General features: G+C 68.5%; 51 protein-coding genes, 1 tRNA gene and 3 pseudogenes (2 of these 55 cut by a window edge). 30 read left to right on the forward strand and 25 right to left on the reverse strand.

Translation table 11 applies throughout. The features are described from left to right. The 4 genes from ACTEI_RS25745 to ACTEI_RS25760 form a co-directional block, all read left to right on the forward strand. Nucleotides 1-406, forward strand: the final stretch of a protein-coding gene (locus tag ACTEI_RS25745; RefSeq protein WP_164466112.1) for an ATP-binding protein. 2,252 nt of this gene lie to the left of the window's left edge; 406 of the gene's 2,658 nt are visible here — the last part of the coding sequence; its start codon lies beyond the left edge, outside the window; the stop codon is at nt 404-406. A gap of 117 nt (nt 407-523) precedes the next feature. Continuing rightward, nucleotides 524-874 carry a hypothetical protein gene (locus ACTEI_RS37380; RefSeq protein ID WP_164466114.1) on the forward strand — a complete coding sequence of 117 codons (351 nt, stop codon included), beginning with the start codon at nt 524-526 and terminating at the stop codon, nt 872-874. Between the two features lie 338 nt (nt 875-1,212). Further along, on the forward strand, nt 1,213-1,977 hold the full coding sequence (locus ACTEI_RS25755) for a nucleotidyltransferase domain-containing protein (RefSeq protein WP_164466116.1): 765 nt from the start codon (nt 1,213-1,215) through the stop codon (nt 1,975-1,977). Between the two features lie 460 nt (nt 1,978-2,437). Continuing rightward, nucleotides 2,438-2,656 carry a hypothetical protein gene (locus ACTEI_RS25760; protein ID WP_145830945.1) on the forward strand — a complete coding sequence of 73 codons (219 nt, stop codon included), beginning with the start codon at nt 2,438-2,440 and terminating at the stop codon, nt 2,654-2,656. An 83-nt stretch (nt 2,657-2,739) separates the two neighbouring features. Here the strand turns inward: ACTEI_RS25760 and ACTEI_RS25765 are convergent, their stop codons facing one another. After that, the gene (locus ACTEI_RS25765; protein ID WP_244940648.1) at nt 2,740-3,618 is read right to left on the reverse strand and encodes a quinone oxidoreductase family protein; all 879 of its coding nucleotides are present in this window, start codon (nt 3,616-3,618) and stop codon (nt 2,740-2,742) included. A gap of 164 nt (nt 3,619-3,782) precedes the next feature. On the opposite strand from ACTEI_RS25765, the gene ACTEI_RS25770 reads away from it, so the two are divergent. Then, nucleotides 3,783-4,676: an IS5 family transposase gene (locus ACTEI_RS25770; protein ID WP_122975831.1), complete on the forward strand. Its 894-nt coding sequence runs from the start codon at nt 3,783-3,785 to the stop codon at nt 4,674-4,676. Between the two features lie 275 nt (nt 4,677-4,951). Here ACTEI_RS25770 and ACTEI_RS39225 read toward each other — a convergent pair. After that, nucleotides 4,952-6,072 (reverse strand): annotated as a pseudogene (locus tag ACTEI_RS39225) (NF041680 family putative transposase); the annotation flags it as partial. 146 nt (nt 6,073-6,218) lie between these two features. On the opposite strand from ACTEI_RS39225, the gene ACTEI_RS25780 reads away from it, so the two are divergent. The 7 genes from ACTEI_RS25780 (at nt 6,219) to ACTEI_RS25800 (ending at nt 10,205) form a co-directional block, all read left to right on the forward strand. Continuing rightward, the gene (locus ACTEI_RS25780; RefSeq protein ID WP_122980021.1) at nt 6,219-6,662 is read left to right on the forward strand and encodes a HEAT repeat domain-containing protein; all 444 of its coding nucleotides are present in this window, start codon (nt 6,219-6,221) and stop codon (nt 6,660-6,662) included. 69 nt (nt 6,663-6,731) lie between these two features. Continuing rightward, complete coding sequence (locus ACTEI_RS37875) at nt 6,732-6,902, forward strand: hypothetical protein (protein WP_211344361.1); 171 nt, start codon at nt 6,732-6,734, stop codon at nt 6,900-6,902. Beyond that, nucleotides 6,889-7,760 (forward strand): IS5 family transposase gene (locus tag ACTEI_RS25785; RefSeq protein ID WP_372443324.1). Its coding sequence is split into 2 segments (ribosomal slippage): nt 6,889-7,231 and nt 7,231-7,760, totalling 873 coding nucleotides; the frame shifts between segments, so codons are not numbered across the junction. The genes ACTEI_RS37875 and ACTEI_RS25785 overlap by 14 nt, the downstream gene beginning before the upstream one ends. A 33-nt stretch (nt 7,761-7,793) precedes the next feature. Beyond that, on the forward strand, nt 7,794-7,919 hold the full coding sequence (locus tag ACTEI_RS39050; protein WP_262384902.1) for a hypothetical protein: 126 nt from the start codon (nt 7,794-7,796) through the stop codon (nt 7,917-7,919). Further along, the gene (locus tag ACTEI_RS25790; RefSeq protein WP_122980022.1) at nt 7,916-8,107 is read left to right on the forward strand and encodes a hypothetical protein; all 192 of its coding nucleotides are present in this window, start codon (nt 7,916-7,918) and stop codon (nt 8,105-8,107) included. The genes ACTEI_RS39050 and ACTEI_RS25790 overlap by 4 nt, the downstream gene beginning before the upstream one ends. A gap of 117 nt (nt 8,108-8,224) precedes the next feature. After that, nucleotides 8,225-8,605 (forward strand): hypothetical protein, encoded by a 381-nt coding sequence (locus ACTEI_RS25795; RefSeq protein ID WP_122980023.1) that lies wholly within the window; start codon nt 8,225-8,227, stop codon nt 8,603-8,605. Nucleotides 8,606-9,488: 883 nt separating this feature from the next. Next, nucleotides 9,489-10,205, forward strand: coding sequence for a VOC family protein (locus ACTEI_RS25800; protein ID WP_122980024.1), 717 nt, complete (start codon nt 9,489-9,491; stop codon nt 10,203-10,205). Between the two features lie 485 nt (nt 10,206-10,690). On the opposite strand, the gene ACTEI_RS25805 is transcribed toward ACTEI_RS25800, so the two are convergent. Continuing rightward, the gene (locus tag ACTEI_RS25805) at nt 10,691-11,179 is read right to left on the reverse strand and encodes a hypothetical protein (protein WP_239082764.1); all 489 of its coding nucleotides are present in this window, start codon (nt 11,177-11,179) and stop codon (nt 10,691-10,693) included. 604 nt (nt 11,180-11,783) lie between these two features. Between ACTEI_RS25805 and ACTEI_RS25810 the strand changes: the two genes are divergently transcribed. Together ACTEI_RS25810 and ACTEI_RS25815 are read left to right on the forward strand one after the other, a co-directional pair. After that, nucleotides 11,784-12,653, forward strand: coding sequence for an IS5 family transposase (locus ACTEI_RS25810; protein WP_187646021.1), 870 nt, complete (start codon nt 11,784-11,786; stop codon nt 12,651-12,653). 244 nt (nt 12,654-12,897) lie between these two features. Further along, complete coding sequence (locus ACTEI_RS25815; protein WP_122976141.1) at nt 12,898-13,755, forward strand: IS5 family transposase; 858 nt, start codon at nt 12,898-12,900, stop codon at nt 13,753-13,755. 621 nt (nt 13,756-14,376) lie between these two features. Here ACTEI_RS25815 and ACTEI_RS38605 read toward each other — a convergent pair. From ACTEI_RS38605 to ACTEI_RS25830, 3 genes are read right to left on the reverse strand one after another with little or no spacing between them, the layout of a single operon-like run. Further along, on the reverse strand, nt 14,377-14,745 hold the full coding sequence (locus ACTEI_RS38605; RefSeq protein ID WP_239082691.1) for a hypothetical protein: 369 nt from the start codon (nt 14,743-14,745) through the stop codon (nt 14,377-14,379). A gap of 13 nt (nt 14,746-14,758) precedes the next feature. Continuing rightward, entirely contained in the window at nt 14,759-18,307 is a 3,549-nt protein-coding gene (locus ACTEI_RS25825; RefSeq protein ID WP_122980026.1) for a P-loop domain-containing protein, read from the reverse strand. 34 nt (nt 18,308-18,341) lie between these two features. Further along, nucleotides 18,342-18,719, reverse strand: a complete 378-nt coding sequence (locus ACTEI_RS25830; RefSeq protein ID WP_164466117.1) for an RIP homotypic interaction motif-containing protein — start codon at nt 18,717-18,719, stop codon at nt 18,342-18,344. Between the two features lie 196 nt (nt 18,720-18,915). On the opposite strand from ACTEI_RS25830, the pseudogene ACTEI_RS25835 reads away from it, so the two are divergent. From ACTEI_RS25835 to ACTEI_RS25845, 3 genes and pseudogenes are all read left to right on the forward strand, one after another. After that, a pseudogene (locus ACTEI_RS25835) lies at nt 18,916-20,146 on the forward strand (ISL3 family transposase). Nucleotides 20,147-20,403: 257 nt separating this feature from the next. Then, on the forward strand, nt 20,404-21,939 hold the full coding sequence (locus ACTEI_RS25840) for an AAA family ATPase (protein ID WP_122980028.1): 1,536 nt from the start codon (nt 20,404-20,406) through the stop codon (nt 21,937-21,939). Then, nucleotides 21,936-22,775, forward strand: a complete 840-nt coding sequence (locus ACTEI_RS25845) for an HNH endonuclease (RefSeq protein WP_122980029.1) — start codon at nt 21,936-21,938, stop codon at nt 22,773-22,775. Before ACTEI_RS25840 ends, ACTEI_RS25845 begins: the two co-directional genes overlap by 4 nt. A gap of 1,242 nt (nt 22,776-24,017) precedes the next feature. On the opposite strand, the gene ACTEI_RS37385 is transcribed toward ACTEI_RS25845, so the two are convergent. The 4 genes from ACTEI_RS37385 to ACTEI_RS37390 form a co-directional block, all read right to left on the reverse strand. Then, the gene (locus ACTEI_RS37385) at nt 24,018-25,244 is read right to left on the reverse strand and encodes a hypothetical protein (protein ID WP_145830946.1); all 1,227 of its coding nucleotides are present in this window, start codon (nt 25,242-25,244) and stop codon (nt 24,018-24,020) included. 445 nt (nt 25,245-25,689) lie between these two features. Further along, complete coding sequence (locus tag ACTEI_RS25850; RefSeq protein WP_145830947.1) at nt 25,690-26,841, reverse strand: hypothetical protein; 1,152 nt, start codon at nt 26,839-26,841, stop codon at nt 25,690-25,692. A gap of 83 nt (nt 26,842-26,924) precedes the next feature. Further along, a complete protein-coding gene (locus ACTEI_RS25855) occupies nt 26,925-27,194 on the reverse strand; it encodes a hypothetical protein (protein ID WP_122980031.1) in 270 nt (89 codons plus the stop codon). Nucleotides 27,195-27,623: 429 nt separating this feature from the next. Beyond that, a complete protein-coding gene (locus tag ACTEI_RS37390) occupies nt 27,624-28,040 on the reverse strand; it encodes a hypothetical protein (protein WP_145830948.1) in 417 nt (138 codons plus the stop codon). Nucleotides 28,041-28,090: 50 nt separating this feature from the next. On the opposite strand from ACTEI_RS37390, the gene ACTEI_RS25860 reads away from it, so the two are divergent. The 4 genes from ACTEI_RS25860 (at nt 28,091) to ACTEI_RS25880 (ending at nt 32,763) form a co-directional block, all read left to right on the forward strand. Beyond that, nucleotides 28,091-29,005, forward strand: coding sequence for a bifunctional DNA primase/polymerase (locus ACTEI_RS25860; RefSeq protein WP_122980032.1), 915 nt, complete (start codon nt 28,091-28,093; stop codon nt 29,003-29,005). Next, nucleotides 29,002-30,219: a DUF3631 domain-containing protein gene (locus tag ACTEI_RS25865; RefSeq protein WP_122980033.1), complete on the forward strand. Its 1,218-nt coding sequence runs from the start codon at nt 29,002-29,004 to the stop codon at nt 30,217-30,219. The genes ACTEI_RS25860 and ACTEI_RS25865 overlap by 4 nt, the downstream gene beginning before the upstream one ends. 230 nt (nt 30,220-30,449) lie before the next feature. After that, a complete protein-coding gene (locus ACTEI_RS37395; RefSeq protein ID WP_145830949.1) occupies nt 30,450-31,007 on the forward strand; it encodes a hypothetical protein in 558 nt (185 codons plus the stop codon). Between the two features lie 574 nt (nt 31,008-31,581). Continuing rightward, the gene (locus ACTEI_RS25880; RefSeq protein WP_203723830.1) at nt 31,582-32,763 is read left to right on the forward strand and encodes a site-specific integrase; all 1,182 of its coding nucleotides are present in this window, start codon (nt 31,582-31,584) and stop codon (nt 32,761-32,763) included. 157 nt (nt 32,764-32,920) lie between these two features. On the opposite strand, the gene ACTEI_RS25885 is transcribed toward ACTEI_RS25880, so the two are convergent. The 4 genes from ACTEI_RS25885 to cmk form a co-directional block, all read right to left on the reverse strand. Next, complete coding sequence (locus ACTEI_RS25885; protein WP_145830950.1) at nt 32,921-34,111, reverse strand: DUF262 domain-containing protein; 1,191 nt, start codon at nt 34,109-34,111, stop codon at nt 32,921-32,923. A 983-nt stretch (nt 34,112-35,094) separates the two neighbouring features. Further along, nucleotides 35,095-35,168, reverse strand: a tRNA-Pro gene (locus tag ACTEI_RS25890). A 52-nt stretch (nt 35,169-35,220) separates the two neighbouring features. Then, nucleotides 35,221-36,549 (reverse strand): ribosome biogenesis GTPase Der, encoded by a 1,329-nt coding sequence (der, locus tag ACTEI_RS25895; RefSeq protein ID WP_239082692.1) that lies wholly within the window; start codon nt 36,547-36,549, stop codon nt 35,221-35,223. A 110-nt stretch (nt 36,550-36,659) separates the two neighbouring features. Beyond that, a complete protein-coding gene (gene cmk, locus ACTEI_RS25900; RefSeq protein ID WP_122980039.1) occupies nt 36,660-37,340 on the reverse strand; it encodes a (d)CMP kinase in 681 nt (226 codons plus the stop codon). A gap of 750 nt (nt 37,341-38,090) precedes the next feature. Here cmk and ACTEI_RS39425 point away from each other — a divergent pair. Then, a pseudogene (locus ACTEI_RS39425) lies at nt 38,091-38,201 on the forward strand (hypothetical protein); the annotation flags it as partial. A 111-nt stretch (nt 38,202-38,312) separates the two neighbouring features. On the opposite strand, the gene ACTEI_RS38615 reads toward ACTEI_RS39425, so the two are convergent. Continuing rightward, nucleotides 38,313-38,462, reverse strand: coding sequence for a hypothetical protein (locus ACTEI_RS38615; RefSeq protein WP_239082688.1), 150 nt, complete (start codon nt 38,460-38,462; stop codon nt 38,313-38,315). 254 nt (nt 38,463-38,716) lie between these two features. After that, nucleotides 38,717-39,256 carry a GNAT family N-acetyltransferase gene (locus ACTEI_RS25910; RefSeq protein WP_122980040.1) on the reverse strand — a complete coding sequence of 180 codons (540 nt, stop codon included), beginning with the start codon at nt 39,254-39,256 and terminating at the stop codon, nt 38,717-38,719. A gap of 121 nt (nt 39,257-39,377) precedes the next feature. Here ACTEI_RS25910 and ACTEI_RS25915 point away from each other — a divergent pair, with 121 nt between their 5' ends. Then, entirely contained in the window at nt 39,378-40,271 is an 894-nt protein-coding gene (locus ACTEI_RS25915) for a DMT family transporter (protein ID WP_122980041.1), read from the forward strand. A gap of 106 nt (nt 40,272-40,377) precedes the next feature. Here the strand turns inward: ACTEI_RS25915 and ACTEI_RS25920 are convergent, their stop codons facing one another. Together ACTEI_RS25920 and ACTEI_RS25925 are read right to left on the reverse strand one after the other, a co-directional pair. Beyond that, entirely contained in the window at nt 40,378-40,977 is a 600-nt protein-coding gene (locus ACTEI_RS25920; protein ID WP_203723829.1) for a response regulator, read from the reverse strand. A 56-nt stretch (nt 40,978-41,033) separates the two neighbouring features. Next, entirely contained in the window at nt 41,034-42,209 is a 1,176-nt protein-coding gene (locus ACTEI_RS25925; RefSeq protein WP_122980043.1) for a sensor histidine kinase, read from the reverse strand. A gap of 117 nt (nt 42,210-42,326) precedes the next feature. Between ACTEI_RS25925 and ACTEI_RS25930 the strand changes: the two genes are divergently transcribed. Then, entirely contained in the window at nt 42,327-43,028 is a 702-nt protein-coding gene (locus ACTEI_RS25930; RefSeq protein ID WP_122980044.1) for a GAP family protein, read from the forward strand. A 6-nt stretch (nt 43,029-43,034) separates the two neighbouring features. Here ACTEI_RS25930 and ACTEI_RS25935 read toward each other — a convergent pair whose 3' ends face one another. Then, complete coding sequence (locus ACTEI_RS25935; RefSeq protein WP_122982414.1) at nt 43,035-43,691, reverse strand: nucleotidyltransferase domain-containing protein; 657 nt, start codon at nt 43,689-43,691, stop codon at nt 43,035-43,037. Between the two features lie 250 nt (nt 43,692-43,941). Here ACTEI_RS25935 and ACTEI_RS25940 point away from each other — a divergent pair, with 250 nt between their 5' ends. Both ACTEI_RS25940 and ACTEI_RS25950 read left to right on the forward strand, forming a co-directional pair. Then, entirely contained in the window at nt 43,942-44,847 is a 906-nt protein-coding gene (locus ACTEI_RS25940; protein ID WP_187646002.1) for a hypothetical protein, read from the forward strand. A gap of 291 nt (nt 44,848-45,138) precedes the next feature. After that, on the forward strand, nt 45,139-45,576 hold the full coding sequence (locus ACTEI_RS25950) for an RICIN domain-containing protein (RefSeq protein WP_122980046.1): 438 nt from the start codon (nt 45,139-45,141) through the stop codon (nt 45,574-45,576). A 25-nt stretch (nt 45,577-45,601) separates the two neighbouring features. On the opposite strand, the gene ACTEI_RS25955 is transcribed toward ACTEI_RS25950, so the two are convergent. Next, nucleotides 45,602-46,828 carry an MFS transporter gene (locus ACTEI_RS25955; protein WP_122980047.1) on the reverse strand — a complete coding sequence of 409 codons (1,227 nt, stop codon included), beginning with the start codon at nt 46,826-46,828 and terminating at the stop codon, nt 45,602-45,604. An 81-nt stretch (nt 46,829-46,909) separates the two neighbouring features. Between ACTEI_RS25955 and ACTEI_RS25960 the strand changes: the two genes are divergently transcribed. After that, the gene (locus ACTEI_RS25960; RefSeq protein ID WP_122980048.1) at nt 46,910-47,803 is read left to right on the forward strand and encodes a LysR family transcriptional regulator; all 894 of its coding nucleotides are present in this window, start codon (nt 46,910-46,912) and stop codon (nt 47,801-47,803) included. Between the two features lie 124 nt (nt 47,804-47,927). Here the strand turns inward: ACTEI_RS25960 and ACTEI_RS25965 are convergent, their stop codons facing one another. Then, nucleotides 47,928-49,115 carry an RNA ligase RtcB family protein gene (locus ACTEI_RS25965; protein WP_122980049.1) on the reverse strand — a complete coding sequence of 396 codons (1,188 nt, stop codon included), beginning with the start codon at nt 49,113-49,115 and terminating at the stop codon, nt 47,928-47,930. A gap of 195 nt (nt 49,116-49,310) precedes the next feature. Here ACTEI_RS25965 and ACTEI_RS25970 point away from each other — a divergent pair, with 195 nt between their 5' ends. From ACTEI_RS25970 to ACTEI_RS25980, 3 genes are all read left to right on the forward strand, one after another. Further along, nucleotides 49,311-50,705 (forward strand): acyl-CoA synthetase, encoded by a 1,395-nt coding sequence (locus ACTEI_RS25970; RefSeq protein WP_122980050.1) that lies wholly within the window; start codon nt 49,311-49,313, stop codon nt 50,703-50,705. Between the two features lie 9 nt (nt 50,706-50,714). After that, on the forward strand, nt 50,715-52,634 hold the full coding sequence (locus tag ACTEI_RS25975) for a metallophosphoesterase (protein WP_239082685.1): 1,920 nt from the start codon (nt 50,715-50,717) through the stop codon (nt 52,632-52,634). 68 nt (nt 52,635-52,702) lie between these two features. Then, nucleotides 52,703-53,497, forward strand: a complete 795-nt coding sequence (locus ACTEI_RS25980; RefSeq protein ID WP_122980052.1) for an alpha/beta fold hydrolase — start codon at nt 52,703-52,705, stop codon at nt 53,495-53,497. Between the two features lie 51 nt (nt 53,498-53,548). Here the strand turns inward: ACTEI_RS25980 and ACTEI_RS25985 are convergent, their stop codons facing one another. The 4 genes from ACTEI_RS25985 to ACTEI_RS37405 form a co-directional block, all read right to left on the reverse strand. Continuing rightward, nucleotides 53,549-54,310, reverse strand: coding sequence for a pseudouridine synthase (locus ACTEI_RS25985; RefSeq protein ID WP_122980053.1), 762 nt, complete (start codon nt 54,308-54,310; stop codon nt 53,549-53,551). After that, nucleotides 54,279-55,361: an SMC-Scp complex subunit ScpB gene (scpB, locus tag ACTEI_RS25990; RefSeq protein WP_239082684.1), complete on the reverse strand. Its 1,083-nt coding sequence runs from the start codon at nt 55,359-55,361 to the stop codon at nt 54,279-54,281. The genes ACTEI_RS25985 and scpB overlap by 32 nt, the downstream gene beginning before the upstream one ends. Beyond that, nucleotides 55,358-56,554: a segregation and condensation protein A gene (locus ACTEI_RS25995; RefSeq protein WP_372443309.1), complete on the reverse strand. Its 1,197-nt coding sequence runs from the start codon at nt 56,552-56,554 to the stop codon at nt 55,358-55,360. Before ACTEI_RS25995 ends, scpB begins: the two co-directional genes overlap by 4 nt. An 83-nt stretch (nt 56,555-56,637) precedes the next feature. After that, a protein-coding gene (locus ACTEI_RS37405) for an adhesin (protein WP_164465794.1) crosses the window boundary here: on the reverse strand, nt 56,638-57,671 show its 3' portion. It continues 55 nt past the right edge of the window; the window shows 1,034 of its 1,089 coding nt (coding positions 56-1,089); its start codon lies beyond the right edge, outside the window; its stop codon occupies nt 56,638-56,640.

Below are 57,671 nucleotides of genomic sequence, written 5' to 3' on the forward strand. Positions count from 1 at the left end.
CCGCAACGCCGTCGGCTGGGACTGCGTCAGGCTCGGCCGGTATCACGATGCGATCGTCCACTGCCGCGAGGCCCTAAACCTGCAGCAGGCTCTCAACTCACGTCCGGGACAGGCTCGGGCATGGGACAGCCTCGGTTTCGCCCACTATCACCTCGGCGAGCACGCCACCGCCATCGGCTGCTACGACACCGCACTGGAATTCCACCGACAGGACGGTGACCGGTACAGCGAAGCGGAGACACTGCTGCACCTGGGTGACGCCCACGACGCGGAGGACACCGCCCCAGCCGCGGCCGCCGCGTGGCGCGCGGCGTTGCACATCCTCACCGACCTCGAGCACCCGGACGCACGACTAGCCTGGGCACGCCTACACGCCGGGGCTCCCCTGCGAACGGCCACTCCCTAACCGCCGCCCGGGACTCGGTCACGCGGGCCGGAACCGAGCACGGCGGGGGTCGGCCAGGCCACCTCGGCAGGCTTGACCGTCCGGGCCAGGCATGGCCGACGCCGCGGCGCAGGCGTGGTGCCTGAGCTCGGCGCGGGCTGCGGCGAGCCGGGCGGGATCGGTGTCCGGCACGTACCGGCGCCGGGCCGGGCCGCAGGCGGCCGCGGTCGCGGCCCGGCCGCCGCCGGCCTGCGCGGTGGCGGCCGCCACGGCCTGGTCCTACCCGACGCGCAGGCGCTCGTGCGCGGCCGCGGCGACCTGCTCCCGCACGACCTGGTGGCGATGCTCGACGTAGGCGCGGGCTGGCGCGGGCGGCTCGTCGTCGCTGGCGAAGGGTGGTGTCCAGCAGCCACGATGGCGGCGCTCAACGCCAGCAAGTTCGTCTCGCCTGCAATCCACCGCCCGGCACCTGGTCGTCTGTCGCGGTAAGACCTCGACCGCCTCACCAGTGAACCCCAGCCCTACCCGGCGCGGATCCCGGCGGTGGCACCGATCGCCTCGGCCAGCGGGACCGCAGCCCTGTCCCGGGTCCCACAGACCTGCGCGCGTGCGCCCGCCCGGACGGGCGTACACGTGTGCTGACGGGCGGACGCCCGGGCGCGCGTGCGCGCGAGAGCCGACGCAAGCCGCCCAGCACGACTGCCGTGCTGGGCGGCACCACCGCTGGCGTGTCGGCCAGCCCTGACCAGCGCTGCCGTTGACTTCGGGCTGACTACTCGATCTCGGACATGGCTAACCCATTGATGCGGATGGCTAGGCTGTCGTTGGTGATCAATTCCTTGGACCAGGCGGCGACTTCAGCGTGCGCGACCTATCTGGAGATCGCGGACCGGCGCGCGCCGGGCCTCGTGGAGGGTTTGTACCTGCAAGGCTCGATCGCGTTGGGCGATTACCAGGCTGGTGTCAGTGACATCGACTTCGTCGCCGTCACCAGCTCGACGCCCGACCCTGGCCAGGTGCGCGCTATCCACGGGCAGTTGCGGCGGCATGGTCGCAAGCCATTCTTCGATGGTCTCTACGTCAGCCGCGATGAACTGCGGTCGGACCCCGCGACGCTGCCGGGCGGCATCGCGGTCCACGAGTGGCGGGTCAAGACGGCGTCGCCGTTCGAGCGCAACCTCGTCACGTGGCACGTGCTGGCCCAAGCCGGCGTGGCGGTGCGTGGCCCGGCGGTGGACAAACTTGACATCTACACCGACTGGCAGGCGTTGGCCCAGGCCACCCGGCGCAACCTCGACGAGTTCTGGGTCCCCTGGGCCGCCCAAGCGGCCTGGTCCCCGGCCGGGTTGACGGCATGGGGCACCACCTGGGGCGTCCTCGGCGTCGCCCGGCTGAGGCACACACTCGCCGCTGCGCGGATCACCACGAAAACGGAAGCCGCCGCCTACGCCACGGCCACGTACGACCAGCGGTGGCACCCCATCATTCAGGAGGCGCTACGCATCCGGGTCGGCGGTCCACCGGTATACCGCAACCCGTTGCGCCGCCGTGCCGACATGCTCGGGTTCATGCGTGAGGCGCTGCGCGGCTGAGCGAGTACGTCGGCTGTTGATCTTGTTCGAGAATCGGGTCGATTCTCGTGCACCCGGTAAAACAAGATCATTACCCGGGTGGGAGAACCATGACGTTCATGCCGGGCCAGTCCGGCAAGTCCTCAGCCCGCAGTCCGGCCTTGATCAAGCTGTGGCGCGCGGCATCGTGGTATCGGGCGCGGGCTCTCCAGTCCGCACCGGGGATGGGCCAGCGGGTGAGTTCGTGCAGCAGCCGGCGGGAGGCGTCGGGCTGCGTGACGCGGCGCCGGAAACGATCCCCCGGGGAAGGCCATCATCGTGCTGGCGCGCCGAGCAGCTCGGCCATCCGTGAGACCGAAGGTTTGGGTGTTCCACTTTCAAGGAAGTGGAACGGGCGTTCGGGCGAACGGCGGAGCACCGCGGCGGCTACCGCAGCCGATGTGTGATGGCGCGGAACTGCTCGTCGTCCATCATCTGGGTCATGACCACGAGCACCGCGAGCGCCTCGGCCGCCGAATTCCAGGCCGCCGCCGACGAGATCACCGGCCAGATGAGCCGGTACGTCCCGGACACCTGGGCGACGGTCGTGCTCCCGGCCGGCTTCACCCTCTACACCGTCTCGGCGGCGATGGTGGCCGGCTCGCTCGATGCCCACGCGCAGCTGCTCCGGGCCGGCGTTCCGGGCTCGGCGGACCGGTGAGCACGGCCCGGCCGGCGCGGACGGCTCCCGTCGGCGCCGGCGTCTACCACCGGCCCAGCCGGGACTGGCTGCTGGTCACGTACCTACGGGATGACGAGTAGCTTGCCGGTGGTACGCCGAGCCTCCAGATCGCGGTGAGCCTGGGCGGCCTCGGCGAGCGGGTAGCGGGCCGTCACGGTGGTCTCAAGCGCCTTGATGCGCACCCATTCAAGCACGTCGGTGGCGCGCCGGAGCAGCTCGGATCGATCGGCGATGAAGTGCCCGAGGCTCGGCCGGGTCAGGGTCAGCGAACCGCCCTGGGCGAGCCGGATGGGGTCGAAGGGTGGCACGGCACCACTCGCGGCGCCGAAGAGCACCAGGTGGCCGCGGGTTCGCAGGCTGGCGAGGCTTGCCTCGAAGGTGTCCCTGCCGACGCCGTCGAAGACGACAGGCAGGCCCTGGCCGCCATTGAGCCGCTTCACCTCCGCCGCAAGGTCGTTCACTGCGGAGTAAAGGATCACCTCGGCGGCCCCGGCGCGCTGCGCCAGCTGGGCCTTCTCCGGTGTCGAAGTCGTGCCGATCACTCTGCCACCGAGATGGGTGATGAGCTGGGTCAGTAGAAGCCCCATGCCGCCGGCAGCAGCGTGCACGAGCACCGTGTCGCCTGGCTGGACCGGGTAGGCGTCTTTGACGAGGTAGTGCGCCGTCATGCCCTGCAGTAGCACGGCGGCGGCGGCCTCGAAGTCGACGCCGTCGGGCAGTGGCACGAGCCGGGAGGCGTCCACGACGGCCTGCTCGGCATAGGTGCCGGGAATCTCCACCCAGCCGACCCGGTCTCCCACGGCGACGTCGGTGACGTCTGGTCCAATCTCGACGACGGTGCCCGTGCCCTCAGTGCCCGGGGTGAAAAGCAGCGGGAGGGTGTACCGGCCCTGGCGGTGGTAGACGTCGAGGAAGTTGACGCCGGACGCGGCGACCTCCACGACCGCCTGGCCGGGACCTGGCACCGGTTGATCAACATCGACTAGGCCGCGTTTCGTAAGTGCGGGCGAGGTGTGACGTGTCCCGGCGTGGCGGTTGTCGATACGAAGTGAGGTCTCCGGTAAACGGGTTAGCGACCAAGCAAACCTGAACCACCGGAGACCTCGTGCCCAGGGTAGCGGCAGCGAGGCGACACGATCTCACCGACGTTCAGTGGGCGGTGCTGGAACCTGCGCTGCCTGCGGAGCCACGGCGAGGCCGTCCGCCGCGATGGACGAAACGGCAGATCATCGATGGGATCCGGTGGCGGGTCCGGGCGGGAACACCGTGGCGGGACGTGCCCGAGGTGTACGCACCCTGGCAGACGTTGTATCGCTGGTTCCGGCGCTGGCAGCGCGACGGGACGTGGGCGAAGATCCTGGCCCGGCTCCAGACCCGGGCCGACGCCGCCGGTGACATCGAGTGGGCGGTGAGCGTCGATTCCACGATCAGCCGTGCCCATCAGCATGCCGCGGGTGCCCGTCGTGATGGTGACCTGCAGAAGGAACCGCCGGGTGGGGTGTTCGCCGAACCCGGCGATCATGCTCTGGGCAGGTCCCGGGGCGGGTTCACCACCAAGACCCATCTGGCCTGTGAGCAGGGTCGTAAGACGCTGTCGACGGTGATCACCGCTGGTCAGCGGGGTGACAGTCCGCAGTTCATCAAGGTCCTGGAACGCATCAAGGTCTATCGGGTCGGTGGTGGCCGGCCCCGTACCCGGCCGGATCTGGTCCTGGCGGACAAGGCGTACACCAGCCGGGGCAATCGCGGGTACGCCCGCCGCCGCAGGATCAGGGTGTGCATCCCGAGCAAGGCCGACCAGGACGCCTACCGCAAGGCCAAAGGCTCCAAGGGCGGGCGTCCTCCGGCGTTCGACCCGGTCGTGTACCGGCAGCGTCACGCCGTGGAATGCGGCATCAACCAGCTCAAACAGAACCGGGCGATGGCCACCCGGTACGACAAGCTTGCCGTCCGCTTCGAAGCCACCGTCACCATCGCCGTCATCAACCAATGGCTCTGATGACCTTTACGAAACGCGGCCTAGTCGCAGTACCTCGGGGCCGCCCACTTCGGAAACCTGAATCGCTCGCATGACCCCTCCTGAAACGGCTCTCTTCCCGCCACCAAGTCCGGTAGCGGCGATCCGATTCCCGTCGCGGCGAGGTGTCGTAGCCGTCACATTCAGGTCAGTGGCAGAGCTGCTTGCTGCCCCGAGCGCAAGCAAACCCATCCGCTCTTCGGCTACTTGTTTCATTGCTCTAGGACCGCGGCCCGGCCAGGCTTCGGTCTAGACGTCCGGGCTGTCGCGGCCGGCTCGCGGAGCTGCGGCGCGGTCCAGCCGAGAGTCTGTTTGAGCAGGCGGAAGGTGTGCTCGATGTCGAAGCGACGCAGGAACGCCTGCCAGCACCGGTCGACATCAGCGGTGGTGGCGTCGACCTTGGACCACCACAACCAGAGCGGCTTCGGATCGCCCCGGCTCGGCAGGTGCTCGACGGTGAGCCGGATGACCGTGCCGGCGATGATCGGCAGCGGCTGGTCGTGGTCGACCCAGGCCGCCCGGCGGGTCAGCCGTGGGTGCAGCCGGTCCCAAGCCTGCGCCCGGACCTGCCCGTAAAGACGGGTGGCGGTGTGCGTAACAGCCTGCTCAACGTCCCAGGTTGCGGGGTCACCGAAGACGAACTCCCCGCCGTGCTTGGCCAGCCGACCGCCCAGCGGCTGGTAAACGCGGGGCGGCGTCGGCCGGCGCAGCACCCGGTCCGAGCGCATCCGGCCGAGGATCTCGATCGGTAGGTCCGCAACAGCCAGGCGATGCGCGGGGCCTCGTAGCCGGCGTCAAGCACGATCAGGATGTCCCGGTCGCCGGGCTTCCACTGCCTGGCGGCGGTCAACCGGTCGACGAGCTGGCGGATCTGCGCGCAGGTGATCGCGGTGACGTCCGCGCCGGGCGGCAGTCGAACCGCGTCCAGCAGCGCCGTCCAGGAGGTCCGGCCGGTCTCCAGGGCGGCGACGATCGAGTACGGCCAGCCCGGGATCATGCGGTGTTCGTCCTTGCCACGCCCGTACGTGTGGCAGAACGAGCGCTGCGGGCTGCAGTTGCCGTCCGGGCGCAGCCACGGCGAAACGTCCACCGCCAGCACCAGGCGGCCGTCCGCCGCTCGCGGCAACGGCAAGCCGGCCAGGCACCGGCGCAGCGACTCGACGTCGATACGGCCGTGGTTGAGCGCGTCATACAAGGCGCCGTGACCACGGCGGTGCTCCGGCGCCAGCGACAACCCCACCAGGCTCTTCACTGGCCCATCGGTGCACAACAGCACGTCCGTCAGCTCGAACAAGGCGTCCGCCCGGCTGGTCATGCACTGGTAGAGGTGCTCGCGGAAACCCGCCAGCAGATCGATCGCTTTCGCCCTGTCCGTCACGACCGTTACAACGAGCCTCGATGGCTATGGACGCGGCCCCACCCGCTCCGGCATGCCGAAGCGTCGCCCGCCCATCCGCGTCACTACTTCCATGTGGTGCGGGCCATTATGGCAGGGATGTCCTCAACATCCGGTAAGACTTAGCAGTGGAGTCATTCGCCTACCAGGTGCGTCGGTTTCGGATCTGGGTCGACAGCGGGGCACCCGACGTGCTCGGACTCGGTCATGGAGGCGAGTGGGAGTGCAACTATCCCTACTGGGATGAGCTGCGGGACGCGGCACGCCGGCACATCGAGACGTCGACGCAGCTTAGTGATCTGGAACGCCGCGAGCTGCTTTACATCTTGGCTCGCGACAACGAAGACGAGCAGATCGCTGAGATGTTGAGCGCTTCGCCTCGAGTTGTCGAAGAGTTGCTGCCACTGGCTCTTGAATATCCCGACCCCGACGCACGGTGGCAGATCGCGACAATACTCCCGGCCGCCTTAGGTGATCGGGCCATCGAACCCTTGAGGCGGCTTGCGCAAGATGGCGATGACTACGTCAGACGCCGAGCTCGTGCAGCCCTCTCCAGCATGGGCACCACCTGACCGTCATCCCGCATTCGATCAACGCGCGCTTGGTCTCGGCTGTCCTGGGAGGAGGGACAGGTCGACCCGTTGATCTCCGCCCTCGGAGAGGCCCGGCGGGCCGAGGAGCAGGCCGAGGAGCTGATCCGCGAGCTGCTCGCGTACGGCCGCGAGTTCGTCCAGCCCCGCCCGTACACCCTCGGCGACCTAGGGAGTGTTTGGATTGTTGATCGTTCGTTGAGCATGCGTGGCGCGTGGTGACCTGACCAATGCTCAATGGGCTCGGCTGTCGGCGGTGCTTCCGCCGGTACGGATGGGGCGTCCGCCACGGGATCGCCGGACGGTGATCAACGGGATCCGGTGGCGGGTCCGGACGGGGTCGCCGTGGCGGGACATGCCGGAACGCTATGGGCCGTGGGAGACCGCATACGGGCTGTTCAGGCAGTGGCAACGCGACGGTGTCTGGGCCGAGGTCCTCACTCGGCTGCAGGCCGCCGCCGATGCCGACCACATCATCACCTGGGACGTATCCGTCGACTCGACCGTGTGCCGTGCACATCAGCATGCCGCCGGCGCCCGGAAAAGGGGGACGATCAGAAACATCCGCCGGGTGGGGTGGACACCGAACCCAACGACCATGCCCTCGGCCGGTCACGTGGCGGGCTGAGTACCAAGTTGCACTTGGCCTGCGAGCAGGGCCAGCGGCCGTTGTCGATGCTGGTCACGGCTGGTCAAGCCGGTGACAGCCCGCAGTTCGAGGCGGTCCTGGCGGGGATCCGGGTGCCGCGCCTGGGCCGGGGAGCGGCAAGGACCCGTCCAGACCGGGTCCTTGCCGACAAGGCTTACAGCTCCCGCAGCAACCGTGCTCACCTGCGCCGACGCGGGATCCGGGCCACTATCAGCGAGCCCTCGGACCAAGCAGGGCATCGACAACGACGTGGCACCGCCGGTGGCCGGCCACCCGCGTTCGATCGCGAGATCTACAAGCAGCGTCATGCCGTTGAGTGCGGCATCAACCGCCTCAAGCGGTATAGAGCCGTGGCGACTCGCTACGACAAGTTGGCCGTCCGCTACCTCGCCACCGTGCGAATCGCCGCGATCGGCGAATGGCTCCGATGACTTACCAAACACTCCCTAGCCGCAGCCGCCGGCATGTCCATCTCCGGCGTGCGCACCGCCTACAACCACCGCGACGTCGACGCCACCGGCGCCAAGCCGCGCGAATGGCGAGCCCAGGACCCCGCCCCGGCCCGGGACGATGGCGAGGTGCCGGCATGAACGGAACCTGTATCTGCCGCTTCCGCTGGCCGTGGTTCTACGTCGTGATCGAGGGCGTGCGCTACGAGGTCGAGCCGTCCGAGGCCGACACCCCGACCAGCGCGCTGTTCCGGGCCTGGTGCGCCGGCTGCGGTGCCGAGTACACCTACCCGTTCCGGACCGTCGCCGCGCAGACCCGTGCTGCCTGATCCCTTCCCTCACATCGAGAAAGAATCTATTGACGGGAATAGGGGCGTCATGCTAAGCGCTGCCCCTTCTCGCGTGGCCGCAACCGTGGCTTGAGCAGTCGAGCATGAGGAGCCGATTTGACCAGCGTGGACTTTCACGCCCAGTGCGAGTCGTACGTCCGGATCTCGATCAAAGACCTCAACGGCAGGTACGGCGTCTACCTGGACACCGACCACCCCGACCAGCACCGATACCCCAACGTGAAGGTCGCCGCGTGCGAGCTCGCAGCCGGACACCCGGGCGAGTGCGAGATGTTCGTGGAGGGCGAGGGCTCCGGCGGAGAGCCGTACCAGGGGTATTGGCTGGCCTGGCACCGCCGTAGCAAGTACGACGAGCTGCAGGACACCTACCGTTGGACCATCCACTCCGCCTGCTGCCAGGCACAGAGCCCGACCGGCTGGCAATGCAACCGCTACGCCAACCACGGCGGCGGGCACGCATTCAACATCGAAAACTGACGAAACTCGGCAGGGACTTCAGCTCAGGTGTCGGCAATCGGCGCTCCAGAGTTGGAGTCCCTGCTGCGCATGACAGGAAACGTCGACGTTGTCGATCCTTGAAGGATCAATACCAAGATCACCCTTAGCGTGACTTTCCCGAACGTTAGTCCCCGAGCGCCGGCCTCCTGGCATGGAACTCCCAATGAGGCTTGCTGATCAACTACTCAGGCCCGTCGGGGCCGCCGTCATGCCCATGAGGGATTGCGGCTCGGAAGCCACCGTCCGAACAATGACTCGTACTCACCGGTTACGTCGCTGAAGACGAAGTCGGGCGTGGTACTGGCGACCGCAGCGCGCAACCGAGTCAGTAGCTGCGGGACCGGTACCAGCTCCATCGACAAGACCCGCGCGAGCCGGGTTCGCCGAGCGTCGGCCTCTGGGCAATCTCGGAGTTCGTCATTCCGGAGATGCTGCGCAGCAATTTGCATGACGGCTACGTCGCCTCCGCCGGAGAACTTCAAGCAGTCGTACCATGACGGAAGTCCGATCATCATCTCCAACGCTTCATGGAGGCTCCGACCGATCAGGCCAGCTTGTCCTTCTGAGCTGGCATACAACACTGTGGTTTTGCTCGTGAATTCCAGCGCCAGATGTCACTGAGTTCGGGCGCCAGCGAGATCTCATTACTTTCGATGTCTCTCAGTTTCGGCGCCACCGTTCGGGTCCGCTGGCCACGCCTGCCACCGAAAAGTTCCGCTTACACAGGGTGACGAGCTGGGACAGCCCGCGTCCTGGCCGGGATGCATGCCGACTGCGGTCGCATCGGCCGGTCGGATGGCGCCAGGCGACTATCGGCTATTTCCATGTGCGACGGACCATCGGCAACGCCTAGGAAGGAGCCATGGCCAACGAGATAACCGTTCCCCTGCTGCCCTGCGCGTCGATTGACGACATCGAAACCTTCTACGGAGTTCTTGGCTTCAGCACCACGTACAAGCAGCGCAAACCCAACCCCCTCGTGGCACTGCAACGTGAAGACCTACACCTGCAGTTCTTCGGGATGGCCGGGTTCGACCCGGAGCGGTCCTACGGCTCCTGCATCGTGCTCACCTCGGACATCGCGGAACTGCACCGGGCTTTCGCTGCCGGCATGCGGGCCGCATACGGCAAAGTCCTGGTGTCCGGAATGCCACGGATGACCCGACCCAGGGCTCGAAAGAACGCCGACGGGGTCGGTGGATTCAGCGTCATCGACCCGGGCGGCAACTGGATCCGCGTCTTCCAGAAGCCCGCGACGACGCCCACTCCGGCACCCGCACCCGCCGGACGACTCGCCAAAGCGCTGGCGAACGCCGTCGTGCTGGCCGACTCCAAGGGGGACGCCGGCCAGGCAGCCCGCATCCTCGACAGCGCGCTGGCCCGCCCACAGGCCGACGATGACCCCGTCACACACGTAGAGGTTCTGGTGTACCGCGCAGAACTGGCGATGACGCTCCAAGACCGGGAAACCGCAACGGAGATGCTGGCCCGCGTCAAGCACATCGCGCTGAACGCAGACGAGACTGACAGGGCGGCACCAACCTTCGAGATCGCCGCCGACCTCGCTGCGGCGCTGTGATGAGTTCGGGCGCAGTGCAGCAGCCGACGCTGCCCCTCATCGGCTAGAAGCGTGCGTCGACGTCTGGTCCAACATCGCGATCGACGTCTACGAGGGGTGACAATGCAGCCCTGTGTCAATCTTGGCCGCTGACTCTCGATGATCAACAAGTGGCGCTCGTTCTGACGAACATCCGCGGGGACCGGGATCGCGAGGTGGCGCCGAAAGTGGCGAACATCTGGCTCCGGTTCTCGCGGACAAAATTAGGGCTCGCGATACTCCTCAGCGCCGGGGTCGGTCAGCGTGCCGAAGTAGCCGAAGATCACCGCGTGCATGGCCCACACACGGACGCGCCGGAGACCCCCCGTGGTGCGAGGGCCTCCGGCGAGGCGGTTCCGTGCGGTGGATCAGGATCCGCGAAGGATCGGGTTGCCGTTGTCCGCGGCGCCGCTCTGCGAGCCGCTTGTTTCGCTGGCGCATTTTGCGGCGCCGCATTCCCCGCGGCTTTATCCGGCTGGCGTTTCGTTCAAACCCAGACCACTCAGGATGTTATCGCGGTTCGCGTTTCCGCGCAGCGCGGTCAAGGATTTCAAGCGGCCCAGCAAAGTCGTGGAAGACGCGGGGCATTTCAAGTCTTGAATCGCCGACAAGGTTTTTTCGAAACGCTGGATGCGGCTTTCGAGGTCCGTTCCACTCGGAAGGTTCGCATTCTTGAGCGCTACCTGCGCGTTCACTTGGGCTTGAGTGGGTGGGCAGCGACCAGGAACGTTTACCCCGGTAGGGCCCACGCGGTCGGCCGTCGCGTTCGGATTGCCCGGACTGAAACCCAACGCCGGCACCAAAGCATTGATGTCACCGGAGCTGGCTCCGGCGTTGCCCTGTTCGGCGGCCTGGCTCATCCCCGTGCCGACCGCGAGCGCCGAGCCGAGCAGCGCTGCGGCGGCACCTCCAATCACCAGCTTGCGCGTCCGGCTGCTGACTCCGCGTCGATACATGCACGGCTCCTCTTCGTCTCGGTACTGCTTGTGCCGAGGTATACGAGCAATGATGTGGCAGCAGTTCATGACGCTGAGCAAGCGTTCCTTAAAGCTTCTTTAACGCGACTCCCGGGGCGTGCAGCCGCCAGCATCGTCGCGCCCACGCCGCGCGGCCCAGCTACGCCGCAGCGCCGAACCCCCACAACAGGGCGGCGATCTGCACGACCCCTGGGACGGCCTGTTCATCACCACCAAGAACGGCCGGATTGGTGGTTGCAGTGCCAACGCTTCTTCTGCCGGCCCCTCTCAAGAGCCCTCCACCAGCACCGATGCCAGGGGTCAAGGGTGGCCGCAGGCCATCGCGAAGCGACGCGGAGCGTCCTTGACGCCTGGTACCGGCGCTGGACCATTGAGGCGAGAGGGGAAGGCCGACCGAGTTGTCGCTCGTGCCTTCCGGGGTCCGCAGGACTGCCGCCGGCCGAGGTCCAGCTCTAGGCCGTGTTTCGTAGCGCCGTCGATGTTGCGGCGTGGCGGTGTTCGATTACTGAAGAGGTCTCCGATATGTGTTTCAGCGACCAAGCCAGAACTTCACACCGGAGACCTCGTGCCGAGCGTAGCGGCAGTGGGGCGGCACGACCTGACCGACCTGCAGTGGGCGGTTCTTGAACCGGCGCTGCCTGCGGGAACGGGCCGTGATCGGCCGCGAAGATGGACCATGAGAACGATCATCGACGGGATCCGGTGGCGGGTCCGGACCGGCTCACCATGGCGGGACGTGCCGCCGGTATATCCGCCGTGGCAAACCCTGTACCGGTGGTTCCGCCGATGGCAGCGTGACGGCGTCTGGACCCGGATCCTGGCAGCGTTGCAGACCCGGGCGGACGCAACCAGGCTGATCGGCTGGAGCATCAGCGTGGACTCGACCATCAGCCGCGCCCATCAGCACGCGGCCGGCGCCCGGCGCGACGGTCACCTGCAGAAGGAACCACCAGGTGGCCTGCTGGCCGAGCCCGCCGATCACGGCCTCGGCCGCTCACGGGGCGGCTGGACGACCAAGACACATCTGGCATGTGAACAGGGCCGCAAGCCGATGGCGATGGTGGTGACCGCCGGGCAACGCGGCGACAGTCCGCAGTTCATCCCCGTGCTCGGCAAGATACGGGTGGCCCGGCCCCGTGCAGGCCGGCCGCGGACCCGCCCGGACATCGTGCTGGCCGACAAGGCGTACACCTGCAAGGCCAACCGCGCGCACCTTCGTAGCCGCGGTATCCGCGCTTGCATCCCGAGTAAGGCCGACCAGGACGCCTACCGCAAGGCCAAAGGATCCCGAGGCGGGCGTCCGCCCTCCTTCGACCCCGGCACCTACCGACTGCGTCATGCCGTGGAATGCGGCATCAACCAGCTCAAACAACACCGTGCCATGGCCACCAGATACGACAAACTCGCCGTCCGCTACGAAGCCTCCCTCACCATCGCCGCCATTAACCAATGACTCCGAGCTCTACGAAACACGGCCTAGCTGGACGTTTTAATAACGTTGGTGAGTTATCGGAGGGTTGAGAACCCGCGATCATGGCTACGGCTGGCCGATACGCCCGAATCAACCCTTTCGAGATGACTCTGATATGAGGAGATCTGCGGCCTTTGATCCCTCGATCGTGTTTGATTAGTTTTCCGCCCGGAATCGACGGACCTGGTGTCCCCCTCGCCCGCCGATGCCACCGTATCCCCAGGTCATGACCGAACGACGCGCATACCCATCCGACTTGTCCGACGCTCGCTGGGCCCTGATCGAGCCGCGCCTGAGCGCCTGGCGCCAGGCCCGCACCGACGCCCGAACCCAGCTCGGCATCAAGGGCCGCGTCCCCACCCACGACCTGCGCGAGATCTTCAATGCGATCCTCTACGTCAACCGCACCGGCATCGCCTGGCGCTACCTGCCCCACGACTTTCCTCCACATGCGACGGTCTACGGCTACTTCGCCTTATGGAGCAAGGAAGGGATCTTCACCGAACTCAACTACAACCTCACCGGACTCGTCCGCGACCACCACGGCCGCACCGTCGAGCCCACCGCAGCGATCATGGACACCCAAAGCATCAAGACATCCACGAACGTGCCGCTCGAAACCCAGGGCATCGACGCCGGCAAGAAGATCGCCGGCCGCAAACGCGGCATCATCACCGACACCCTCGGCTTACTGCTCGCTGTGCTCGTCACCGCCGCCAACGTCAGCGACAACGTGATCGGCAACGACCTGCTCGACCAGGCCACCGCCACCTACCCCACTCTGGCCAAGACCTGGGTCGATGCCGGTTTCAAGGTCAAAACCGTCGAACACGGCGCCACACTCGGCGTCGACGTCGAGATCGTCACCAAAGACCCACAGGTCAAAGGCTTCAGCGTCACCAAACGGCGCTGGGTCGTCGAGCGCACCCTCGGCTGGCTCATGCACCACCGCCGACTCGCCCGCGACTACGAAACCCTGCCCGGCAACTCCGAATCCATGATCACCCTCGCCATGATCGACAATCTCGCCCGCCGGCTCACGGACGAAAACACCCCAACCTGGCGAGACCCCCAAATCACATAGCACCACAAAATACGTTAATCAGACGTCCTCTAGGAGCGAGGATGGAATGCCATGGTGCGGCCCGCCGCGCCGGCCGATGCCAGCCGGAGGCCGCCAGCAGGCCGGGCGCGAGCGGGCACGGTCGCGCCGCGTCAGCGGCGCCTTGATACACAGAATGACCAAGTCGGCGGTAACACTTGCTTGCTGCGGGTTTCTGGACCAGCGGTCAAGGTGCGCTACGACCGGCGCCACTTGACTCTTGTGGTCCCCAGAAACGCGAAGAAGGCTGATCCAAGATCTAGACCAGCATTCTGACCTGCGGAAACCTTCGGTCGGGCTGACAGGATTTGAACCTGCGACCCCTTGTTACCAACAGCGACGGATTCAGGCTTGTCATCGGTTGTCGTGCACTGCCATTGAGCTGTACAAACGCAGCACATCGTTGATCATCGCTCGTAACTGATTGTGGACCGCGAGCCGGGGTTTTCGGGGGGTAAACGGGGGCCACCGTCACTCGGGGTGCCCGCATGGATGTCTATCGGGCACCATAAGATCTGTCCGGATGACGTGCCCGCGGTCGTCTGCTCACTCCACCGGCGACGCGGCCTCGCCCGGGTCGCCGTGCCACTCTGTAAGAGTCCGTTAACCACGCCCAGCCTGCGGGAGCAAACCGGACCAGTTCGCCAGCCGCCGTTCAAGCACCATGATCTGGCGCCGCCCGGCAAGGATCTCAGCGCCCTTGTCGCGGTCGCTCGTCGGCAACAGCCGCAGCACCACCAGCGCGTTCGTCGCACCGAGATAAGTCAGTCGCAGCACACAATCGATAATCCACGCGGCACAAAGTGCATCGAGCATCACCGATGCCTGGTCGCTAAACCTGGAGGAACCGATCATCCGACTGGAGATCGACGGCGACAACTTCAGGTTGCACCTGACTCCGCACGCGCGCGGCAACTCGCCGCGGCGCTGCTCGCCAACGCTGACGCGATCGAGTCGGCTCGCCCGCTGCATCAGCAGGCGGGCGTCATCTGACCGGGCCGGGGCCGGAAACGACTCTGTCGTTCAGTACGTGGTCGGCGATGGTAAAGACGGCCTCCGGGCAGGCTGCGGCAAGCAGGTCGATGACCTGAGACAACCGCCCCTGCTGAATGGGGGATACAAGGAACGGCCGGGCCTGTACCGGCCCTATCTTGCGAGCCGCTGCGATGGATGCCTGCGCTTGGCGAAATCCGTCCTCGATGCTTCGGATGGCCCGCTCGGCCGCATCAGCGGCTCCCTGCTCGGCGAAGATCTCGGCTAGTTGCTGGAGACATTGTCCCCGCTGGTAAGCAGAGCTGCCGGACCAGGCGAGCGTGTAGGCGCGGTCATCGTGGCCGGCTCGAGCCAGCGCCAGAACGAGGAGTGTTCGCCCTTCGCCCTGACGATTCTGGTCCACAATCAAGTCAACGAGTTCCTCAGCGCGCGCGAAGTTGCTTGCCCGTGCCGCAGCCTCGACCGCCTTGACCAGCGCCTGGTCACGTCCCTCAGCCGCCCTCGATACCTTCGACATAGCAGCGCTGCCGAACACCGGAAAGCCGACCGGCGAGGGAAGCCGAGGTGACGTCGGTTTGCCGATGTTCTCGTTGCGGGTCATCCAAGCCGCTAGCGATTCCGCGCGTTCGTCCTCGCCGAGTACCCACCACCCGGCCATGATCTGTTGAAGCATGGTGTGACGCCGAGGGCCCTGTTCAGTCTTGGCGGCTTCCTCGGTGACGGCCAACGCTTCGATAACCAGGTGTAACTCATCGCGTCCTTCGATGGAGGACGCCAGTTCGATCAGCACTGCCGCGCGGCGGTGCGGCTCCTCGATCAGCCCAGCCGCCTCAACTGCAGTCCCGAAGTCCTCCGCCGAGGCTGCCCCTCGAGCTAGATTCTCGAGTGTCGAACCGCGCCCGCCCCTGTTGTGATCGGCCCGGCAAAGTGACGTGGCCCGCCGACCGGCTATGTGGGCACGCTCGACGTCGCCCAGGGCCGCGAGCGCCGACACCAGCGGCACGAGGAGTTCGAATTCAGCCCGGGAGTCATCGATCGATCGGCTGATCGTCTCGGCTTGTTCCGCCAGGTAAGTCGCGCCTTGCTTGTCACCACGCCGTGCTGCGCGATAGCCCCAACTGGTCAGCGCGGATGCCCGTGTCGCGCGGCCGTTGATCGCGTCGACCAATCTGGCCAGGTCTTTATCCTCGGTCTTCTCGGCTGCCCGGATGACGATCCGGTCGTACGCCCGGTCTCTGTCGTCGGCATCGGCAAGTGAGTCAGCGAGTCGCCTGGCGTAATCAAGGTCGCCGGCCTCGGCAGCGGATCCGATCACCTCGCGCATGGCCGTTGCCTGATCAGACTTGTCTGTGATGGAGCTGATGACCGCCACAGCCCGATCGCGGTCACCCGCCGTGTACCAAGTCGATCCGACAGCAGCGGCAAGCCGCGCCACCACGTAGCCCGGCGTCGTCTCCTTTTTATCCCGGAGCTCGGTCAGTGCCTCGTCGGCGAGACCAGCAAGGCTCGCCAGCTCGGTGCGGTCGGCGATGGCCGTCAGATGTGGAACCATCTTCGTCGGCGTTTCGGCGCGCTGCTGTACTTCCCGCACGTACGTTGCTTCCCGAATTGCGTGGTCCGCGAGTTGCCGGGCTTTATCCGGGCGACCCGACCGATTCAGGCAACTCGCGAGATAGCCGTAGATGAGGGCTTTGTCGCCGCTGTTTGTCAACGCATCGACTTCGGTCACGGCGCTGTCGGCCAGGCGGTCTGCAAGGTCGGATTCGCTACGGCGGACAGCCTCCTCCGCGAGGGCTCCCAGCGTCTGGGCTCGCCAGTAGGGCATCGGGATCTGCGAGACGAGCGCTTCCGCCTCGGCCAGACTTCCGCCCGCGCGGGCAATGCCTGCGGCGACCCCACACAATGCCCGCGATTGCCAGAACGGCGCAGGTGCGCTCCGCGCCACGATCAGTGCCCGATCGCGTTCACCGCCTTCGGCGAGGTAGCGGGCGACTTCGCTGATCGTCTTGCCGGGCTCGTCTTCGGCGATGAAGACGCGATCCGGCATCAGGCCGACGAGCCGCTCAGCGAGGGCGTGGTGTCCGCCCTTCGCTACCTCGGGCGCAAGAAACGAGAGTGCGCCAGCGCGTATTCCGCCATCTTCGGAGATCGACCGGACCAGCGCCTCGGCACGTGTGACGTTACCGACGGCAGCCCACAGACGCGGTAGGCCAAGAGGCATGTGGCTGTTGCGTCTCTCAAGGTCAGCGCGGTGCAGAGCCAGCCGGCACATCGCAACCAGGTCACATTCACCGGTCGCCGACAACGCCCTCTGGGTCAGCGCCAGCTCCTCCATGGCGACGGCGTCGCCGCCGGTGTGGTCCAGCATCCGGTCGTGTCGGCCCGCGTCGGTTACCAGATGCACCATCCGGGCGTGGTCGCCCTGGTCGGAAAGCATCCGGAAGTAGCCGAGCAGCAGATCCGCCGGCGTGTTGGCGGGCCAACCTTGCTCGCGATAACGGTCGGCCCATTCGTGCAGGCGCCCGCGATACTCGCGCAGACGCGACGGCCCGAGAAGTCTCGCCGCTGTGGACAGCAACTCCTCGTGGGCAAGCACGTAGGCATCGCCCACCCGGGTGAACGTGCGCCCGGTAAAGCTGGTCAGGTGGTCTTCGACCAGCCACTCATCCTCACCTGTCAGCTCGGCCAGAGACGAAACGGACAGGCCGCCGGAGGCTGCGGTGACAAGCCCGAGAATGGTCCGTTCGGCGCCGCCCGCGTGCAGAATCCTCTTCAATTCCCGCTCAGCGTCGGCCCGCACCACCTCAGCGTAGGCGGACTTCCTCAGTTCACGTACCCCGCATCGGTTCCGCAACGGATGATCCGACGGCACGTCCGGCGGCAATGGCGGATCCGGCCGACTGGACACGATGATGCGCAATCCGCCTGGCGGGTTCCGGGGAAGAGTCCCGGCGATGCTGTAAGAATCGGGCCCGACCGTGACTCCCCGGTCCTCGTCCAACCCGTCAACCAGCAAGATCATTCGCTCACCCGACCGCTGGCAGGCGGCTTCGGCTGAGCCGAGCATGTCCAGCAGGTGTGCCTCTTGCGTCGTTTCGGTCAGGCCGGCGGGAAGCCCTCGCCGCTCAAGGAGGTCGGCGAGCTGTTCACAGACGCTGTCGAGGAACGCCCTACGGTCGTTCTGCTGGTAATGGCGTGCGGTGACGAAGAAGGAAACGATCCGAACCCCAGCCGGCGGGTGCAGCACGAACCACGACATCAGAGCGGACTTGCCTGCCCACGCCGGTGCACGCCACCACACGTAGCGGTAGTCGGGGTCACCGGTGCAGAAGGCCGCCAGCTCGGCTAGTTCCGCGTCGCGGTCCTTCAAGCCCGGCGGGGCGATCCGGCGCACCTGTTCCAGATAGGCGGAACGGACAACCGGCGGGACGTAACCGAACAGGTTGTACTGCGTATTGTTCGCGCCGACCTGCACGCCGCGGGCGTGACTCGCGTCCAACCCGATAGTCGCGTCGTCCCTCTGTTCAGGCGTCAAGTCCATGGTGGTCTTCGAGGTGGTCGACGAGTCGGCCGGCTCAGCTGAACGTATTGGTCTGAGTGTTGTGGTCGCCCACTTGGACACCCTTGGCGTTGTCCGCTGACACTCGATATCTCGAAGCCCTCGCCTCGTCCGACTCGGCCAAGCGCAGCAACCGGCGCGCGGTGCTGATCACCTGCTCGTCAGCGTCCGCACCGGACTCCGCCAGATCGTCACCGACGATCGTCTGCCATTGATCAGGCTCAGTCTCCGCTGCTTCGAGTGCTTCTTGCGCCCGGGCCCGGCCGTTCAGGCGCCGTCGCAGCTGGCTCTTCAGTTCGATGTAGGCATCCGAGATCGCGGATTTCGCCACGTCCGTTGAACCCGCCGCCGCACCGGCAGCGAGCGCTGCGATAATCACATCTACGCCCGTCACGATGCTCACTCTATGGCGGCGACGCCACGCAGACATCCCACCCACGGCCGAACTCCGGTTCTACTGCCGTTGTCGTGGGTGAGTTCCGACTCCCGATTGCAGCGCACGCCGTGTCCCGTCTAGGTTCCTGAGCTGCTAAGACACGGGAACTGAAGATCGGAAATACGGCGTGCTGGGTGTCAGGGTAATCCACCGGATGCTGGGCTTGGAGCGAACCGTCGTTGAGGCGGCCGAGATAGCTGCGGACGAGGCAGGCGAGTATCTGGCCGTGGCGGTCAGGCCGCGCAAGAAGGCCGCCCGCCGGTGCGGGCGGTGTCAGACCCGGGCACCCTGGTACAACAACGGCGGCGGCCGCCGATGGTGGCGGGGACTGGACCTGGGGACACTGCGGGTCTGGTTGCACTCTGATGCGCCGCGGGTGAACTGCCCGGTCCACGGCCCGACCGTGGCCGCGATGCCTCGGGCCCGCCACGGCTCCCGGTTCACCACCGCCTTCGAGGACACCACCGCGTGGCTGGCCGCCCACGCCAGCGCGTCCGCGGTCGCCGAACTGCTGCGCACGACCTGGCGGGCGGTCTCCGGGATCATCACCCGCGTCGTCGCCGACCGTGCCGGGGCTCTCGACCGGCTCGCCGGGCTGACCCGGATCGGGATCGACGAGATCGCCTACCGTAAGGGTCACCGCTACCTCGTGGTCGTCGTCGACCACGACAGCGGCCGGATCGTCTGGTCCGGTGAGGGCCGCCGCAAGCAGACCGTCGAGGCGTTCTTCGCCGCGCTGGGACCGCAGCGGGCCGCCGCGCTCACCCACGTGTCCGCCGACGGCGCCGACTGGATCGGCGATGTGGTCGCCGAGTGTGCCCCGCAAGCGGTCCGCTGTCTGGACGCGTTCCATGCCGTCGGCTGGGTCACCGACGCCCTCGACGAGGTCCGCCGACACGTGTGGAATCAGCTACGCGGCGGCAAAGGCCGGAGCACGACCGAGTCGAAAGCGTTCAAGGGCGCCCGCTGGGCGCTGTGGAAGAACCCCGACCGGCTCAACCCGCAGCAGAAGGCCACACTCGCCTCGATCCAGGCCACCAACCGGCCGCTCTATCGGGCCTACCTGCTCAAGGAACAGTTCCGCGAACTCATCCAGATCAAGGGAGACGACGGCAGACTGCTGCTCGCCGCGTGGCTGCGCTGGGCCGGCCGGTCGAAGATCCCCGCCATTGTCAAGGTGGCCAAGAAGATCCGCCGGCACCCCGCCGAACTGCACAACACCCTCGACAGCGGACCGTCCAACGTCCAACGCCCGCGTCGAAGCCACCGACACCCACCTCCGCGTCCTGACCCGACGCGCCTACGGCTACGCCAGCCCGAACGCGCTCATCGCCATCGCCGACCTCACCCGCGGCGGCCTCTGCCCACCCCTGCCCGGCCGCTGACCACTCACCGTCACCCACGAAAACAGCAGGAGAGCCCGAAATGGCTGGCCCAGCACGCGCAGCTGAGGCGGTTCGCGGCATGACAACCGAGCCGCCTGCCTGTCCCCGCATACACCGGTCGTGTCCTCTCTCGGTACTCCGGTAGGGGCAGGCAGGTAGCATCCTCGTCTGCGGTGCCCGGGACCGTCACCGCAGACACCAGCCTGCACCCCGTCCGTGGCCTCTTGCCAGCCAACAGGCAACCTCCCGGAGATTCCATGCGGTTCACCCAGATCGACAACGCACGCGCCACCCTGCCCACGACCCCAAGGCAGGCGTATCTGGTGAAAGACGGATGGAACGACTACGGCTACGTCACGATGTTCCAACTGATCGTCGTCGACGACGCCGGCGTCCGCCACGACCTGGGCTCAATCAAAATCGGCGGCTTCGACGTCCCACGCGGCTGGTCAGCTTCTCCCGACCTGCCACCTCAGTTCGAAAACCTCGACGATCGATACTTCTCCCTCGGGCAGGACGACACCCACTACGTAAAGCTGGCCGAACTCGGCACGTCCATCCGCGTCGAAGTACTCACGGCGCTACGGGATCTGGCCTACCACCCGGAACTGTTGCACCGCGCCGAAGACCTTCACGTCACCACCACCTCCCTGCTACGAGGTCTCCCCATCGGTGTTGTGGAGAACCAGTACCGGCGCATCGCCAACGGCGGGGCGCGAGTGACGCCCTACAAGTTCGAATACCAGCCACCCAACGGCCCCGCCGACACAGGCCCGCTGTGGGGCCAGCGGCTGGAGTTCACCGTCACCCCCGACAAACAGCCTCCGACCAACATCCACGTGCTCATCGGCCGCAACGCCGTAGGCAAGTCACACCTTCTCCGAAGCCTCGTCCGCGCTGTCGCCGACCGGCGGGCCAACACGGTATCCGTCGGGCAGATCTTCGAACAAGGTGCCCAGTCGGGGCACACCTTCAACGAAGTTGTTGCCGTCTCGTTCAGCCCCTTCGACGAGTTCGTGTCCATCCCCAACGCAGATCAGACGGTGCCGTACTCCCACATCGGCCCCCGAGAGCCAAACGGCGACGCCTTCACGACGACGATGAGCCCCAGACAACTCGCTCACGAGTTCTCCGGCATCCTGTCGAAGTGCCTGCGCGGGCCCGGCGAAGAACGCTGGCGTAAAGCAGTGAACACGCTGCGATACTCCGGCTCCGGATTCCTCGAAGACGACTCCTGGATTCGTGAGATCACCAGCGCATCCAGCGAGAAACGCCTCGAAATGGCCAAAGACCTGTTCACGAACCTGAGTTCCGGCCACGCAATCGTCCTGTTCACCATTACCCGCCTCGTAGACCTCGTCCACGAACGAACCCTTGTCGTCCTGGATGAGCCGGAATCCCACCTACACCCACCACTGCTCGCCGCGTTCGTCCGGGCTCTATCCGACCTTCTCCTGGACCGCAACGGCGTCGCCATCGTCGCCACCCACTCCCCGGTCGTGCTACAAGAGGTACCAGCGTCCTGCGTGACCCTGATCCAACGCCACCGCACCATCGCCGTCGCGCAACGACCCACGCTGGAAACCCTCGGCGAGAACGTCGGAACACTGACGCACGAAGTCTTCTCCCTGGAAGTGACGGACTCCGGCTACCACCGGATGATTCGCGCCGCCGTCCGCGACAACATGTCGTACCCCGCACTACTGGAACACTTCGGCGGCCAACTGGGCACCGAAGCGAAAGCCATCGCGCGAACACTCATCGCCATCCGCGACAGCGGCGGAGCACTATGATGTGGCCGCTCCCGCGACCCCCATACAAGGCCTACGACTTCTACCAAGCCTCCGTCCTCAGCACCCGGTCGAAAGAGGTCTCCGACCGGCTCCTGGGGCTCAGCAACAACATCCTCCAAGCCGCCGAACGTTACAAACCCGCAGCCAGCAACGGCGCACTGCACCAACTGAAAGACCTCGCCGGGCAGCCGTCCGACGCGGCAGGCAAGTCAGCACTCCTATGGGCCTACGAACAAGGCATCGTAAGAAACAAGAAGGGCCGACTGCTGTACGACTTCCTGCTCGCTCAGGCCCCGTACGGACGCTGCCCGTTCTGCTGGCACCGAAACGTCCACACCATCGACCATCAGCTACCGAAATCGTCGTACCCGCTGCTCAGCATCATTCCCGACAACCTCGTTCCCGCCTGTACCAACTGCAACCACCGCAAAAACGACACCGTAGCGGCCAGCACCCAAACCCAAATCCTGCACCCATACTTCGAACACGCCGACCACGGCCGCTGGCTGTTCGCACGTGTGGCATACCTCGAACCCGTCACCGTGCTCTTCTCCGCTGACCCCGACCCGACATTCAGCGAAACCATGCAGACCCGGATCCGGCACCAGTTCACCCAGTTCAGACTCGCGTCGCTGTACGGCCAGCAGGCGGCAAGCCAGATAGCCGGCGAACGCCACCGGATAGACCAGCTACGACAACAAGCAGGCCCCACTGTCCTGTCCGCGCACCTGCGCGACGCAGCGGACAGCTGGGCGAAGCAATCCGTCAACTGCTGGCAGCGAGCCATGTACGAGGCCCTGGCAACACACTCCGGCTTCCTCGAGAGCGGAACCTGACGGCGCACGGCCGTCATCAGCTCACGGTAGCGGACGATCACGGCGTGACAATGACCGTGCCGGTCGACGACGCCCAGCAGCTCGCCCTGGTGGCGATCTGGATTTCCTGGTCCACGATGGCCACTGGCCTACGTTCCACGAACTCGATCAACGGCTTAACCGAGAGCACGAGTTCGACGCGGCAGTGTTGCTTCCGCAGTTGCGTCGGGCCTGCTCTACGGCGTCAAGCACGGCAACAACGCGCCTATCGGTACGGAAACCCGGGTCGGGCTGACGGTCGCGGGCGCCGCGGCGACCGGCCGAGCGCAGCGCGAATTGGGGGCTGTTCCTCGATATCGTGCGCCACGCGGTCGAACTCGAACGCGATTTCGACCCGCCGGTCGATGAACCTCATCTCCGGCCAGTCCTGACCTCCACCCAAGCAGCAGACTTTCTCGGCCTGACCTCAGCGCAGGACCAAGAGGTGCCGAATCGGGTCGGCGCGTTCCTTGTAGAGCGGCAGTGGGGATCCACCGGATTCAGCGGTGTCGGCTCCGCCTCCTGGCAGGCCTCGATTAGCCGAGAGGTCCGCCGATTCCAGCGAGTCGAAAATCTGGACAGGTAATGGGAGCTGCGCCCGAAGTTCTGGGAACCCGAGCCCCGGTCGACGGACCCCAACCCGAACCAGGCAACACCGAGACCCGGTGCCGCGCCCTCCCCGGTTGTCAACTCGGCCGCCTCGACAGGCCGCGCTTCACGAGCCGACGACGCCGACGGATCCGGGGGAACAGGGAGCTTCGTTGACGTGCTGGTGATCGCGGCACTGCTCGATGAGCTCGAGGCGGCAAGCGACGCTGCGCTGGCCACTAATGCATCGCTTCGCTTGTGAAAAAGTTTTCGGGGGATGCATCAAATCTCAATAGATAGACGCCGACGCCCTGACCGGCATATTCCCCGGTCAGGGCGTCGCATGGTCGGGCTGACAGGATTTGAACCTGCGACCCCTTGACCCCCAGGCCGTTGGAGTCGACGCTTGCGCACGTCAAGCGCGATGTACGTCGTTCATACGGGTGTCGAGTGTGGAGGTCCGTGCGCTGCCGTGCATAACGTGTGGTCCCCAGATGGTCCCCGGCGGTTCCGAGAGGGCCACCAAGTGCAAGCCGAAGGTGGCCGCAGGCACCGATCGCAGCCAAACCTCAACGCTCGGGTGACTAAAGTCCCCCGCCAGCAGCAGCGAAAGCAGACCGCGCAACGGGCCTTGCCCTACGATCGAAATAGTATGTGAAAGCAAGGATCTGAAACGCCCATCGATCGCTCCGCTCGTTTCATCAGATAGAAATCAAACGCCTCCATTTTAGTCACCGGCTCACGGCCAGCCTTTGCGATCATCTCAGCCGCCTGAACAACTCGAAGCAATTCGGTGGGGTCTAAAATGTGGAAGAACGCTCGATTCTTTTCTGAGAATTGGGCGAAGAATGACGATCCGAACTGCGTGGCTCCCGAAAGTAGAGACAAGTCCGGGACAAGGACGATTAGATGAGGAGGCTGGTCAACGGAAACTTCTACTCCCCGACCAGACTCATCGGATACCGGCAAGCCACGGCGGGCGCTCCGCACTGCACCCGCAAGCTGCTTAGTCGCCTTTTCAACATGTTTTGCAAGATCACGAGACAAACGTTTTCGATCAGGCAGCGTCGGGCGTCCCAGAATCTGCAGGGCTTTCGATTCAATGAAGAAGCACCCGCGTTCATACGCTAGCAGCAAGTCCGTTAATTCACGGCTGCGCCCGCCTTCTTCAACCTGCGGGCTATGAATCACACCAGCGGGATGCAGATTGTCCACGAGCCAGACGGCCAACTGCTCCTGCTCGGAGCCTTCATTACCAGAAAAGATATTAAGTTTACTTAGACCACCGACGTTACGTGCATGGAAAACATCATTTTCCGTCCAAGCCGCAACGGTTTCACCCGTGGCGTTGATTGCCACCTTAGATCCGGCCCGACCCTCACGCCACATGTTGAGCGCATTACGGGCGACGGCCCTCCTGTCTTCCCCGTACCCGCCATCGACAATTTCGATCATCCTTATGAATTCGGTTATATCCCCCGACTTGACACGAAAACGAAAGGCCGCATGGGCGACACTTACTGCTGCCTCGTTAAACAGGAATACTTCGCACCGGCCTCCCGCCAAGGCCAATTTTAAGGCGAGCAATTCGTCGTCAGACTCCACGTAGGACCAGTTCATACCTGGATCCTGAGGGTCGTCCTTCATGTTTACGGCGAAAACGGCTGAGTTGTCGCTGGCACGTATGGCCACCAGATCTAAGTCGCCGCTGACCATGAGATATCTGAGAAGCGGAGATTCCGCCTTTATCAGCAAAGTCGGCTCTCTTTGCCCCTCCGTTCCCCTCACCATTGCCATTCGCACGAGCGACGGTGTTGCCAAGAACTCTGAGCGGTGCTCACTGGACAGCAGATGTACCGGCATTACCTGACCTCCGTCTGAAGCACCCTGTCCAGCAGCCGCACCGCCTCATTCCAACCGAGCGACGCACGCGGAAGCAAGGCTGGACCGACCCCTGTCCGTCCCTGCGGTCCTGGCCATTATGGCTGCGCTGGCGTGCGGCCGTAGGCGACCCCAAGCATCCTCGGCGCGTGGACGGTGCGTCCAACGACTTACGCGCGTGGACCCCGATTGATGTGGAACGGGCGTCGAGGACGCGCCTAGCCCCTACGACCCCCAGGCCGGTGGATCAAGCATTTGTGCACGTCAAGCGCGGTATTTGATGTGCGCTTCCATGTCAAGTGTTCAGGCCCGCGCCTGGACGTGCATGACGTGTGGTCCCCAACTGGTCCCTAAACTGCCGCACCTCCCGCTCGCCCAAGGCTCTCTCGTACCCACCCAGGTGAAGGCCAACGTGAGCCGTCGACCTTCACCGGGAACCTGACGAACCCCCATGTTCACCGTGACGCGGAAGATCGATCTGGGGCACGTGTCCGCGACGCAGTAGCGCTCGGCCGGCTGCCAGAGTCGAATGGATCTGTGCCGCCGTGATCGGAATCGAGTCCTCGCCACTGCGCCGCACGATGCTGATGAACGCGCCCTCCACGCGGTCGCCCACGATCGCCCCATGCACCAGAAACGGCTTTAGTTCTTCCTCCTGCGGAGGTAGGGACACCGTCACCAGACCGATGCCAGGTCCCGTCTCAACCGACCGGATTTCCAAGCCAACTGGGAAGGGGAAGATGGTCGTCTCGATCGCCTGGCGATATCGCCGCACGGTCCCTGTGTCTACCGGGACCGGCTTGATGGAATCGATAAGCTCACCGCCGGGAATCTTCTTCGTCCCCATCCCCGCGACCACAATGCCGCCTTGCTCGGCGTTGGCGAACCGGCTGACCGCCTGCGCCAACGAGATCCTCCCCTTCGGGGTCGTTAGGTCGTAGTGAGCCGACTTGACGTCGAGCCACGGCCCCTCCGGCTGGCCGATCAGCAGGTCAGCCCGACCAGCGACGACAAGGTCTTGAACCGTTCTGCGCGTCAGCACTCCTGTGCTCGCAGCCGCGAAGAGCGCCCTTACTCCGTCACCGATCCGGTAGAGCGACTCCAACGTCTTGCTGCGTGTCGGAACCGCCAGGATAGCCTTGTGGTAATAAGGAGAACTGGAGCGTTCATCGTCGGGAACCGCATTGACCAGCTGAGCACCGTAACGCTTCAGGAACGGCCCGCTGATCGTAGCGACCTTCTCGTAGAAGTGGTCGTCCTCGTCGAAGGGGTCGTAGTAGTCGCCAGTGACAAGATCGCATTGAACACCGAGTCGCCCATCGACGAGTAGGACGAAAGAGATCGGCTCGACGAACGACCCCTTCGGCTCATACTCATCCTCCGGTGCCACATCTACTTGAACCGCACCCAGTCCCCAGCCGGCTCGATGAGCCTTCCGCATAGCACGCACCAAATCTGTTGCGGTCGAGACGGCTAGGTCACCGCGCTTGATGACGATGCTGTCCACGCCATCGTCGTATCGCCGCTCACCTCCGAAGTACCACACACGCGGAGGATCGAACCGCACAGTCAGCGTCATGCACGCCAGCGTTTCACACACCTCACCGAACGGGTACCTGCCGAAGGACCGGCACCGGTCCCCCTACTTGCCGCGGTCGATTGTCACTCACTTAGATGCCCAGGCACCTGGTAAGACGCAAAACCAGTTACAGCTTCGGCCCGAACTACGATGTACTGAGCGTCGATCCCTTCCAACGCTGCCTGGTCTGCTGCGGTCCGCGCGTCGTGCTCTGCTTCGGCTCGGCTGAATTTGGAGTCGGCGTAGGTGTCGCCGAACTTGGAGAGTTCAGCCTTGCTGGGATCAAACTTCATGATCATGATGTACGGCTCGGACAGAGCACCACGCTGGACAGGGACGCGCTGGGCCGTCATGGACGGACCTCCCGAGGGTCGGCAGACATATCGTCTGAGACATCGTATCGATTCTCGTCGGCTGGCCCTATCGATCCACTCGCGACCGAGTGACACCACGTTGAGGACTGTCACCGCAGTTTCCCCAGCTCAGAGGGCATTCAGTGACAGGAGTGACATGTGTGACATCCCCTTGCAGGAGGACTCAACGCGCTACGGCCTCGGCTACATCGTTGCTAAGGTCTGACGATGTGGTTCAGGATCTGAGTCAAGCCGGACCAATCTTGCATAGTCATCACCTCACGATCGCTCCTGGCGCGCTTCAATTTCTCATGGAATGACTTCTGCACAGCGCGCTTACCGACAATTTCACCTTGATATTTACCTAGCTTATCCATATAGCCCTTCCACTGAACAGGCGAAAGGCCGCCATCAGGATAAGTCAGTACGTCAGCGCCGAGGTATAGCTCTATAGAGCCTGCGAGGCCATTTACGTCCATCCCTGACTGCCCCTGCGGCCCAAGCGTCGGGTAATCTGATGCGATTCGCAATTTCAGGGTAGTGAATCAGTCGGAAATGGGTCGGCAGATTCCCGGCGCCTTTCAACATCGTCAACACCGCCTGATGGGCAGCACTATCGTTATCAAGAATCGCAACGATCCGGTTGGAGATTCCGGCCGCCGCAAAGCTTTTCAGCATGTTGATAGCCGCAACGGCCGATCCTTCAGCACCAGTGTCATAATCGAGAAATCGTATAAATCCTTCGAGGTGTGGCTTCAAGAGTTTGAGTGCACCACTGAGAATGCGCGCGTCGCTACTTCCCTCGGTGATGACGATTGGTGGACCGCTTGGAATTCCTTCAACCACATCCTTGATTGCACCTTCGGCGTCGTCCGGAAGCCATCCCGACTCCTCCAGTGCGCTCGGAGACCGCTGCTACCTGGCTCTTGCACGCCGCCCTTGACCTGGCCGAGCAGGGCATCCCCGTCTTCCTGCTCGGCCGCACCAAACGGCCCGTGGCCAATTGCCCCGCCTGCCCGAAAGCCGCCGTCGACCCGTTCCACGACCCGGAAGACTGTGACTGCCTGACCTGCCACGGCTTCTACGCCGCCACCACGGACCCCGCCCGGATCCGAGCCATGCATGAGGCCGTGCCCGGCGGGCTGCTCGCGATCCGGACCGGGATCGTCAGCAACCGCGTGGTGATCGATATCGACCCGCGCAACGATGGCCGGCTGCTATCCGAGTTGATGCCCCCGACCCGGTGCGCAGCGACCGGCTCCGGGGGCTGGCACCTGCACTACCGGCACCCCGGCGGACCCTTCGCCGCCGACCTCAACCACCGCGGTCACCCCGGCATCGACATCAAGGCCGATGGCGGGTACGTCGTCGCACCCCCCTCGATCCACCCGGGCACCCGACAGCCGTACCGGTGGATCGGGCACCGGGCCGAAATTGAGATGCCCCCGCCGCTGATCGCCGCGTGCCGGCCCGCCGAGCCGCCCACGGCCGCCGACCTGCCCGCCGTAAGGCCCGGCACCACGCCGAGCACCGGCAACAACGGGCGGGGCATCTCATCCCCGGCCGCCCTGCTCGCCTCCATCCTCGATGCCGTCGCCCAAGCCGGCGAAGGCAAACGCCGCACCACCCTCTACGGCGCCGCCCGCGGCGTGGCCCGCATGGTCGCCGCCGGAGCCCTCACCAGCACCGACGCTTACCAGGCGCTCTACGACGCCGGTGTCCGCGCCGAGCAGACCCACCGCGACATCCATGCCGCCATCACCGGCGGATTCCGCGCCGAGGCGGTACCGAGCGAAGGGGTAGCCGCATGACCGAACCCGACCCGACCACCGACGGAGCGGCCATCCTCGACCAGCTCCACGCAGCGCTCATCAAATACGTGATCCTGCCCGGCCCCGAGGCAATCGACGCCACGGTCCTCTGGATCGCCGCCACCCACGCACAGGACGCGTGGACCCACGCACCCCGCCTTGTGATCAAGGCCCCGGAGAAGCGGTGCGGTAAGTCCCGGCTGCTCGACATCACGGCCGGTACCTGCTACCGACCGTTGATGACGGTCAACGCCTCCACTGCGGCGATCTGCCGCTCGATCGGTCCGACCGACCCGCCCACGATCCTGCTCGACGAAGCCGACACGATCTTCGGCGGTAAACAGGCCGAGGCCAACGAAGAGTTGCGCGGCCTGCTTAACGCCGGCCACCAGCGCGGACGGCCGATGATCCGCTGGGATCACCAGAAGAAGGACCGCGACGAGATCCCGACCTTCGCCATGGCAGCCCTCGCCGGCATCGGCTCGATGCCCGACACGATCGAGGACCGCGCCGTGATCGTGAAGATGCGCCGCCGGACCGCAACCGAGAAGGTGTCCCCGTTCCGCTCCCGCCGCGACGGCCCTCCCTTGAAAAAGATCGCCGCCGAACTGACCTCGTGGCTGCGACCCAACCTCGTAGCGCTGGAGAATGCCGAGCCGATCATGCCGCTGGAAGACCGAGCTGCCGACACCTGGGAACCACTCATCGCGGTCGCTGACCTCGCCGGCCGCAGCTGGCCCGAACGCGCCCGCAAGGCCGCACTCGCGCTCAACGCCGCCCGTGAAGGGGACACCGAGTTCTCCGACCGGCTCAGAGTGCTGATCGACTGCCGGACGGTCTTCGGCAACTTCGACTCACTACCCTCCACCGTCCTGCTCGAACGATTGAAGGCGCTGCCCGAATCACCGTGGGCTGACTACAACAACAGCACCGGGCTGACCTCCATGAAGCTCAGCAGCTTGCTCCGCGAGTACGAGATCACCTCACAGAACATCCGGTTTCCACCGCCGATTGGCCAGGTCAAAGGCTTTCACCGCGAAGCCTTCACCGATGCGTGGCAGCGCTACTGCCCGCCCGCCGACTCCAGCGAACCCGGCGGGCCGTCCCAGCCGTCCCAGTCGTCCCGAGACGACGTTTCCCCAGCCCAAACCCCGTTACGACTTCTGCGCCCGGTACGACCTGAGTCGTCCCAACCCCAGACCGGAACGGCTTAGCACGATCGGGCTGGGACGACCCAACCCGTCCCAGCCCCAAAAGCCGTCCCAGCTTTGAGCAGCAAAAACATGTCGGTGGGACGACTGGGACGGCTGGGACGGCTTACCCCTCACAGACACGGGGATCAACCCCTGCATGAACGAACTGGCCCCAACCGACCACCGTCTTCTCCCACCTATCACGACCTACTGTGGACACCCGTGCCCGACTCGAAAGTCACGGAGACCGCATGGCCAACACCACCGGTACCGCAACCAAGCCAGACCCTGACTGCTGCCGGCAGACCGGACTCATCTACCCCGACGGCCGGAAGCGCTGCGCGAAACACGCCACCGCTGAAGACAAAGCCCTGACCGCCGAACTCAATCAAGCCGCACGACCCATCCTCGGCAGCCTCCATTGGCCCTACGGCGCCGACGTCGACATCGCCGCTCGTCAACGACTGGTCACGTGGGCGAACAAGCACAAACTCCGGCTCGCCCAGAGCCGGTGCCGACAACTGCACTGGCTCCGCACCAACCGATGCACCGAAGACCCCTGTAACCGACTCGGCCGCTGGATGGACCACCTCACCCACTGGCAGGCCTACGGCGGCCCAGCACTTCTACTGGCCCAGCCCTACAACATCGGCACCCAAGCCATCACCCAACTCGGCGAAATCGCGGCCACCGACGAATTTACCCTCCAGATCACTGCCGATCACTGGTACGGCTACGACACCATCGCCGTCGAGATCTGGCGCACCGACGTCCACACCGCGATAACCAGCGAATCCCACTTCAGCTAACCGCCGCACGATCGTCCGGCCTCGCCTTCAGACGGCGAGGCCGGACGCGTCTCCAGACACAAGCAATCTTGCTGGAGTCGGACCCCGCTGAGAGTTGCCCCGCCGATCGACGTATCGAATTACCTACTACACAGGTAGATCTTGGCTCTACGGCGCTCTCAGCGGGCCACTCTTCGGCCCTTCATCGCGGCAGCCCGTACGGTGTCGCTCGGACGACCTCAAGCGCAGAACGGGCGCGAGGGCCGTTTTGCGCGGCCCTAAAAGCTCACTGTGGGAGGCACCTAGCCATGCGACTAAGGCTCTTGGACGACACCGAGCCCACCACTCCTAGCAGCACCGAGTTGATAACTACGGAGGAGCTGGCGAAGATGCTCCGAGTCGATCCGTTGAGCGTCCGGCGTTGGCGCACCGCTCGGCCGGTCCAGGGACCCCCGTTCATCCAACTATCCGAGCGCGTGATCATGTACTCGATCACGGACGTACGGGAATGGCTGGTCAGCCGTCGAATCACGCCGGAGGCAGCGTGACCAGCACTCCACAACATCCACCGCTTGCTGTCGAGATCCGCTCGGACGTGGAATACCGCGCCGGGCGGCCGAAGCCGTACAAGGCTCGCGTGCGGTGGAAGGATCCCGCGACCGGTGAGCGCCGGTCCAAATCGCACTCCACCGCGACGCTGGAAGAGGCAGACGAGTGGATCGAGGGCATGATCCGGGCGGCCAGTGGCGGGATCAACCCTGCCGCGGCCACTCAGCGACTCGCCGACTACGGCGCGGACGTGATGACGCTGGCCACCCGCGGACTGGAGCGCAAGACACTCGATCCGTACCTTGCCGGCTGGCGGCTGCGGATCGTGCCGAGTCTCGGCCACATCCCCATGCGGATGATCACCAACGGTGTGGTGGACCGCGCCGTCTACTCGTGGATCGAGGACGAGTGCAGCCGATCGACCGTGAAAAACACCCTTGCCATGCTGGTCAGAGTGCTTGAACAGGCCGTGCGGGACGGTGTGGTTGATCGCAATGTCGCGCGGGTGAGCGGCTGGCAACGCGCGTACCAGCAGGCCGAGGATGAGTTGGACGATCCGCGGTCGCTCGCGCTCCCGGGCTGGGAGGCGTTGACATCTCTCGCTGATGCGCTGGTGGCTAGGTCGCACGACCACTTCACCGGATGGGGACACGTCGTCATGTTCGCGGGATGCACCGCGGCCCGCATCGGCGAGGTATCCGGCGTCCGCGCCGGCGACATCGACCGGCGGACCTGGACATGGACCGTGCGGCGGCAGACCACGCCCGGCCCGGGTGGTCTGATCGACAAGGGCACCAAGGGCAAACGCACCCGCAAGGTACCGATCATCGAAGAGGTCAGGCCGATGGTCACCGAGCGGCTGGACTCCGCGTCCGGCCCGGACACACGGCTGTTCACCGGCCCGCGCGGCGGCCGGATCAGCACCGCCGTACTGCGCGACGCCACGCACTGGGACGAGGTGGTCACCGAACTGGGGTACGAGCACCTACGCCGCCACGACCTGCGGCACACCGGCCTCACGTGGATGGCCGACGCCGGCGTCAAGGTGCACGTGCTGCGCGAGATCGCCGGGCACGGATCATTGAGCACGACACAGCGGTACCTGCACCCGGATCAGCGCTCGATCGACGCCGCGGGAGACGCGTTGAGTGCCCATTTGAAAGCCCCTCAGGCACGGATCACTCAGCACCACACAGCGATACCTGCACCCGGATCAGCGTTCAATTAACGAGGCCGGGCATGCCCTCAGCGCTCATCTAGGGGCTCCTCGGTCACAAAATGAGTTCCGCCTTAAATGCGTTTGATCAAAGCATCGGCACCGGAACAATCGAAATGAGGGCTTCGAGCGGACAGTGACGCGCCGCTCGAAGCCTCCATGTCGTCTGCTAGGCGTCCTCGGGGTCTTCGGCGTCTTCCGTAGCGAGGAGAGTTTCGAGATCCGGCAGCCTCTTCATGTGCGAGTCCGACCTACCTCCGGCCAGAGTATTACCCTCCGTCATATCACGGCCGGAGGGCCACAGGAACTCTTCAAGCGAGTTGAGGCGCAAGCGCCGACTGCCAGCGTCGCTGGAATTTCGCACGCCCCTTGCGTAAAGTCCCGCAAGGTGCCCCTCTCGCGAAGGCCATCCCACAATCTTACCGGCATCTACGCTGAGCGACAGAACCTCGCCGACTAGCTTAGAAAATTCGCCAAGTCGTTCACCTACGCGGCTGGCCTCCTCGCGGTCGAATGGAAGGTCTTCCTGTCTCTTCGCAAGCGCCAAGAAGAGAGCATAAAAATCGACTTTCCTCGACCACCGCAAAGGGTTCGGCCAGTCTAATACCTGGTCCAACTGAGCCAGGACCCTCTCGAAGGTCCGTTCCGCACTTACGCGGTCAGGAAACTCGCTCTCGAAGTCTGCATAGAAGCTGTCCAGCTTATCTTTTTTATTCTGGACACCATACAAGGCAGCAACCGTCAGTTCGCTCACATACTCAATGTCAAGCATTCGCCTGAAATCATTGGCAGTGAAGAGCCCCGACCTCACCCAGAAGGATTTTTTGCTAAGCTCCGTAACACACGAGATAAAATCGCCCCAATATGTCGCTTGACGCAACTCTTGGCGATTCAGCGCAACGTTGTTCCGGTTTAGTCGACCGAATATCTCGCGGACCTCTCCCTCACTGAGGGCGGGCAGAGAACGAACAACGAACTTATAGCGAAAGAAGCGTTCCTTGACCAGGGGATCAAGATCACTGAATCTCTGCCCAGCAAGCTCCCCCGATTCCGTGCCCAAAGGGTAGAGATCATTGATGAACTCAAGGCACGCCCGTATTCTTTGCTGACCGTCAACTACGACATGCGTTTCACTCGCATCCGCGGAAACGGTCGTCTGAAGGTACAACTCAGGTACGGGGTATCCACGAAGGATGCTGTCGATCAGGTACGCCTTTTGAGCCTCTTGCCACACTGGGTTTCGCTGGAAGGGCGGCTCCATCTCAAGCTCATCTGATTGGAGTCGCTTCCAGAACCAAGCGACTGTTTGCTGGGTAGCGTCCAAAAATCGCGCATTAGGGACAGATGGTACGGGGTTCACCGCAACTCCTCTGGCGATATAGCGTCATCCTTCAAGGACAGATTCGCCGACGCCTCGCCATCGGCTATCGTGGTAAGCAGGTTCTCGCGAAGCGCCTTAATGCCTCGCACTTGATACTCTCGTAGGGATTCAAAATCTCGATATATCCGCGTTTTCACAGAATGCCCTTCCGTGGGCGGCCTATTCCCAGCCCTATTGAGGGCAGTTGACCACTGCGGACCAAAATCGAGACGGGAAAGAATGTCATTTGTGGCAATTGTTCCGTCAAAGACCAGTGATCTACGGTGCTGCTCTAGCTGGGCCGCCTTCCGCTTGCTCATGGGCTGCGCAGGCCATGATCGCAGAGCTCTCCACGCTTCATCGAAATGTCGGGCACTAATGACTGCAACGTCAATGTCCGATCCAGGGTGAAATTCTGAGAATCCCTTGGTTGGATTAAGACTATATCGAGTGCAGGCGCTACCTACAACAATTAGGCTATAGGGGTCCACTTCTAAATCTTTGGCCAAATGCGACTTCCAGTCAATATACAAACTACGCGTGCGAAAAATCCAAGGAACAGTATCGAGCACGGCGTGACTCGCAAAATTCTCGGGATTCACCGTCTTGAGCCACTGGATTAAGTCCGCCGCACCTGGACTCCCGTTCACACTCACCCCCTTGAAAGGCGTTCTCTCCTCGGACAACGGTCCAGGAGGTCCGTATAGAACTCTATCCCTGAAGGGCATCGGGAGGCCGGCAGCTCGAAACCCTTCGACTTTGTAGACACAGCGAGGGCACGCTGGCAGCCAGCCGCGGGCCGCGGACCGCGGGAGGCAAGGGGACGGAGCAATACCGAGCCCTCGATCTCGCCGAAAGCCCTCTTGCGGTCCCCAAACGGTCCCCAACTCCAAGCCGTCTAGTAGGACTATGAGGATCACGGTAGATACCAAGAAGGGCCGCTTACCAGGATATTTACCCAGGTAAGCGGCCCTTCTTGATCGTCGGGCTGACAGGATTTGAACCTGCGACCCCTTGACCCCCAGTCAAGTGCGCTACCAAGCTGCGCTACAGCCCGATCCCGCGCCGAACCTCAGCCCCGCGCGACATCTCCTACAGACTACCAACCCTCACCCGTGGGCTTTTCCGCGACCCCCCGGCCCGGTCTTCTTCCGGGGCTTGACCGACAGCTCGATCGGGGTGCCCTCGAAGCCGAACTCCTCGCGCAGCTTGCGTTCGATGAACCGGAGGTATCCGGCGTCGAACGGGCCCGTGGTGAACAGCACGAACCGGGGCGGAGCGACGCCCGCCTGGGTGGCGAACAGCGCGCGGGGGGCGCGGCCGCCGCGGACCGGGTGGGGGGTGGCCTGGGTGAGGGCGGTCAGCCACTGGTTCAGGGCGCCGGTGGGGATGCGCTTCTCCCACGAGGCCAGCGCGCGGCGGATCGCCGGGGCCAGCTTGTCGACGGCGCGACCGGTTTTCGCGGAGATGTTGACCCGGACCGCCCAGGTCACCCGTTTGAGGTCGCGGTCAATCTCCTTGTCCAGGTAGAACCGGCGGTCGGCGTCGACCAGGTCCCACTTGTTGAAGGCGATCACCAGGGCGCGACCGGCCTCGATCACCTGGGTGATCACACGCTGGTCCTGCTCGCTGATCACTTCGCCGGCGTCGAGCAGCACGACGGCGACCTCGGCCGCCTCGACCGCGCCGGCGGTGCGCAGGGACGCGTAGTACTCGGTGCCGGAGGCCTGGTGGACCCGCTTGCGCAGGCCGGCCGTGTCGACCAGCTGCCAGAGCTCGCCGTCCATCTCGACGAGGCTGTCGACCGGGTCCACCGTCGTACCGGCGACCGAGTCGACGACCGCGCGCTCCTCCTGGGCGAGCCGGTTGAGCAGGCTGGACTTGCCGACGTTGGGGCGGCCGACCAGGGCGATCCGGCGCGGGCCGCGGGGACCCCCCTCGACGACCGGCGGGGTCGGCGGCAGCGCGGCCAGGATGTCGTCGAGCAGGTCGCCGGAGCCGCGGCCGTGCAACGCGGAGATCGGGTGCGGCTCGCCGAGGCCGAGCGACCACAGCGACACGGCCTCGAGCTCGAGATTCTGGTTGTCGGCCTTGTTGGCGATCAGGATGACCGGCTTGTGGCTGCGGCGCAGCATCTTGACCGCGGCCTCGTCGACGTCGGTGGCGCCCACGGTCACGTCGACGACGAAGATCACCACGTCGGCGGTCTGCACCGCGATCTCCGCCTGGGCGGCGATCGCGGCAGCGCGGTCCTTGGCGTCCGGTTCCCAGCCGCCGGTGTCGACGACGGTGAACCGCCGCCCGTTCCACTGCGCGTCGTAGGGCACCCGGTCCCGGGTCACCCCGGGCACGTCCTCGACGACCGCCTGGCGGCGGCCGATGATGCGGTTGACCAGCGTCGACTTGCCGACGTTGGGGCGGCCGACGACGGCGACCACCGGCACCGGACCGGAGAAGGACTCCTCGGCCGACGGGTCGGCGGAGGAATCGGCGGCGAAATCGAACCCGCCCTCGAAATCGTTGACGTCGAGGCCGGCGGGAAACTCAGTCACTTACTTACCTTGCTGTCGAGCAGAGTCAAAAGGTGCTGCACGACCTCGTCGATACCCATTCCGGTGGTGTCCACCTCGATGGCGTCGGAGGCCTGGCGCAGCGGGTCGGTGGCGCGGCTGGAGTCCAGCCTGTCGCGGCGCGCCAGGTCCGCCTCCGTCGCCGCGACGTCGGTGGCGTCCTCGGCGCTGCGCCGGGCGGCGCGGGCGGCGGCCGAAGCGGTCAGATAAACCTTCAGATCGGCGTCCGGGGCGACCACCGAGGCGATGTCCCGGCCCTCCACGATGATCCGCGGGTGCGACGTGATGATCGCCCGCTGCAAGGCGACCAGGTGCTTGCGCACCGCCGGCACCGCGGCGACCGCGGAGACCGCGCCGGTCACCTCGGGTCCCCGGATCGGCGCGTCGACGTTCGTTCCGTTCGCGGCGAAATGCGGCGCCGCCGGATCAGTGCCGATGGACAACTCGGTCTCCAGGGCGATCTTCGCGATCGCGTCCGGATCGGTCAGGTCCACGCCCGCCTGCAGCACCGCCCAGGTCACCGCGCGGTACATCGCGCCGGTGTCCAGGTAGACCCCGTCGACCGCGGTCGCCAGGCGCCGGGAGACGGTGGATTTGCCCGAGCCGGACGGGCCGTCGACCGCGACGACGCACCTGGCCGGCCGTACCTCTAGCGCCACCGTTCCTCCTGACGTCCCACGGCAACAACCCTCCCATTGTGCCCGCCCCCGCGGCGCCCGGCGAACCTGGGGCACCTCCGCCACCTGCGGGAGATCACCACGGCCCGCTCACCCAGCGTCGACACCGCGCGCCGGGACCGCGTGCTCCGCCTCGCACCCGGGAAACCGCCGCGCCGCCGGGACCGCGAGCTCCGCATCACACCCGGGAAACCGCCGGGACCGCGAGCTCCGCATCACAGCCGGGAAACCGCCGGGACCGCGAGCTCCGCATCACAGCCGGGAAACCGCCGGGACCGCGAGCTCCCGCTCGCACCCCGGAAACCGCCGCGCCGCCGGAACCGCACACTCCCGCTCCCACGCGGGAAGCCGCGGGACCGCGGGCTCCCGCTCGTACCGAAAAATCGGCCGCCGGCCGCGCCGCTCGCGCCGTCGGCGGCGCCGCTCGCGCCGTCGGCGGCGGCGGCGCGGAAGAATCACCGCACCGCTTGCGGCCGCTGCCGGTCGGCGCTCCTTCCCCGGTACGACCTGCCCCTCCCCCGCCCACGACCACGCCGGCGTGGCACCGGGCCGCCACCCTGGTCACCGTGAGCCGATGAGACTGGTGGCCACCACGATCAGCTCCCCGGATCCGCGCCGGCTGGCCGATTTCTACGCGCGGCTGCTCGACCTGCCGGTGACGCTGGCGCAGGACGGCTGGGTGGAGCTGACGGGCCTGTCGTTCCCCGCCGAGCCGGACCACGAGCCCCCGGTGTGGCCGGGCCGACCGGCCGCGGATGCAGATGCACCTGGACATCGAGGGTCGACGACCTGGAAGCCGGGGTGGCGCGGGCCGTGGGGCTGGGCGCCGCCGTCGCCGGGTGCCAGCCGCAGGACGACGTCCGGGTGTGCCTCGACCCGGACGGCCATCCGTTCCGCCTGTTCGTCCGGAACCGATCCACCACCGGGCCGGACACGCCGACCGGGCGGCCCGCGTCACCCCGGGCGGGCGGCGAAGCCGTCGAGGGTGGGCTCCAGCCCGAACGTGCACGTGTCGCCCGGCGCCGCATGGCCGCGCCCGGCCGCGGTGTCCAGGCGGGTGCGGACGTACCGGAAATTCTTTCCCGCCGCGTGCGCCTCGGGCATCGCCCGGTCGAGTGCCTCGCTGGACAGCCGCCGGTTCAGGGGGATCTGCGCGGCGGGCCGAACGCGCCGCCCGGCACGTGGATGCAGACGGTCGCCGCGATCGGCCTGCTCCCGACGACGGATACATCGTCACCGGCGGCGGGCAGGGCGGCTTCTTCACCCGCGACGGCGACGGCGAGGTGACCGGCGCCGACCTGGCCGGGCGGCCGTTGCGCCGGGTCCGGCCGACCGCCCGCTGCCGCCTATCGGATCGGTCACCAGACGTCGCCGTCGCGCCAGTCGCAGATCAGCAGGTCCCGCTCGTCGAGCGCGGCCCCGCCGGGAACCGGGCGGACCATGGTGCTGTCGTCGTCGTCCTCGGTGCGGGTGACGCCGTCCGGGGCGAGCACCGCGGTGCCGCCCCGCCAGACCCGCCAGCCACGGGACACGTAGAGCGCGCGGCCGGCGGCCGAGGCGGACAGCGCGCCGAGGGCGTAGCCGTGGTCGATGATCCGTTCCGCCTCGGTCATCACCGCGGTGGCGAACCCGCGGCGGCGGTGCGCCGGGTGCACCGCGACCGCCTCGACGTACCCGCACCGCACCGACCGGCCCCGGTGCAGCAGGTGCCGGCGCACCACCGCGCCGTGGGCGATCATCGTGCCGTCCACGGTGATCAGGACGTGCAGGCCGCCGAGCGTGTGCTCCCAGTCGTGGTCGTCGAAATGGCCGGCGAAGGCTTCGTCGAGCAGGCCCCGCAGGCGGGTGCGGTCACCCGGCGTGAGGTCGGCGGTGGCCACCGTGCGTACGACAGTCATGCCGCATGATCCCAGGACCGGGCGGCGTTCCCGCGGATCGCCACGGCCGATTCCGGGTACGCCGGGCCGGGCCCCGACCGTGCGGCGGCGGCCGAACCGTCCGCCCTCTACCGTGACCCCCATGTCCCTCACCACCGTCCCCGACGACCGTGTCCGCCCGCCCCTGACCGTGGTCGCCGCCGTCGTGGTCACCGTCACCGCCTGGGCCTCCGCGTTCGTCGCGATCCGGGCCGTGCACGCGCACTTCGCCGCCGGCCCGCTGGCGCTGGGCCGCCTCGCCGCCGGCGCGCTCGCGCTGACCGCCGCCGTGCTCGTCACCCGCACCTGGGTCCGGCCCACCGCGCGGGAGTGGGCGCTGGTGACCGGCTGCGGCGTGGTCTGGTTCGGCGTCTACAACGTCGCCCTGAACGCGGCCGAGCAGCGGCTGGATGCCGGCACGTCGGCCATGCTCGTCAACGTCGGTCCGATTCTGATCGCGCTGATGGCGGGCGCGTTCCTCAATGAGGGCTTCCCGCGGGGTCTGCTGGCCGGCGCCGGTGTGGCCTTCTCGGGCGTGCTGCTGATCGGTCTGGCCGGGCGGGGCGGCAGTGCCGCCGACCCGCTCGGCGTGGCGCTCTGCCTGCTCTCCGCGGCTGCCTGGGCGGTCGGTGTCACCCTGCAGAAGCCGGCGCTGCGCCGCCTGCCCGCCCTGCAGGTCACGCAGATGGCCTGCACCACCGGCATGATCGTCACGCTGCCGTTCGCCGGCGGCCTGCTCGCCGATCTGCGGTCCGCCCCGGCCGGCTCCGTCGCCGGGGTGGTCTACCTGGGCGTGGTGCCGACCGCGCTCGCCTTCGGCACCTGGGCGTACGCCCTGTCCCGGATGAACGCCGGCCGGCTGGGCGTGACCACCTATCTGGTGCCACCGCTGACCATCCTGCTCGCCTGGCCGCTGCTGTCCGAAACACCCCACGTGCTCGCCGGCGCCGGTGGCGTCGTGGCGCTGGCCGGCGTCGCCCTGGCCCGCCGCCGCTGAACGCGGCCACCCGGCGACCGAAACCGCCCGGCGACCGGAGCCGTCAGGTGGTTGGAGCCATGAGTGGGGCCGTCAGGAGGTCGGGGCTATCAGGCGGCCGGAGCCGTCAGGCCAGACCGGCCTCCTTGGCCAGGATCGCCGCCTGCACCCGGGACGTGCAGCCCAGCTTGCCCAGCACCCGGGACACGTGCGTCTTCGCCGTCGCCCGGCTGATCGCCAGCTCCGCGGCCAGGCCGGCGTTGGACAGCCCCCGGCCGAGCCCGGCGAGCACGTCGCGCTCCCGCTCGGTGAGGCCGTCCAGCGCCGGGGTGGTCACCGGCCGCGCCGGCTCCGGGGCGGCGGCCGCGAAGGCGGTGAGCAGCCGGCGGGTCACCTCGGGCGCCAGGAAACCGTCACCGTCCGCGACCCGGCGCACGGCGTCGATCAGCGCGGCCGGCTCGACCGATTTGAGCAGGAAGCCGGCGGCGCCCGCGCGCAGTGCCCCGAACAGGTAGTCGTCGAAGTCGAACGTGGTCAGGATCAGCACGTCCGCCACGCCCGCGGAGGTGATCGCCCGGGTGGCGGCGATCCCGTCGGTGCCGGGCATCCGGATGTCCATCAGCACCACGTCCGGGCGCAGCGCGCCGGCCTGCCGGACGGCGACCGCCCCGTCGGCGGCCTCGCCCACCACCACGATGTCCGGCGCCTGTTCCAGCATGAGCCGCATCCCGGCCCGGATCGCGGCATGGTCGTCGGCGAGCAGGACCCGGATCCGCGGGTCGCTCACCGCGCGCTCCCCGCCGGGTGCAGGGGCAGCGTGGCGCGTACCCGGAAGTGCCCGCCGTCCGGGCCGGCGGTGAGCTCGCCGCCGAGCAACGTGGCCCGCTCGCGGATCGAGATCAGTCCGGCGCCGGAGCTGAGCGCGTGGTGGTCGACCGCGCCCGCCCGGGTCACCGCGTTGGTGACGGTCACCTGCACGGCGTCGCCGGCCGGGTGGACCTCCAGGCACACCTCCGAGCCCGGCGCGTGTTTCGCCGCGTTGGTCAGCGCCTCCCGCACGATCCGGTGGACGGCGTGCGCCACCGCCGCGGAGACCTGCGGGATCTCCCGGATCCGGGTCTCCACCCGCAGCCCGCCGGCGGTGGCCGCCGCGACCAGGCCGGGCAGGCGGTCCAGGCCGCCGGGCAGGGCCGCGTCCGGGGTCGCGTCGTCGGCCCGCAAGAGCATGATCATGGAGCGCATCTCCTCCAGGGCGGCCAGGCTGCTCGTGCGTACCTCCCGCAGGGTGGCCCGGTCGCGCTCCGGGTCCGGGGGCCGGGCCAGGGCCGCGCCGGAGTGGATCGCGGTGGTGGACAGGTGCGCGGCGATCACGTCGTGCAGGTCGCGGGCCATCGCGGCGCGTTCGGCGACGACCGCCTCCCGGGCGGTGCGCTCCGCGTCGAGCCGGCCCAGCTGCCGCTGCTGGCGGATGTTGGCCGCCCACCACAGCGGCACACACAGCAGGGTGGTCAGCTGCAGGGCCATGAAGACGGCCATCCGGAACTCGCCGACGGCCAGCCCGGTCACCACGCTGATCGTGCCGACGGCGACGAACACCGCGCTGCCCACCGCGGTGCGGGCGCGACCGGAGGCGAACAGGCCGACCGAGAAGAGCAGTTCGAACAGCACCAGGACCAGGGCGACGCTGCCGCCGAGCAGGAGGTCCGCGACCATCGCCACGGTGCCGGCCACGAGGGCGGGCACCGGGTGGCGGCGTTTGCCGAGCATCGCCAGGCAGCCGGCGGCCAGCGGGACGGTGTGCCACCACGCGGGCCAGCCGGCGACCGCGCGCGGCTGCGGGAGCGACCAGATGTCGGTCAGTCCGATGAGGTTGAACGCCAGCCCGGCCAGGAACGTCCCGGCTGCCGTGCCGGCGTCCTGGAACCACGTGCTGCCGCGCCAGCGCGCTCCGAGTCCCACCGGACCATCCCATCACGGGCGGCACACCCGGGCGTACGCCGAAGGGTGTATGTGGCGGGCGGTCCGGCCATCGTCCGGGCGACGCGCCCGGCCCCGCCGGGCGGGCATGGTCGCGGCATGGATCTCCCCCTTCTCGGGTCGCTGGCCGTTCTCGCGCTCATCGATTCCACCAGTTTCGGGACGCTGCTGATCCCGGCCTGGTTGCTGCTGCACCCGGGCCCGGTCCGGCCCGGACGCATCCTGGTCTTTCTCGGTACGGTCGCGGCCTTCTACTTCGCCGTCGGCATCGCGGTGGCGCTGGCCGCCGAGGCCTTCCTGCCGCGGATCCGTGACGCGCTGGCGAACCCGGCCGTGATGTGGGCGCAGCTGGTCACCGGCGTCGCCCTGTTCTTCTGGAGTTTCCGGCTCGACCGCAGGCACGGCCGCGGCGGCGGCGGCCGGCTGGTCCGCTGGCGGGAGCGGGCCCTGGCGGACGATCGCGGCGCCGGTGGCCTGGCCCGGCTGGCGCTGGCCGCGGCCGCCGCGGAGGTGACCACGATGCTGCCGTACCTGGCGGCGATCGGTCTGCTGACCACCGCGGACCTCCCACCGGCGCAGGTCACCCTGATCATGGTGGGGTACTGCCTGCTGATGATCGTCCCCGCGCTGGCCCTGCTCGCCGGGCGGCTGGTCGCCGGCGACCGGGTCGCCAAGCCGCTGGCCCGGATGAGCGACTGGATGGCGAACAGCAACGCGCTGTCGTGGATCGTCGGCATCGTCGGTTTCCTGCTCGCCAACGACGCGGCGGGACGGCTCGGCCTCACCGGCTCCGGCAACTGACCGCGCTCACGCGCGGTAGCCGTCGAACAGGGGCCCGCCCGCTCCCGCCAGCACCTCGGTGGCCAGCGCGGCCGGATCGTCGCGGGCCGCCAGCCAGCGCTCGGCCAGCACAGGATCGTGTTCGCGCAGGTCGCGCAGCAGCCACTTGCCGCCGCTGACCCACCGGCCGGCGAGCGACAGCACCGCCTCGGCGGTGCCGGTCCACAGCCCCGTGGCGATCACTGTGCGTTCGCCCGGGTCGGTGGCGTGCCGGAGGTCGTCCAGGCCGTCGGTCAGGCTGTAGCGCAGCCAGTCGTGCTCGGCGGGACTCAGCGGTCCCGGGCCCTCGGCGAGCACCCGCGCGCACCGGGCCGGCAGGTCGCCCGGGTCGCCGAACAGGACCACGCCGTGGGCGAGCATCCGGTGCGTGCTCGGCTTGCGCTGGGCGCGTTCCCGTTCGAGGAAGCCGGCCAGCCTCTCCCGGGTGTGCACGAACAGCTCCACCGGCCAGCCGCGGTGGCGCAGGCTCTCCCGGTGCCCCGGATCGGTCTCGTCCAGCACCACGATGTCCAGATCGGAGCCCGCGGTCCGGTGCGGGCCGACCACGCTGCCGGTGAGCATCGCCCACTCGGCCGCCGGGAAGCGGTCACGTGCCAGCTCACGGGCGACATGCACGGGTTCCATGTCGATGATCATGCCGCACTGACCGGTTCGGGTCATGGCGGGCGGGATCGGCGTATCGACGGCCACCCGTTCGCCCGCATCCGGAAACTTTTTTCGAACCTCCCGAAACACCACGCTGACCTGGGCATCCGTGGCCGGTTCCGGGGCGCGATCGGGGGCTGGTGGCGAATCCGGGTTGAACCGCGCGACCGGCGGCCCCCGTATCGCCCCGCAACCGGTGAACATCGACGTCCAACGACGAGGAGTGATCATGAGGTCGCGCGCGTACCGACGTAACCAGGGCAACCAGGGCAACCGGCGGAAGGCGATCGGCGCGGTTGTGGTCGCGGGGGTGCTGGTGGCCACCGGATTGGCCGGGGTGCAACTCGCCAACGCCAGCACGGACACCAAGGCGGCCGACCTGGTGAGTGTGGACGGTCAGCAGTTCGACGTGTCCCAGTGCGAGCAGCTGCAGGTCAACGCGGGCAGCGTGGTCTGCGACGGCGAGGAGCTGCAACCGGTCGCGGCACAGGGCGAGGGCGCCGGCGACGCGGCGGCCGCCTCCGCGCAGGCCCTGGAAGCCGCCTGCGACCAGTTCGCCACGGACGCCGCCGCGGCGGCCGGCGAGCAGGCCGGCGAGGCCGCACAGCGCAGCGCCGCGCAGAACCGGGCCGCGAACCGGAAGCTGGCCAAGAAGTACGTCAAGTCACTGAAGGCGGCCGGGAAGGGCGCCGGCAAGGCCGGCGGCAAGGACGCCGGCAAGGGCGCCGGCAAGGGCGCGAAGGCCGGTGAGCAGGGCGCGGCGGAGGAACCGGGCGCGGACCAGCAGGGCGCCGGCGAGCAGGACGCGGCCGGTGACGACGCGGCGGGCGCGGACCAGCAGGGCGCGGGGGCCAACGACGCGGCCGCGGCCGCGGTGACGTCGGCGCAGGCGACGCTGCTGCAGGCCTGCCTGGCGCTCGCCGACGCGAAGGCCGTGGTGGCGGCCGGCGCCGGCGACCAGGGCGCGGACGAGCAGGAGGCCGGCGAGCAGGGCGCGGCCGGTGACGACGCCGCGGGCGCGGACGGGCAGGACGCCGGCGATGCGGGCGCGGCCGGTGACGACGCGGCGGGCGCGGACGGGCAGGACGCCGGCGAGAAGGGCGCGGCCGGCTCGGCTCCGGCCACCGGCAAGTGACCCGCTGAGGCACGTGCCACGGGGTGGGCCTCGGGCCCACCCCGTTCTCGTCGCCGACTGCCCGATCACCGGAGACGGCTGCCTTATCAACGGAGACGACAGTTCGATCACCGGAGACGGCCGCCCGACCGCCGGAGATGACAGCTCGGTCGCGGGAGGCGGCAGTTCGGTCGCGGGAGGCGGCAGTTCGGTCGCCGGAGATGACAGCTCGCTCGCGGGAGGCGGCAGTTCGGTCGCGGGAGGCGGCAGTTCGCCAGCACCGCCCCCGCGGATTTCCTAGAGTGAACGACTATGCGGCGCATCACCCGGTTCCTGGCCACCGTGATGGCGGGCATGACAGCCACCGCGCCCGTCCCGGCCCCGCCGCCGCTGCACCAGGGCAAGATCGTCACCAGGGCGGACAGCACGCGGTGCCTGACCGGCGGCCCGATCGGCACGATCGTCAGCACCCGGCCGTGCGGCGACGGCGTGCCCGGTCAGCACTGGTACCAGGCGAGCACCGGCAAGTTCTACAACGGTGAGAACTGTGTCAGCGCCGAAGGCCCGGTCGCGCGGGTCGCCGAATGCAACGGCGCCGACCCGGCCCAGGCGTGGTGGTTCGTGAAGGTCCTGCGCAACGGCCGCTACGGTCCGTGCCTCACCGAGGAACACATCGACGAGAACGGGTACGGAACGGTCCGCCTGCGCCCGTGCACCTGGCAACGCAACCAGAAGTGGCGTTCCGGCTAGACGACCGGGCGGGCCCGCCCGCGGATCACCGCGGCGCGCCGGCGGTCCGCCGGGTGGTCAGCGCGGCGACGGCGGTGAGCAGGGCCAGCATCAGCACGGCGAAGCCGGTCATCGCGGTGAGCGCGGTGAACGCCCGGGTGGCCAGTCCGAGACCGATCACCGGCACGGTCAGCCCGAGGTAGGCGACGAGGAACAGCCCGGCCAGTGCTGCGCCCCGGTGCTGCGGGGCGGCGAGGGCGGTGACGGCGCCGACCGCCGCCTTGAACAGGGTGCCCGCGCCCACCCCGGCGACCACGCCGCCGGCCAGGAAGACCGGCAGACTCGCCAGGCGCATCCCGGCCAGCACGATGAGCACGCCGCCGGCCTGGGCGGCCAGACCCAGGGCCAGCTTCGCGGGGTTGCCGAGGCGGCCGGTCAGCGCCTGCGCGGCCGCGGCGGCGGCGAACACCGCGAAGACCAGGGCGCCGGCCAGCACCCGCGACGAGTGGTGCAGGACGCCCGCGACGAAGCCCGGGGCGACCGAGGTGAACAGGCCGAAGACGGCGAACGCGGCGAACCCCGCGGTGAGGTGGCCGGCGACGGGCCGCTCGGCGTGGATCCGCTGCGGGCGGTAGGCCGGCCGGGCCGGGCGGTCCGTCACGGTCTCCGGGGCCAGGGCGACCGCGGCGAGGGCGACGAGCAGCAGGACCGCGAAGACCGCGTACGGCGTACGCAACGGCGTATGCACGTGCGCGGCGAGCAGCCCGGCCACCAGCGCCCCGGCGCCGAGCCCGCCGGTGTTCGCCACCGTGGACACCACCTCGAAGCGCTGCCGGGACGCGCCCGGACGGTCCGCGGCGTGCAGCTCGTGCAGGTACGCCGTGGCGGTCGCGGTGACCATGCCGACCCCCAGCCCGGTCAGGAACCTTGCGGCCAGCAGCACGGGCAGCGACGTGCCGCTGAAGAACAGCGCCGCGGCGGCGAGCTCCAGGCCGAGCGCCGGGAGCAGGACCCGCCGGCGCCCGGCCCGGTCCGAGAGGTGGCCGGCGAGCAGCAGGCTGATCACGACACCGACCGCGTAGACCGCGAACACCACGGTGACGGTGAACGTGGAGAACCCGTCCCGGGCCGTGTAGAGCGGGTAGAGCGGGGTCGGGACGGTGGAGAAGGCCATCGCGATCAGGAACGCCGCGGCGATCATCCAGAACCCGGCGCCGTGCCGGGCCGTCCCGGACACTGCGCAAAGACGCGGGGCGGGAGCCAGAAGAGTCATGCCCTGAGCCTGCGCACCGGCAAGCATCACGTCCAACGAAAGATATAGCTCGAACCGATCAGCACCGGTGATAATCGCCGGGTGGAGCTGCGCCAGCTGGAGTACTTCGTCGCGGTCGCCGAGGAGCGGCACTTCTCCCGGGCGGCCACCCGCCTGCACGTGGTGCAGTCCGCGGTCTCCGCCGCGATCAAAACCCTGGAACGCGAGCTCGGCGCGCAGCTGCTGGACCGCAACGCCAAGCGGGTCCGGCTCACCGACGCCGGCGCCGCCCTGCTTCCGCGCGCCCGGGTCGCGCTGGACGCGGCCCGCGACGCGCGCGACGCGGTCGACGAGGTCCGCAGCGGGCTGCGCGGCACGCTGCGCCTCGGTGTGCTCACCTCGATCCGCCTGCTCGACCTGCCCGCCCTGCTCGGCGAGTACCACCGCCGCCACCCCGGCGTGCTGCTGCAGACCAGCGCCGCGCCGTCCGGCTCGGCCGGTCTGGTCGCCCGGCTCACCGAGCACCGGCTGGACCTGGCGTTCGTCTCGCTGCCCGGGCCGCCACCGCCGGGCATCCGGCTGATCGACCTGGCCCACGCGCCGCTCGACCTGGTACTGCCCGCCGATCACCCGCTGGCCGGACGGCCCACGGTGCCGATCACCGACCTGACCGACCTGGACTTCATCGACTCGCCGCCCGGTTACGGCAACCGGGCGGTGGCCGACCGGGCGTTCGCCGCGGCCGGGGTCCGCCGCCGGGTGACCATCGAGATCAGCGACATCGGCACCGGCGCCGACTTCGTGCGGCACGGGCTGGGCGTCGCGCTGCTGCCCCGCTTCCTGCTGACCGGGGTGACCGGGGTGGCGGTGCGCGAGGTGACCGGGGCGGACCTGCGCTGGCCGCTGTCGCTCGCGGTGCCCGCCGACCGTGCGCCGGGCGCCGCCGCGCGGGCGCTGATCGCCCTGGTCCGGACCGGGGTGCCGGAACCGCGGTGACCCCGCGACGGGCCGGTCGGCGGTACAACGGCTCGACGGATGACGACCGGCACGTCAGCCGGACCGGATGCCGACCGCTCACCGGCCGAGCGCGGCACGACGCCCGGCCGGGTGGGGCGGGCGCTCACCGCCGTCCCCTGTCCCGGCGCGGACCGGTCTCGGCCGCACGGCCACGCGCGTCGGCGCCGGACGGGCGGCGACGCGGCTCGGCGTCCGCCGTCTTGTAGGTGACCAGCGGGATCGTGCTGGCCACCCGGGTCGCCAGCCGGTGCTCGACCAGGTCGGCGATCACCTGCTCGATCCGCTTGTACGCGGTCGGCGCCTCCTCGAACAGCAGCTGCCGGTCGCCGCAGACGACCACGGAGCCCACCGGCGTACGCCGCAGTTCCTCCACCGTGTGCTTCGCCCGGCCCCGCCGCAGGGCATCGGCCCGGGACATCTTGCGTCCCGCGCCGTGCGCGACGGAGAAGCCGGCCTCCGCGCCGGCGTGCCCGGCCACCAGGAACGACGGCGTGCCGCGGGTCCCGGCGACCAGCACGTCCCGGCCGTCGCCGTTCGCCGCGCCCTTGCGGTGCAGGTACGCGCCGTCGCGCAGCTCCACCGAGTTGTGGCACTCGTCCACGATCGGCGGCTCCACCGGGGCGCCCAGCGCGTGCGCGACGCGGGCGGCCAGCAGCCGCCGGTTGAGCGAACCCCAGCGCACCGCGTCGTCGTGCGCGGCGAGGTACGCGGCCGGGTCGGGGGCCGGGCCGGCGCCGTGCACCTCGGTGTGCGAGCGCAGGATCCGCTCGCCGAGCCCGCGGGAACCGCTGTGCACGATCAGCACCAGGTCGCCGGCGGCCAGGCCGAGCCGGTCCGCGTGCCCGGTGTCGAGGACGGCGCCGATCCGGGCCAGTTCGACGAAGTGGTTGCCGCGGCCCACCGTGCCCAGGCCGTCGGTGTGCCCGGCCGGGATCGGGCCGTCCAGCACCGCCCAGGCCGGGTCACCGGCGTCCGCGGCGGCGTCCAGCGGGACGTCGAGGTCGGGGAAGCGGGCGGCGAGCCGTTCCGGCACCGCGCGCTTGAGCCGGAACGGGAAGACCGCGATGCCGCAGCCGATGTCCGAGCCGACCAGGAACGGGTAGAGCACGGACGAGATCATCGCGGCGCCGATCGGGGCGCCCTTGCCGGGATGCAGGTCGGGCATCCCGGCGACGTGCCGCATGCCGGGCAGCGCGGCGACCCGGTGGCACTGGTCCAGCGCGCCGGACTCGATCCAGCTGTGCGCGGAGGCGAAGACGGACACCGTCGCCGAGGTGGTCTGATCAGACAAGACAGATGCTCCAGGAAGGTACCGGCGGCGGGCAGCAGCCGTCGCCGACAGGGAGTGCGGGGACCCGGGGTGGAGGCATCAGTACGTCATGCCCGGCAGCCTGCCGCAGCCGCCGCCGCCCGGCAAGCGATATTCGCCGCCGGGCGGGCGTGTTCCGGCCAGGGAACGCCCAGCCAGGACTGGCATGATCCACCCATGCCACTGCTTGCCGCGCTGTTCGAGGACGCCGACCGGGCCGACTTCGTGGTCACCCCGCAGCGGCGGGTCACCCGTCACGAGCTGCTCGGCTGGGCGGCCGGCCTGGCCGCCGAGGTCACCGGCCACCGGATCGTCGCGGTGCACGCCAGCGCCGGGCTGCCGACCATGGTCGCGGTCACCGCCGCGCTGCTGGCCGGGGTGCCGGTCGTCCCGATCCCGCCGGACGCCGGGGAGCTGGAGCGCGCCCACATCCTCAGCGACTCGCGTGCGGAGCTGATCCTCTCCGACGACCCCTCAGCGGCCGGGGACTCGGCCGTGCCGGTCCGGCGGATCAGCGGAGCGCGGCCGGGCGCCGTGCCCCCGGAGCCGGACCCGAGCCGGCCCGCCCTGGTGCTCTACACCAGCGGCACGACCGGCGCCCCGAAGGGTGTCGTGCTGTCGCGGGCGGCGCTCGCCGCCGACCTGGACGCGCTCGCCGCCGCCTGGCGGTGGACCGCCGCTGACACGCTGGTCCACGGGTTGCCGCTCTATCACGTGCACGGGCTGGTGCTGGGCGTCCTCGGCCCGCTGCGGCTGGGTTCGCGCCTGGCGCACACCGGGCGGCCGACCCCGGAGGCGTACGCCGACAACCCCGGCACCATGTACTTCGGCGTCCCGACGGTCTGGTCCCGGATCGCCGCCGCCCCGGAACGGGCGCGCGCCCTGAGCCGGGCCCGGCTGCTCGTCTCCGGCAGCGCCGCGCTGCCCGTCCCGGTCTTCGACGCGCTCGCCGAGCTGACCGGCCAGGCCCCGGTCGAGCGGTACGGCATGACCGAGACCCTGATCACGGTCAGCGCCCGGGCCGGCGGCGAGCGCCGCGCCGGTCACGTCGGCCTGCCCCTGGACGGCATCCACACCCGGCTGGTCGACGACGTCGGCAACCCGCTGCCCGACGACGGGGTGAGCATCGGCAACCTGCAGGTCTGCGGGCCCACCCTGCTCGACGGCTACATGCGCGCCGGTGGCGTGCGCCCGGCCGAGCTGATCGACGGCTGGTACCCGACCGGCGACGTGGCGACGATCGGGCCGGACGGCTGGCACCGGATCGTCGGCCGCGCCTCCACCGACCTGATCAAGAGCGGCGGGTACCGGATCGGCGCCGGCGAGGTCGAGGACGTGCTGCTGCTGCACCCGGCGGTGCACGAGGCGGCCGTGGTCGGCACCCCGCACATGGATCTGGGCGAGCAGGTGACCGCGTTCGTGGTGGCCGACCCGGTGGCGCCGGAGGAGCTGATCGCCTTCGTGGCGCAGCGCCTGGCCTTCCACAAGCGGCCCCGCCAGGTATACCTGGTTCCGAGCCTGCCCCGGAACGCAATGGGCAAGATTCAGAAAAAGCAACTCATGTCCGGTTAGCGTGACCTGGTGACTCTCGACGAGTTCAGCGAGTGGAACCAGCAGGTCCTGTCCCGGCACGCGGTGACCCGGCGGTCGCTGCTGCTGGCCGCGATGGCGACCGGGGCGACCGGCCTGGCCGGCTGCGCCGAGCACCAGTTCCGGCTCGCCCGGCGGGCGTTCTCGGCCGCCGGGGGCACGGCCGGTCCGGCCGGGGTGGTGGTGTCCGGCCGGCACCTGTCGTTCGTGCCCGGGGCCGGTGACCTCCCGCGCGACGCGATGGCGGTGACCGCGCAGCTGGTCAGCCGTACCGGGTCGGTGCCCGCGTCGCTGCGCGCCTACGTCGAGGTGGGCGAGGCCCCGAACGCCTACGGCACCCGCGTGGAGGCCGCCATCCGTCACCTGACCGGCCAGTACGCGATCCCCGGCGGCCCGGTCGGCAGCCAGTTCTACGCCAAGGCCCGGATCCGCGGGTTGCGGCCGGGCGCGCGCTACCACTACCGGATCCGGCTCTCCGACGGCACGGTCAGCGGCGACGCGCACTTCACCACCGCCCCGGCGACCCCGCAGCGGTTCACCTTCACCGCGTTCGCCGACGTCGGGACGAACACCGCCCCGACCGACCCGAAATTCGCCTGGCACGACGACCCGGCCAAGGTCACCGCGGCCGGCGGCAGGTGGCCGGCCGGGGTCTTCGACAACCGGTACGGCGACACCGACCCGATCGCCGGCAAGCGCGGCACCGACCGGACCCCGGCGGCCACCATGACCCGGCTGATGGGACGGTTCCGGCCGGCGTTCACCCTGCTCGCCGGGGACATCTGCTACGCCAACCCGTCCGGGACCGGGCTGCCGGCCGACGACACCACGGCGCTGACCACGGGACGCGCGCCGGCCGGCCGGAACCTGTTCAACCCGTACGTCTGGGACGTCTTCCTGAACCAGATCGAGCCGCAGGCGGCGTTCACGCCGTGGATGTTCGCCACCGGCAACCACGACATGGAGCCGATCTACGGCGACACCGGCTACCTGGGCGGCAGCCCCACCCACGGGTACGGCGGGCACGTGCAGCGCCTGGACCTGCCGGCCAACGGCCCGAAGGGCTGCCCGTCGGTCTACCGGTTCGTCTACGGCAACGTCGGGCTGATCTCGGTGGACGCCAACGAGCTGTCCTGGGAGCTGCAGACCAACACCGGCTACTCGAACGGCAAGCAGGTCGCCTGGCTCACCGAGACGCTCAAGAAGTGGCGTACGGCCGGATCCGGGGTGGACTTCATCGTGGCGTTCTTCCACCACTGCGCGTTCTCCACGGCGCACAACCACGCCTCCGACGGCGGGGTGCGGGCCGCGGTGGACCCGCTGTTCAGCAGGTACCACGTCGACCTGGCCGTGCAGGGGCACAACCACCTGTTCGAGCGGACCGACCCGATCCGCAACGGCCGGCGGGTCAGGGCCGCCCCGGACGGGGCGACGGTGCACCCGGCGCAGGACGGGGTGACGTACATCTGTGTCGGGTCCGGCGGGCGGCCGCGCTACCCGTTCCGGCCGGCGCCCGGCGCCGAGGCCCCGCCGCCGGCCGGGGTGACCCCGAAGGGCGAGCAGAAGCTGCCCGAGGGCGAGCGTTACCGCGGCCACAAACCGAACGGCAGGAAGAACACCTCGACGACCGTGGTCAACAGCTACTACTGGACCAAGGACAAGAACAAGCCGAAGAAGGGCAGGGGCGCGCCGACCGGCGCGCGGGTGCCCGAGTCGGTGGACTGGTCGCAGGTCCGCTACGACGGGTACGCGTTCATCGCCGTCGACGTGGCGCCACCGCTGGCGCCCGGGGGGAGCACCACGATGACGGTGCGCACCCTGGCGGACGCGCTGCCGGGCAGCGGCAAGCCGTACACCGAGATCGACCGGATCACCCTCAAGCGGACGTCGGGGCTGGTCGTCGCGCGCTGAGGCGGACGGGGCCACCCCGGCGATATTGGATCTTCCCGGCCCGGTTGCCGGATTCCTACCGTGTGCCCATGACGCGCACGGCCCAGGTGAACGGGATCAGTATCGGTTTCGACGACGCGGGTATCGGCCCGGCCTGCGTGCTGGTGCACGGGCACCCGTTCGACCGGTCCATGTGGTGGCCGCAGGTCACCTCGCTGACCGCCGCGGGCTACCGGGTGATCACCGCTGACCTGCGCGGATACGGCCGCAGCACGGTCGTGCCCGGGCTCACCACGCTGGAGACGCTCGCCCGGGACACCTTCGCGCTGCTCGACCACCTGGACGTCGACGAGGTGGTGCTGGCCGGACTGTCGATGGGCGGGCAGATCGCGATGGAGTGCCTCCGGCTGTTCCCGGAGCGGATCGCCGGTCTGGTGCTGGCCGACACGTTCGCGCAGGGCGAGACCCCGCAGGGACGCACGGACCGCAACCGGGTCGCCGACCGGCTGCTCGCCGAGGGGATGGCCGGGTACACCACCGAGAACCTGCCGAAGATGATGGCCGCCTACAACGTGGCGGCGATGCCGGACGTCGCCGGGCACGTGCGCACGATGATGCTCAACACCCCGCCGGAGGGCGCCGCGGCGGCACTGCGCGGCCGCGCCGAACGCCGTGACTACCGGGAGCTGCTGACCACGGTCGCGGTGCCGGCCCTGGTCGTGGTCGGCCGCGACGACCAGTTCACCCCGGTCGCCGACGCCGAGCTGATGCACCGGCTGATCCCGGGGTCGATGCTCAGCGTGATCGACGGCGCCGGGCACCTGCCCAACCTGGAGCAGCCGGCGGCGTTCAACGCCGCCCTGCACGCCTTCCTCGACCAGTAGGCCGGCCCGGCGCGCGGGTCGTCCGCGGCGAGGCGGACCCCGGCGCGCCGGTCAGGCCTCGTCGCCGACGGCCTTGAACAGGGCCGCGACCTCGGCGTTGGACAGGTGGCGGAAACCGCCGGGGCGCAGGTCGCCGAGGCGGATCGGGCCCACCGCGGTCCGGATCAGGCGGGTCACCGGGTGGCCGACCTCGTCCATCATCCGCCGGACGATGTGCTTGCGGCCCTCGTGCAGGGTGATCTCCACCTGCGCGGTCTTGCCGATCGCGTCGACCAGGCGGAACGAGTCGACCTTCGCCGGGCCGTCGTCGAGCACCACGCCGGACTGCAGGGCCCGGCCGACGCTGCGCGGCAGCGGGCCGACCACCTCGGCCAGGTAGGTCTTGGAGACGCCGAACGACGGGTGCATCAGCTTGTGCGCCAGGGTGCCGTCGTTGGTGAGCAGCAGCAGGCCCTCGGAGTCGGCGTCGAGCCGGCCGACGTGGAACAGCCGCTGCTCGAAGTTGCCCTGCAGGAAGTCGGCCAGCTCGGTGCGGCCCTTCTCGTCGTCCAGGCTGGAGACCACCCCGCGCGGCTTGTTCAGCGCGACGTACACCAGCTTGGTGTTGGTGATCACCCGCGATCCGTCGACGTAGATCTCGGCGGTGGCCGGGTCGACCTTGTCGCCGAGCTTGGCGATCCGGCCGTTGACCGTGACGCGCCGCCGGAAGATCAGGTCTTCGCAGGCGCGGCGGGATCCAACACCGGCCGCCGCCAGGACTTTCTGGAGGCGTTCGGCGGTGTCAGCCTGAGGCATCGAGTACTTCTTCCACATCGTCGGGCAGGAACGGGGCGAGCGGCGGCAGCTGATCGACCGAGTTCAGGCCGAGCTTCTCCAGGAACAGAGCGGTGGTCCGGTACAGGTATGCCCCGGTTTCCGGCTCGGTCCCGCACTCCTCGATCAGGCCGCGAGTGACCAGCGTACGCATCACGCCGTCACAGTTCACACCGCGGATGGCCGAGATGCGCGACCTGGTCACCGGCTGCTTGTAGGCGACCACGGCGAGTGTCTCCAGCGCCGCCTGGGTCAGCCGCACCGACTGGCCGTCCAGGACGAACCGCTCGACGTACTCGGCGTACTCCGGCCGGGTGTACAGCCGCCAGCCGCCGGCCACGCGTCGCAGGTCGAAGCCGTGCCCGGCCGCGGTGTAGCGCGCCGAGATGCCCTCGAGCGTGCGGGCGACCCGCTCCACCGGCTGCTGGAGCACCTGGGCGAGCTGCAGCTCGCCGGTCGGCTCGTCGACGACGAGCAGGATCGCCTCCAGGGCCGCGGTCAGCTCGGCGTCGTCGAGCGACCCCCCGGTACGGCCCGGGACCGCGCCGTCCCCCCGTGCCGCGGTGGCCTGCGCGGGCACCGCCGGCCCGCCCCGGTGGCCCGGCGCGACTGTGACGTCGGTGACGCCGCCCAGCCGCGCGGCGGTGTCGGCGAAGCCGGCCAGGTACGCCGCCGTGGCGGTCCCGTCGGCCTCGGGCGCCGGCGCGTCCACCGGGGCCGGCGCGTCGTCCGGTTCCGCCGGCGCGTCGGCGGCCTGCTCGGCGGCCTCCTCGACCGGCTCGGGCAGCGGCATCTCCGGCTCGATCTCGGCGTCGGCCGGCTCGTCGTCCGCGGGCGGCTCCTGGGGCGCGTCCACGGCCGCCGCGGCCTGCGGGGCCGGCCGGGACCGGCCCGCCGGATCCGGGCCGGCGGGCCCGTCGCCACCATCGGCGCCCGCCGCCTCGGCCCGCGCCTGGAACGCACGGTCCGGTTCGTCGCGTTTGCGCTCCCACGGCGGCACCCACGCGCCCATCTGCGCGGCCAGGGATTCGGGACGCTCGTCGCTGCTCACGGTTTCTCCTCCAGGACGGGCGGCTCGCCGGCCGGCACGGCCTCGTCGCCCCCGCCAAGATCGTCATTGGCGGCGTCCCCGTCAAGTCCGCTCCCCGGGAGATCGTCCGAAACGGCGCCTACCTTTCCGCCATCATCGGCCCCGGCGCCGCCCGCCCGGTCCGATTTGCCCCCGATCTTCTCCGGATCACCCTCGTAGTCGTCGACGCTCAACTCGCCGTCCCGGTCGCCGCCGATCCAGCGAACGGTCAACTCGTCCAGCGACACCGGCTGCTCGAAGTCGATGAGATCCTGCCGGTAGAGCTCCAGCAGCGCCAGGAAGCGGGCCACCACCTCCAGCGTGCTCTCGCAGTCGGCGACCAGCAGGCCGAACGTGGCCACGCCGGCCCGGCGCAACCGGTCGCGCAGCAGCTCGGCGTGCTCCCGGACGCTGACCCGCACCTGGTGGATGTGCGCGATGGAGACCTGCGGCGGCCCCGGTTTCGGGGTGAACTGCTTGAGCGCCAGCTTGAACAGCCGCTGCGGGCCGATGCCCAGGACCAGCTCGGGCAGCGCCTGCGCGTACCGCGGCTCCAGCGTGACCAGCCGCGGCCAGCGGCGCGCCCCGGCCGCCTCCAGCTCGGCGAGGTGCGCGGCGGCCTCCTTGTACGCCTTGTACTGCAGGAGCCGGGCGAACAGCAGGTCCCGCGCCTCCAGCAGGGCCAGGTCCTCCTCGTCCTCCACCTCGGCCGCGGGCAGCAGACGGGCCGCCTTGAGGTCGAGCAGGGTGGCCGCGACCAGCAGGAACTCGCTGGCCTCGCCGAGATCCCAGTCGTCGCCCATGGCCCGGATGTACGCGATGAACTCGTCGGTCACCCGGTGCAGCGCGACCTCGGTGACGTCCAGCTTGTGCTTGCCGATCAGTTGCAGCAGCAGGTCGAACGGACCCTCGAAGTTGTGCAGCTTGACCTGGAACCGCCCGGAGTCGGCCTCGGCGGCGGCACCCGGCGAACCGGCGCCCGCGGAGCCGGTCTGCCCGGCGGCACCCGGCGAACCGGCGCCCGCGGGATCCGCCTCCCCGGCGGGCGCCGTGGGAGCGTCCTGCGCCACGACGACGGCCGCGTCGTCGGAGCCGGCCGGCCCCGGATCGGGCTGGCGGGCGTCGGCAGGCACCGGCTGGGCAGGCTCTTCAGGCACGTGCCGACCGTAGACCATGGCTGTGACGACGTGCCGCGGGCTCACGCCGTACCAACGGCACGGATGATCCCCGGGTTGCTGGCCGGGCCGGGTGGCGTCGCTCAGCCGGACCGCCCGGCATCACCGGGCCCTCCCGGACCGGCATCCGGCCCGTGCCCGGCGGCCGGGGCGACGCCGGGAGCGGCCGCCCCCGGCCCGGCGGGAGCCGGCGCGGGCGGCGCGGAGCCGGGCGCGAGCACTCCGGGAAGCGGACCGCCGGGGGCCGGGCCGGGCTGCGGCCCGGGACCGTACCCCGGCTGCGGCCCGGGACCGGGCTGGCCGCCGTAACCGGGCGGCGGGCCGTACCCCGGGCCGTACCCGGCCGGCGTGGCGTGCGCCCGCAGGTCCTGCACCGGCACCTCCTGGCCGAACACCTGCGCCAGCGGGACCACGACCCCCTGGGCGGCCACCTCGGCGCCCTCGCGCACCGCGGCGTGTACCGCCTCGCGCAGCGCCCGCACCCGCTCGGCGCGCAGCAACTCCTCGACCCGGCCGGTGCGGCCCAGGATGCCGCCGACCAGGTCCTTGAGGAAGTGCCCGAGCAGGACGGCGCCGCGGCGGCTGCGGCTCATGGTCCAGCCGAGGAACAGGCCGCTGCCGTACGGGAAGACCGTGACGTGGATCCGGTAGTCCCGCTCGGTGATCAGCAGCCGGTCGTTGACCAGCTCCGCGGCGAGCAGGTCGCTGCGTACGCGTACCGCGGTGGCGTCGACCGGGATCCCGCGGCGGCGCAGCGTGCCGAAGATCGCCGCGTACGCCGAGTCCGCGCCCTGCCAGCGGTCCTCCAGCAGCGTGCTCCACTGCGTGACCGGCTCGTCCATCCGGGCGGCCAGCAGCACCGTCCAGAAGACGATGACGGCCAGCAGCGACCCGGCCGAGAACAGCGCGTCGGCGGGGGTGTCGTCGCTGAACAGGCTGGGCTCGGACGCCGCGTGCACGAGCAGCGCCAGGAACGTGAAGACCGCCCAGACCAGCAGCGCCGGGACCGCCGCCCACAGCCAGAGCCGCAGCAGGGTCCCGGCCGGGACCGAGCTGTCCAGACCGGTCTCCACCGGCCCCGGGCGCAGACCCTGCATCCGGTACGCCACGTCGCCGT

It is taken from the genome of Actinoplanes teichomyceticus ATCC 31121 (assembly GCF_003711105.1).
GTDB classification, from domain to species: Bacteria; Actinomycetota; Actinomycetes; order Mycobacteriales; family Micromonosporaceae; genus Actinoplanes; species Actinoplanes teichomyceticus.

Excerpts from the sequence above, each read along its gene's own strand:
- ACTEI_RS25760 (WP_145830945.1), top strand. The coding sequence starts at position 2,438 with ATGACCACGAGCACCGCGAGCGCCTCGGCCGCCGAATTCCAGGCCGCC.
- ACTEI_RS39050 (WP_262384902.1), top strand. The coding sequence starts at position 7,794 with ATGTCCATCTCCGGCGTGCGCACCGCCTACAACCACCGCGACGTCGAC.
- ACTEI_RS25790 (WP_122980022.1), top strand. The coding sequence starts at position 7,916 with ATGAACGGAACCTGTATCTGCCGCTTCCGCTGGCCGTGGTTCTACGTC.
- ACTEI_RS25800 (WP_122980024.1), top strand. The coding sequence starts at position 9,489 with ATGGCCAACGAGATAACCGTTCCCCTGCTGCCCTGCGCGTCGATTGAC.
- ACTEI_RS25805 (WP_239082764.1), bottom strand. The coding sequence starts at position 11,179 with ATGTATCGACGCGGAGTCAGCAGCCGGACGCGCAAGCTGGTGATTGGA.
- ACTEI_RS25815 (WP_122976141.1), top strand. The coding sequence starts at position 12,898 with ATGACCGAACGACGCGCATACCCATCCGACTTGTCCGACGCTCGCTGG.
- ACTEI_RS38605 (WP_239082691.1), bottom strand. The coding sequence starts at position 14,745 with ATGCAGCGGGCGAGCCGACTCGATCGCGTCAGCGTTGGCGAGCAGCGC.
- ACTEI_RS25825 (WP_122980026.1), bottom strand. The coding sequence starts at position 18,307 with ATGGACTTGACGCCTGAACAGAGGGACGACGCGACTATCGGGTTGGAC.
- ACTEI_RS25840 (WP_122980028.1), top strand. The coding sequence starts at position 20,404 with ATGCGGTTCACCCAGATCGACAACGCACGCGCCACCCTGCCCACGACC.
- ACTEI_RS25845 (WP_122980029.1), top strand. The coding sequence starts at position 21,936 with ATGATGTGGCCGCTCCCGCGACCCCCATACAAGGCCTACGACTTCTAC.
- ACTEI_RS37385 (WP_145830946.1), bottom strand. The coding sequence starts at position 25,244 with ATGCCGGTACATCTGCTGTCCAGTGAGCACCGCTCAGAGTTCTTGGCA.
- ACTEI_RS25850 (WP_145830947.1), bottom strand. The coding sequence starts at position 26,841 with ATGACGCTGACTGTGCGGTTCGATCCTCCGCGTGTGTGGTACTTCGGA.
- ACTEI_RS25855 (WP_122980031.1), bottom strand. The coding sequence starts at position 27,194 with ATGACGGCCCAGCGCGTCCCTGTCCAGCGTGGTGCTCTGTCCGAGCCG.
- ACTEI_RS25865 (WP_122980033.1), top strand. The coding sequence starts at position 29,002 with ATGACCGAACCCGACCCGACCACCGACGGAGCGGCCATCCTCGACCAG.
- ACTEI_RS37395 (WP_145830949.1), top strand. The coding sequence starts at position 30,450 with ATGGCCAACACCACCGGTACCGCAACCAAGCCAGACCCTGACTGCTGC.
- ACTEI_RS38615 (WP_239082688.1), bottom strand. The coding sequence starts at position 38,462 with ATGCCCGAGGCGCACGCGGCGGGAAAGAATTTCCGGTACGTCCGCACC.
- ACTEI_RS25910 (WP_122980040.1), bottom strand. The coding sequence starts at position 39,256 with ATGACTGTCGTACGCACGGTGGCCACCGCCGACCTCACGCCGGGTGAC.
- ACTEI_RS25915 (WP_122980041.1), top strand. The coding sequence starts at position 39,378 with ATGTCCCTCACCACCGTCCCCGACGACCGTGTCCGCCCGCCCCTGACC.
- ACTEI_RS25920 (WP_203723829.1), bottom strand. The coding sequence starts at position 40,977 with ATGCGGCTCATGCTGGAACAGGCGCCGGACATCGTGGTGGTGGGCGAG.
- ACTEI_RS25930 (WP_122980044.1), top strand. The coding sequence starts at position 42,327 with ATGGATCTCCCCCTTCTCGGGTCGCTGGCCGTTCTCGCGCTCATCGAT.
- ACTEI_RS25935 (WP_122982414.1), bottom strand. The coding sequence starts at position 43,691 with ATGGAACCCGTGCATGTCGCCCGTGAGCTGGCACGTGACCGCTTCCCG.
- ACTEI_RS25940 (WP_187646002.1), top strand. The coding sequence starts at position 43,942 with ATGAGGTCGCGCGCGTACCGACGTAACCAGGGCAACCAGGGCAACCGG.
- ACTEI_RS25950 (WP_122980046.1), top strand. The coding sequence starts at position 45,139 with ATGCGGCGCATCACCCGGTTCCTGGCCACCGTGATGGCGGGCATGACA.
- ACTEI_RS25955 (WP_122980047.1), bottom strand. The coding sequence starts at position 46,828 with ATGACTCTTCTGGCTCCCGCCCCGCGTCTTTGCGCAGTGTCCGGGACG.
- ACTEI_RS25970 (WP_122980050.1), top strand. The coding sequence starts at position 49,311 with ATGCCACTGCTTGCCGCGCTGTTCGAGGACGCCGACCGGGCCGACTTC.
- ACTEI_RS25980 (WP_122980052.1), top strand. The coding sequence starts at position 52,703 with ATGACGCGCACGGCCCAGGTGAACGGGATCAGTATCGGTTTCGACGAC.
- ACTEI_RS25985 (WP_122980053.1), bottom strand. The coding sequence starts at position 54,310 with ATGTGGAAGAAGTACTCGATGCCTCAGGCTGACACCGCCGAACGCCTC.
- ACTEI_RS25995 (WP_372443309.1), bottom strand. The coding sequence starts at position 56,554 with ATGGTCTACGGTCGGCACGTGCCTGAAGAGCCTGCCCAGCCGGTGCCT.